The sequence below is a fragment of the Mesorhizobium sp. M4B.F.Ca.ET.017.02.2.1 genome (assembly GCF_003998955.1).
Classification (GTDB): Bacteria; Pseudomonadota; Alphaproteobacteria; order Rhizobiales; family Rhizobiaceae; genus Mesorhizobium; species Mesorhizobium abyssinicae.
Genome location: NZ_RZOF01000003.1, coordinates 1 through 55,789, shown reverse-complemented (window position 1 = coordinate 55,789; position 55,789 = coordinate 1). Strand labels below are relative to the sequence as shown.

The 55,789-nt window shown below is 64.7% G+C and carries 57 protein-coding genes and 1 pseudogene (1 of these 58 cut by a window edge); 39 read left to right on the top strand and 19 right to left on the bottom strand.

Features of this window, described 5'->3' with window-relative positions:
* From EN738_RS01150 to dapF, 3 genes and pseudogenes are all read right to left on the bottom strand, one after another.
* Nucleotides 1-414: pseudogene (locus tag EN738_RS01150) on the bottom strand (signal recognition particle-docking protein FtsY); its annotated part reaches 359 nt to the left of the window's first position; the annotation flags it as partial.
* Between the two features lie 13 nt (nucleotides 415-427).
* Complete coding sequence (gene mtaB, locus EN738_RS01145) at nucleotides 428-1,711, bottom strand: tRNA (N(6)-L-threonylcarbamoyladenosine(37)-C(2))-methylthiotransferase MtaB (protein ID WP_127282105.1); 1,284 nt, start codon at nucleotides 1,709-1,711, stop codon at nucleotides 428-430.
* Nucleotides 1,711-2,595 (bottom strand): diaminopimelate epimerase, encoded by an 885-nt coding sequence (dapF, locus tag EN738_RS01140; RefSeq protein WP_127282104.1) that lies wholly within the window; start codon nucleotides 2,593-2,595, stop codon nucleotides 1,711-1,713. The genes mtaB and dapF overlap by 1 nt, the downstream gene beginning before the upstream one ends.
* A 15-nt stretch (nucleotides 2,596-2,610) precedes the next feature.
* Between dapF and EN738_RS01135 the strand changes: the two genes are divergently transcribed.
* Nucleotides 2,611-2,820 (top strand): hypothetical protein, encoded by a 210-nt coding sequence (locus EN738_RS01135; protein WP_127282103.1) that lies wholly within the window; start codon nucleotides 2,611-2,613, stop codon nucleotides 2,818-2,820.
* Here EN738_RS01135 and EN738_RS01130 read toward each other — a convergent pair.
* Both EN738_RS01130 and EN738_RS01125 read right to left on the bottom strand, forming a co-directional pair.
* Nucleotides 2,813-2,974 (bottom strand): DUF1328 family protein, encoded by a 162-nt coding sequence (locus tag EN738_RS01130; protein WP_023683859.1) that lies wholly within the window; start codon nucleotides 2,972-2,974, stop codon nucleotides 2,813-2,815. The genes EN738_RS01135 and EN738_RS01130 overlap by 8 nt on opposite strands.
* An 81-nt stretch (nucleotides 2,975-3,055) precedes the next feature.
* The gene (locus tag EN738_RS01125) at nucleotides 3,056-4,066 is read right to left on the bottom strand and encodes an MBL fold metallo-hydrolase (protein WP_127282102.1); all 1,011 of its coding nucleotides are present in this window, start codon (nucleotides 4,064-4,066) and stop codon (nucleotides 3,056-3,058) included.
* 44 nt (nucleotides 4,067-4,110) lie between these two features.
* On the opposite strand from EN738_RS01125, the gene EN738_RS01120 reads away from it, so the two are divergent.
* From EN738_RS01120 to lpdA, 16 genes are all read left to right on the top strand, one after another.
* Entirely contained in the window at nucleotides 4,111-5,652 is a 1,542-nt protein-coding gene (locus EN738_RS01120; RefSeq protein ID WP_127282101.1) for a hypothetical protein, read from the top strand.
* Nucleotides 5,653-5,694: 42 nt separating this feature from the next.
* Nucleotides 5,695-6,138: a VOC family protein gene (locus tag EN738_RS01115; RefSeq protein ID WP_127282100.1), complete on the top strand. Its 444-nt coding sequence runs from the start codon at nucleotides 5,695-5,697 to the stop codon at nucleotides 6,136-6,138.
* A gap of 216 nt (nucleotides 6,139-6,354) precedes the next feature.
* Nucleotides 6,355-6,894 carry an AprI/Inh family metalloprotease inhibitor gene (locus tag EN738_RS01110; protein WP_127282099.1) on the top strand — a complete coding sequence of 180 codons (540 nt, stop codon included), beginning with the start codon at nucleotides 6,355-6,357 and terminating at the stop codon, nucleotides 6,892-6,894.
* A 113-nt stretch (nucleotides 6,895-7,007) separates the two neighbouring features.
* A complete protein-coding gene (zapE, locus tag EN738_RS01105; protein WP_127282098.1) occupies nucleotides 7,008-8,207 on the top strand; it encodes a cell division protein ZapE in 1,200 nt (399 codons plus the stop codon).
* Nucleotides 8,208-8,603: 396 nt separating this feature from the next.
* Nucleotides 8,604-9,572 carry a malate dehydrogenase gene (mdh, locus tag EN738_RS01100; RefSeq protein ID WP_126057450.1) on the top strand — a complete coding sequence of 323 codons (969 nt, stop codon included), beginning with the start codon at nucleotides 8,604-8,606 and terminating at the stop codon, nucleotides 9,570-9,572.
* A gap of 29 nt (nucleotides 9,573-9,601) precedes the next feature.
* Entirely contained in the window at nucleotides 9,602-10,795 is a 1,194-nt protein-coding gene (sucC, locus tag EN738_RS01095; RefSeq protein ID WP_127282097.1) for an ADP-forming succinate--CoA ligase subunit beta, read from the top strand.
* 4 nt (nucleotides 10,796-10,799) lie between these two features.
* Nucleotides 10,800-11,171 carry a cupin domain-containing protein gene (locus tag EN738_RS01090; protein WP_127282096.1) on the top strand — a complete coding sequence of 124 codons (372 nt, stop codon included), beginning with the start codon at nucleotides 10,800-10,802 and terminating at the stop codon, nucleotides 11,169-11,171.
* Nucleotides 11,172-11,173: 2 nt separating this feature from the next.
* Nucleotides 11,174-11,668 (top strand): DUF1579 family protein, encoded by a 495-nt coding sequence (locus EN738_RS01085; RefSeq protein WP_127282095.1) that lies wholly within the window; start codon nucleotides 11,174-11,176, stop codon nucleotides 11,666-11,668.
* A 12-nt stretch (nucleotides 11,669-11,680) separates the two neighbouring features.
* Nucleotides 11,681-12,583 carry a succinate--CoA ligase subunit alpha gene (gene sucD / locus EN738_RS01080; protein ID WP_127282094.1) on the top strand — a complete coding sequence of 301 codons (903 nt, stop codon included), beginning with the start codon at nucleotides 11,681-11,683 and terminating at the stop codon, nucleotides 12,581-12,583.
* A 125-nt stretch (nucleotides 12,584-12,708) separates the two neighbouring features.
* Nucleotides 12,709-15,696: a 2-oxoglutarate dehydrogenase E1 component gene (locus EN738_RS01075; RefSeq protein ID WP_127282093.1), complete on the top strand. Its 2,988-nt coding sequence runs from the start codon at nucleotides 12,709-12,711 to the stop codon at nucleotides 15,694-15,696.
* Nucleotides 15,697-15,727: 31 nt separating this feature from the next.
* Complete coding sequence (odhB, locus tag EN738_RS01070; protein ID WP_127282092.1) at nucleotides 15,728-17,008, top strand: 2-oxoglutarate dehydrogenase complex dihydrolipoyllysine-residue succinyltransferase; 1,281 nt, start codon at nucleotides 15,728-15,730, stop codon at nucleotides 17,006-17,008.
* Nucleotides 17,009-17,017: 9 nt separating this feature from the next.
* Entirely contained in the window at nucleotides 17,018-17,698 is a 681-nt protein-coding gene (locus EN738_RS01065) for a hypothetical protein (protein WP_127282091.1), read from the top strand.
* Between the two features lie 268 nt (nucleotides 17,699-17,966).
* Nucleotides 17,967-18,602 carry a hypothetical protein gene (locus EN738_RS01060; RefSeq protein WP_127282090.1) on the top strand — a complete coding sequence of 212 codons (636 nt, stop codon included), beginning with the start codon at nucleotides 17,967-17,969 and terminating at the stop codon, nucleotides 18,600-18,602.
* A 160-nt stretch (nucleotides 18,603-18,762) separates the two neighbouring features.
* Nucleotides 18,763-19,215, top strand: a complete 453-nt coding sequence (locus EN738_RS01055; protein ID WP_245494285.1) for a hypothetical protein — start codon at nucleotides 18,763-18,765, stop codon at nucleotides 19,213-19,215.
* A complete protein-coding gene (locus EN738_RS01050) occupies nucleotides 19,212-19,967 on the top strand; it encodes an SDR family oxidoreductase (RefSeq protein WP_127282088.1) in 756 nt (251 codons plus the stop codon). Before EN738_RS01055 ends, EN738_RS01050 begins: the two co-directional genes overlap by 4 nt.
* Nucleotides 19,968-19,990: 23 nt before the next feature.
* Entirely contained in the window at nucleotides 19,991-21,397 is a 1,407-nt protein-coding gene (gene lpdA / locus EN738_RS01045; protein ID WP_127282087.1) for a dihydrolipoyl dehydrogenase, read from the top strand.
* 778 nt (nucleotides 21,398-22,175) lie between these two features.
* Here the strand turns inward: lpdA and EN738_RS01035 are convergent.
* Nucleotides 22,176-23,240 carry a TraB/GumN family protein gene (locus EN738_RS01035; protein WP_127282086.1) on the bottom strand — a complete coding sequence of 355 codons (1,065 nt, stop codon included), beginning with the start codon at nucleotides 23,238-23,240 and terminating at the stop codon, nucleotides 22,176-22,178.
* Between the two features lie 62 nt (nucleotides 23,241-23,302).
* A complete protein-coding gene (locus EN738_RS01030; RefSeq protein ID WP_127282108.1) occupies nucleotides 23,303-24,241 on the bottom strand; it encodes a tyrosine recombinase XerC in 939 nt (312 codons plus the stop codon).
* 98 nt (nucleotides 24,242-24,339) lie between these two features.
* Here EN738_RS01030 and rimM point away from each other — a divergent pair, with 98 nt between their 5' ends.
* Entirely contained in the window at nucleotides 24,340-24,942 is a 603-nt protein-coding gene (gene rimM / locus EN738_RS01025) for a ribosome maturation factor RimM (protein WP_127282085.1), read from the top strand.
* Nucleotides 24,939-25,634 (top strand): tRNA (guanosine(37)-N1)-methyltransferase TrmD, encoded by a 696-nt coding sequence (trmD, locus tag EN738_RS01020; protein ID WP_127282084.1) that lies wholly within the window; start codon nucleotides 24,939-24,941, stop codon nucleotides 25,632-25,634. Before rimM ends, trmD begins: the two co-directional genes overlap by 4 nt.
* Before the next feature lie 100 nt (nucleotides 25,635-25,734).
* Here trmD and EN738_RS01015 read toward each other — a convergent pair whose 3' ends face one another.
* Nucleotides 25,735-26,487, bottom strand: coding sequence for a sulfite exporter TauE/SafE family protein (locus EN738_RS01015; RefSeq protein ID WP_127282083.1), 753 nt, complete (start codon nucleotides 26,485-26,487; stop codon nucleotides 25,735-25,737).
* Nucleotides 26,488-26,800: 313 nt separating this feature from the next.
* Between EN738_RS01015 and rplS the strand changes: the two genes are divergently transcribed.
* From rplS to EN738_RS00965, 9 genes are all read left to right on the top strand, one after another.
* Nucleotides 26,801-27,337, top strand: coding sequence for a 50S ribosomal protein L19 (gene rplS / locus EN738_RS01010; RefSeq protein ID WP_127282082.1), 537 nt, complete (start codon nucleotides 26,801-26,803; stop codon nucleotides 27,335-27,337).
* A 172-nt stretch (nucleotides 27,338-27,509) separates the two neighbouring features.
* Nucleotides 27,510-27,944, top strand: a complete 435-nt coding sequence (locus tag EN738_RS01005; protein WP_127282081.1) for an organic hydroperoxide resistance protein — start codon at nucleotides 27,510-27,512, stop codon at nucleotides 27,942-27,944.
* Nucleotides 27,941-28,432 (top strand): MarR family transcriptional regulator, encoded by a 492-nt coding sequence (locus tag EN738_RS01000; protein ID WP_127282080.1) that lies wholly within the window; start codon nucleotides 27,941-27,943, stop codon nucleotides 28,430-28,432. Before EN738_RS01005 ends, EN738_RS01000 begins: the two co-directional genes overlap by 4 nt.
* A 169-nt stretch (nucleotides 28,433-28,601) precedes the next feature.
* Nucleotides 28,602-29,399, top strand: coding sequence for a transporter substrate-binding domain-containing protein (locus EN738_RS00995; RefSeq protein ID WP_127282079.1), 798 nt, complete (start codon nucleotides 28,602-28,604; stop codon nucleotides 29,397-29,399).
* A gap of 261 nt (nucleotides 29,400-29,660) precedes the next feature.
* Nucleotides 29,661-30,470: an amino acid ABC transporter permease gene (locus EN738_RS00990; protein WP_127282078.1), complete on the top strand. Its 810-nt coding sequence runs from the start codon at nucleotides 29,661-29,663 to the stop codon at nucleotides 30,468-30,470.
* 60 nt (nucleotides 30,471-30,530) lie between these two features.
* A complete protein-coding gene (locus tag EN738_RS00985) occupies nucleotides 30,531-31,166 on the top strand; it encodes a class I SAM-dependent methyltransferase (protein WP_127282077.1) in 636 nt (211 codons plus the stop codon).
* A 471-nt stretch (nucleotides 31,167-31,637) separates the two neighbouring features.
* Nucleotides 31,638-33,047, top strand: a complete 1,410-nt coding sequence (leuC, locus tag EN738_RS00975; protein WP_127282076.1) for a 3-isopropylmalate dehydratase large subunit — start codon at nucleotides 31,638-31,640, stop codon at nucleotides 33,045-33,047.
* A gap of 171 nt (nucleotides 33,048-33,218) precedes the next feature.
* Nucleotides 33,219-34,415: a GGDEF domain-containing protein gene (locus EN738_RS00970; protein WP_127282075.1), complete on the top strand. Its 1,197-nt coding sequence runs from the start codon at nucleotides 33,219-33,221 to the stop codon at nucleotides 34,413-34,415.
* 81 nt (nucleotides 34,416-34,496) lie between these two features.
* Entirely contained in the window at nucleotides 34,497-35,699 is a 1,203-nt protein-coding gene (locus EN738_RS00965) for a GGDEF domain-containing protein (protein WP_127282074.1), read from the top strand.
* Here EN738_RS00965 and EN738_RS00960 read toward each other — a convergent pair.
* Nucleotides 35,683-36,042 carry a hypothetical protein gene (locus EN738_RS00960; RefSeq protein ID WP_127282073.1) on the bottom strand — a complete coding sequence of 120 codons (360 nt, stop codon included), beginning with the start codon at nucleotides 36,040-36,042 and terminating at the stop codon, nucleotides 35,683-35,685. The genes EN738_RS00965 and EN738_RS00960 overlap by 17 nt on opposite strands.
* A gap of 259 nt (nucleotides 36,043-36,301) precedes the next feature.
* Here EN738_RS00960 and EN738_RS00955 point away from each other — a divergent pair, with 259 nt between their 5' ends.
* The 8 genes from EN738_RS00955 to EN738_RS00920 all read left to right on the top strand — a co-directional run bounded on the left by EN738_RS00955 (nucleotide 36,302) and on the right by EN738_RS00920 (nucleotide 42,302).
* A complete protein-coding gene (locus tag EN738_RS00955) occupies nucleotides 36,302-36,742 on the top strand; it encodes a hypothetical protein (RefSeq protein ID WP_127282072.1) in 441 nt (146 codons plus the stop codon).
* 236 nt (nucleotides 36,743-36,978) lie between these two features.
* Nucleotides 36,979-37,398: a succinate dehydrogenase, cytochrome b556 subunit gene (gene sdhC, locus EN738_RS00950; protein WP_127282071.1), complete on the top strand. Its 420-nt coding sequence runs from the start codon at nucleotides 36,979-36,981 to the stop codon at nucleotides 37,396-37,398.
* 2 nt (nucleotides 37,399-37,400) lie between these two features.
* Nucleotides 37,401-37,796 (top strand): succinate dehydrogenase, hydrophobic membrane anchor protein, encoded by a 396-nt coding sequence (sdhD, locus tag EN738_RS00945; protein WP_127282070.1) that lies wholly within the window; start codon nucleotides 37,401-37,403, stop codon nucleotides 37,794-37,796.
* A gap of 4 nt (nucleotides 37,797-37,800) precedes the next feature.
* Entirely contained in the window at nucleotides 37,801-39,633 is a 1,833-nt protein-coding gene (gene sdhA / locus EN738_RS00940; RefSeq protein WP_127282069.1) for a succinate dehydrogenase flavoprotein subunit, read from the top strand.
* A 2-nt stretch (nucleotides 39,634-39,635) separates the two neighbouring features.
* Entirely contained in the window at nucleotides 39,636-40,070 is a 435-nt protein-coding gene (locus EN738_RS00935) for a DUF3052 family protein (protein ID WP_127282068.1), read from the top strand.
* Nucleotides 40,071-40,850, top strand: coding sequence for a succinate dehydrogenase iron-sulfur subunit (locus EN738_RS00930; protein WP_127282067.1), 780 nt, complete (start codon nucleotides 40,071-40,073; stop codon nucleotides 40,848-40,850).
* A gap of 7 nt (nucleotides 40,851-40,857) precedes the next feature.
* Entirely contained in the window at nucleotides 40,858-41,670 is an 813-nt protein-coding gene (locus EN738_RS00925) for a nucleotidyltransferase domain-containing protein (protein WP_127282066.1), read from the top strand.
* Nucleotides 41,667-42,302 carry a DUF480 domain-containing protein gene (locus EN738_RS00920; protein WP_127282065.1) on the top strand — a complete coding sequence of 212 codons (636 nt, stop codon included), beginning with the start codon at nucleotides 41,667-41,669 and terminating at the stop codon, nucleotides 42,300-42,302. Before EN738_RS00925 ends, EN738_RS00920 begins: the two co-directional genes overlap by 4 nt.
* A 92-nt stretch (nucleotides 42,303-42,394) precedes the next feature.
* On the opposite strand, the gene EN738_RS00915 is transcribed toward EN738_RS00920, so the two are convergent.
* Nucleotides 42,395-42,820, bottom strand: coding sequence for an OsmC family protein (locus EN738_RS00915; RefSeq protein WP_127282064.1), 426 nt, complete (start codon nucleotides 42,818-42,820; stop codon nucleotides 42,395-42,397).
* A gap of 208 nt (nucleotides 42,821-43,028) precedes the next feature.
* On the opposite strand from EN738_RS00915, the gene EN738_RS00910 reads away from it, so the two are divergent.
* The gene (locus EN738_RS00910) at nucleotides 43,029-43,256 is read left to right on the top strand and encodes a hypothetical protein (RefSeq protein ID WP_127282063.1); all 228 of its coding nucleotides are present in this window, start codon (nucleotides 43,029-43,031) and stop codon (nucleotides 43,254-43,256) included.
* The gene (locus EN738_RS00905; protein WP_127282062.1) at nucleotides 43,253-43,609 is read left to right on the top strand and encodes a YciI family protein; all 357 of its coding nucleotides are present in this window, start codon (nucleotides 43,253-43,255) and stop codon (nucleotides 43,607-43,609) included. Before EN738_RS00910 ends, EN738_RS00905 begins: the two co-directional genes overlap by 4 nt.
* Before the next feature lie 15 nt (nucleotides 43,610-43,624).
* On the opposite strand, the gene EN738_RS00900 is transcribed toward EN738_RS00905, so the two are convergent.
* From EN738_RS00900 to EN738_RS00860, 9 genes are all read right to left on the bottom strand, one after another.
* Nucleotides 43,625-45,232 (bottom strand): GMC family oxidoreductase N-terminal domain-containing protein, encoded by a 1,608-nt coding sequence (locus tag EN738_RS00900; protein ID WP_127282061.1) that lies wholly within the window; start codon nucleotides 45,230-45,232, stop codon nucleotides 43,625-43,627.
* Nucleotides 45,229-46,752, bottom strand: coding sequence for an FGGY-family carbohydrate kinase (locus tag EN738_RS00895; protein WP_127282060.1), 1,524 nt, complete (start codon nucleotides 46,750-46,752; stop codon nucleotides 45,229-45,231). The genes EN738_RS00900 and EN738_RS00895 overlap by 4 nt, the downstream gene beginning before the upstream one ends.
* Nucleotides 46,745-47,587 (bottom strand): class I fructose-bisphosphate aldolase, encoded by an 843-nt coding sequence (locus EN738_RS00890; protein ID WP_127282059.1) that lies wholly within the window; start codon nucleotides 47,585-47,587, stop codon nucleotides 46,745-46,747. Before EN738_RS00890 ends, EN738_RS00895 begins: the two co-directional genes overlap by 8 nt.
* The gene (locus EN738_RS00885; protein ID WP_127282058.1) at nucleotides 47,499-49,307 is read right to left on the bottom strand and encodes a glycerol-3-phosphate dehydrogenase/oxidase; all 1,809 of its coding nucleotides are present in this window, start codon (nucleotides 49,305-49,307) and stop codon (nucleotides 47,499-47,501) included. The genes EN738_RS00890 and EN738_RS00885 overlap by 89 nt, the downstream gene beginning before the upstream one ends.
* A 63-nt stretch (nucleotides 49,308-49,370) precedes the next feature.
* Nucleotides 49,371-50,366, bottom strand: coding sequence for an aldo/keto reductase (locus EN738_RS00880; protein ID WP_127282057.1), 996 nt, complete (start codon nucleotides 50,364-50,366; stop codon nucleotides 49,371-49,373).
* Nucleotides 50,356-51,336: a sugar-binding transcriptional regulator gene (locus tag EN738_RS00875; RefSeq protein WP_127282056.1), complete on the bottom strand. Its 981-nt coding sequence runs from the start codon at nucleotides 51,334-51,336 to the stop codon at nucleotides 50,356-50,358. The genes EN738_RS00880 and EN738_RS00875 overlap by 11 nt, the downstream gene beginning before the upstream one ends.
* Nucleotide 51,337: 1 nt before the next feature.
* Nucleotides 51,338-52,297 carry an ABC transporter permease gene (locus EN738_RS00870; protein WP_245494289.1) on the bottom strand — a complete coding sequence of 320 codons (960 nt, stop codon included), beginning with the start codon at nucleotides 52,295-52,297 and terminating at the stop codon, nucleotides 51,338-51,340.
* A 44-nt stretch (nucleotides 52,298-52,341) separates the two neighbouring features.
* Nucleotides 52,342-53,868: a sugar ABC transporter ATP-binding protein gene (locus tag EN738_RS00865; protein WP_127282055.1), complete on the bottom strand. Its 1,527-nt coding sequence runs from the start codon at nucleotides 53,866-53,868 to the stop codon at nucleotides 52,342-52,344.
* A gap of 69 nt (nucleotides 53,869-53,937) precedes the next feature.
* Nucleotides 53,938-54,918 (bottom strand): substrate-binding domain-containing protein, encoded by a 981-nt coding sequence (locus EN738_RS00860; RefSeq protein WP_245494288.1) that lies wholly within the window; start codon nucleotides 54,916-54,918, stop codon nucleotides 53,938-53,940.
* On the opposite strand from EN738_RS00860, the gene EN738_RS36065 reads away from it, so the two are divergent.
* Nucleotides 54,917-55,789: hypothetical protein (locus EN738_RS36065; RefSeq protein ID WP_245494284.1), on the top strand; the 873-nt coding region annotated here is incomplete at its 3' end. The genes EN738_RS00860 and EN738_RS36065 overlap by 2 nt on opposite strands.

Sequence of the window (55,789 nt, the reverse complement as noted above, 5' to 3'; positions counted from 1 at the left end):
CGGCGCCGGTGGCTCGGGCGTTTGCGGAACGGGTTTCGGCTCTTCTTCCGGGCGGGGCTTCGGCAGAGGTTCCGGCTCGGACGGAACGATTGGTTCCGGCGGCTGTGGAATAGCCGGTGCGGGCTTCGGCTCTTGCGGAACCGGTTGGGGCGCGGCCTCTACCTCCCCCTCGATGGGGGAGGTCCCGAGCGCAGCTCGGGGGTGGGGGTGACTGGCACCAGCGTCGGCACTGTCACCCCGCGCCGCCACTTCGTGGGGACCCTCCCCATCAGGGTGGGGAGCCTGCTCGGCCGCCGGCTTCAGCGCCTCGAGCGCGTCCCATTTGATCGGCGGCAGCGGGGCGGTCTCGTCGACGCGTTCCTCGACGACTTCCTTCTTGCCGAACGAAAATATCTTCTTGAAGAAACCGGCCATGCTTTGCTTTTTCTCAGGCGGCGCGGGCGGCCAGGGGCGCCGCGATCAAGCGGGCACCGTCATGGCAGGTGATGATGGCCTCGACGATCTCGCCCGGCGTCCCGGCGTCGATGGCGGCCAGCGTAAACCCTTCGGTGCGGCCGAGACCGTCGCGCTCGACCAGGATCGACTGGCGCGTGCCGGCAAGGGCAGCGAGATGGCGGCGATAGGCCGCCTCGCCGGCGGCGCGGAGCCTGGCGGCGCGCTGCTTGACCACCTCGCGGCGGACCTGCGGCATGCGCGCAGCGGGCGTGCCTTCGCGTGGGCTGAACGGGAAGACGTGGAGATGCGTCAACCCGCATTCCTCGACTATTCTTTCCGAATTCTCGAACATCGCCTCGGTCTCGGTCGGGAAGCCGGCGATGATGTCGGCGCCAAAGACAATGCCGGGGCGCAACTTGCGCACGTCCTCGCAGAAGCGGATCGACTGGTCGCGCAGATGGCGGCGCTTCATGCGCTTCAGGATCATGTCGTCGCCCGACTGCAGCGACAGATGCAGGTGCGGCATCAGCCGGGGCTCGGTGGCGATGGCGTCCAGCAGATCGTCATCGGCCTCGATGGAATCGATCGAGGACAGCCTGAGCCGCTTCACGTCGGGCACCTGGCGCAGGATCGTCTTCACCAGCTTCCCAAGCTTCGGGGCGCCCGGCAGGTCGGCGCCAAAACTGGTCATGTCGACGCCGGTCAGCACGATCTCGGCATAGCCATTGCCGGCCAGCCGCTTGACCTGCTCGATCACGGCGCCCATCGGCACCGAGCGCGAATTGCCGCGGCCGTAGGGGATGATGCAGAAGGTGCAGCGGTGGTCGCAGCCGTTCTGCACCTGGACGAAGGCGCGCGCCCGGCCTTCGATCGCATCGACCATGTGGCCGGCCGTCTCGCGCATCGAGAAGATGTCGTTGACGCGCGCCTTCTCGGTGTCGTTGACGCCGAAATCGGGCAGCGCGCGATAGGAGTTCGCCTTCAGCTTCTCCTCATTGCCGAGCACGAGGTCGACCTCGCCCATGGCGGCGAAGTTCTGCGGCTCGGTCTGCGCCGCGCAACCGGTGACGATGATGCGGGCGTGCGGGTTCTCGCGGCGGGCCTTGCGGATCGATTGCTTGGCCTGGCGCACCGCTTCCGCGGTGACGGCGCAGGTGTTGAAGATGACGGCGCCGCCCTTCAGCGCGCCGAGGCCGGCGCTTTCCGCCTCCTTGCGCATCACCTCGGATTCATAGGTGTTCAAGCGACAGCCGAAGGTGACGACGTCTATTGCCATCAGGCCGCGCTTTCGGTGTCGCGGGCCCAGGTGCCGGTCGAGGGGTCGAAGCTGCCGGAGAATTCCCATTCGGCGGCACCGGTCAGGATGACGTGGTCGTCGTCGCGCCATTCGACATGCAGCGAGCCGCCGCCGGGCGTCATCAGCGAGACGCTGCGGCCGGTGCGCTTGGTGCGGGCGGCCGCCACCACGGCGGCGCAGGCCGCCGAGCCGCAGGCCTTGGTCAGGCCGGCGCCGCGTTCCCAGGTACGGATGACCATGGTTTCGGGCGAGGTGACCTGAGCGATGGTGATGTTGGCGCGCTCGGGGAAGATCGGATGGTTTTCCAAAAGCGGGCCGAAGCGGTCGAGCTCATAGGACCAGACGTCGCGGTCGACCCAGAAGATGGCGTGCGGGTTGCCCATCGAGACTGCCGAGGGCGAATGCAGCACCGGCGCGTCGATCGGGCCGATCTGCAGCTCGATCATGCGGGTGTCGCGGAACTCCTCGGCAAGCGGGATCTCCTGCCAGCCGAAGCGCGGCGTGCCCATGTCGACCGAGATCGTGCCGTCGGCATGTTCCGCGGCGTTGAGGATGCCGGCGCGGGTCTCGAAGGTGAAAGCCTTCAGGCCGGTCTCGGCGGCCAGCGCCTGCACCACGCAGCGTGTGCCGTTGCCGCAGGCCTGCGCGCCGGAACCGTCGGAATTGAGGATGTCGATATAGTAGGCGGTGCCGGGCGTCCTGGCGTCATGGATCGCCATGATCTGGTCGAACTTGGTCGCGGCGTCGCCATTGAGCGCGATCGCCGCCGCCGCCGTCACCCGATCGGCACGGCCGCGCATATCGGCAACGATGATCTCGTTGCCGATGCCGTTCATCTTGGCGAAGGGGGCGGTGCCTGCCATCTAGCCGGTCATTCCATGTCCGTTTGGCGCTATATGGCGGAAACGGGCGGGAATTACCAGTGCGGCGCGGTTGAAGCGGCGGCGAAGACGTCGCGCCTTGGCGACGACGAAGACGCCGCCGCTGATTACGGCAAAGATGCCGAACCGGCCACGACGAAGAGGTCGGGCCTAGCCCACGACGAAGACGACGCGGCTGGTTACGGCAAAGATGCCGAACCTAAGTAACCGCGAAGACGCCGAGCACGATCAGCAGGAAGATGACGAGGACGATGCCGATCAGGACGCGCGCGCCGGTGGCGGCCGCACCTGCCAATGCCGGCATGCCGAGCAGGCTCGCTGCGGCGGCGACAATAAGAAGGATGATGATCCACTTGATCATGGGAAGGCTCCCAGCCGAATTGCGTTGTGGGATCAACGCCTCTTGTCGGCTTGGGTTCCTGTGGTCGGCTCAGGTTCCGGGCTAGGCGGCCGGCACATCCCACACCTCGCCCGGCCGCAAGGCGCGGAAACGCTCGCGCGGCAGGCGCTCGGCGTCGAGCGCCTCGGCCAATTTGCGGGCAGGCTCGTCGATCGGTTCATTGGTGAGTTGAAAAGTGCCCCAGTGGCAGCCGGCGGCGTGGGCTGCGTTGCAGAGCTTCATGCCTTGCACCGCCTCCTCCGGATTCTGGTGCTGCGGCTCCATGAACCAGCGCGGCTCATAGGCGCCGATCGGCAGGATGGCGAGGCGGAAACCGCCATGCTTCTCCGCCATCAGCCGGTAGTTGGCGCCGCCATGGAAGCCGGTATCGCCGGCGAAATAGATTTTTGCGCTTGGCGTCTCGACCACGAACCCCGCCCAGAGGGCCATGCGCCGGTCGCGGGTGCCGCGGGCCGACCAGTGGTGCACCGGTTCGACATGGACGGCGGCATCCTTGCCGAGGTCGATCCTGCCGCCCCAGTCATGCGCGCTGAGCCGCATGCCGGGCACGGCGGCGTCGATAATGGCGTCGTTGCCGAGCGGCGTGATCACCAGCGGGTCGTGCTTTGCCTTCAGCCGCTTCAGCGTGGCGAGATCGAGATGGTCGTAATGGTTGTGGCTGACCAGCACGAGGTCGATCGGCGGCAACTGGGAAAAGGCGATGCCCGGCGCGTTGACCCGTTTCGGCCCGGCGAAGGAAAGCGGCGAGACGCGCTGCGACCAGACCGGATCGGTGAGGATGTTCAGCCCCGCCGTCTGGATGAGCAGCGAGGAATGGCCGACCATGGTGAGCCGCAGCGCGCCGCTGTCGACGCGCTCGTCGGGCCTCGCCTGATGGAACGGGCTCGGATTGGCCGCCGGCCATTTCGCGCGCTCGCCGCTCAGCTGCCATTTCAAGAGATCGGCGAAGCGGCCGGGCGGCTTGCCGTCGGGATTGAAGAACAGAGTGCCGTCGAAATGGTCGCTTGGCGGGCCGCTGTAATAGCGGTTGGCGGCTCTCTTTCTTGCGGCCAAGGTTGCGGCTCCGGCATGTTTCTGCTCCTTGCAAGATAGGATCGATGCCATCTGGCGCAAGCATTTGGGGACGGGTGCATGCCCTGGCCAAAGGCCGCGCGCTGGCGCCGGCGATGATTTCCGGTATACGATCGCTCGGCGGAATGGAGGGGGCCACCATGCGTCGGCAAGCAGTTCTTGCAGTCGTGGCGACGATCATGGGGATCGCGCCGATAGCGCCGGCTGCCGCGCAGACGCAGCCCGGCGCTTGTGCTCACACGCCAGCCATCCTGGACGCGGGCGATTTCCTGCTCGCCGAACCGGCAACGTTCCCGAATTTCTGGCGCGATCGTTTTGGCGATGACGCGGCCTATCTTAAGATACGCTATGGCGGCCTTGCCTACGCCGAAGGCTCGGCGCTTCTGGCGGGTTTGGAAAAACGCACTCACCCGCCGCTTCGCATTGTCGAACTCAGGCTTGCCTATGCAACAACGCCGGATCGGGCGGCGATGATTGCCGGCATGCAACCGCTGCCCAAGGCACAGTCGATTGTGCCACAGCTTGGCCAATCTGCCTGGCGCGCGCTTGTCACCGAAGATGGCGGCGAGTGGCTGCTGGGTGAACTGGCGCGCTGGCAGGCATCCGATGCCAACAACGCATCGGTCGGCGCGGCGGGGATTGCGCAGGCACTGGCCGACCTCGATGACGAGGCGAAGTCGCGTTTTGCCAAGAGAGCGGAAGATGCAGGAATTTGGCGGCTGGCCCTCGATGTGCGGGCGTTCGAGGACAATCTTACTGACTTCGTTTCCGCCCTCGATCGCCTTCCGGCCACGGCGCTTCCCAAAAAGGACGACCGCGCGCAGTTCATACGCAATGCGCTCCACGCGGCCGATCTTCGTCCTTCCTTCGATATTTCCAAACAGCCGGCGGAAGTCCAGGCGATCGACCGCAAGAATGATTTGGGCGCCGTTCTGCGGAAGGTCGGGCGGCTTGTAGCCTATGCTCCGCAAACCGCGATGCTGCTGCAGGTGATAAATTACAGCGGCGACCTGCGCGTCGGCACAACGGTGGCTGAAGGCCTCAATGCGCGGATCGCGGCAAAACAGCTCGACCCGATCAACAATCCCGATGCCGTCACGGCGGCCATGCTCGATGGGCTCGACTATGTTCTCGGTCGCAAAGACCGAGAGAGTATCCTGGCTGGCTTTGGCATCTCCGATGTGCAAGGCGAAATGGCCGAGTCTTTCGTCGAAAGGGCATTGGCGCGGTTTACTTTGGCGCCTTTCATGCAAGGCGGTGAGACCGAAGCGCCCCCTCGCCCGAAACAGCTGGCGGCGGCCTTCCCCTGGGAGCAGTGGGTCGGATTGGCCGGCAAGCTGAAGGCCGGCGAAACCATTTCACCAGACGATCGCATCGTCGCCGCAGATCTGATGATCGCGGCCGATCGCCCCGCAGACGCGGTGGGGTTTCTGAAAACAGCCGGCGACTGGAAGACGGCAGTGGGGAGAGCTCATCAGCTGGCGCTCGACCTGGACCGCCGCTGCGCCGACTTGCTGCGGCCCCCGGTGGCGCTCGCGCAACGGCTCTACCGGTTCGAACCGCGCTGAGACCGTTCCAGCGACATCCCTGTAATTTCCGAGGGCAGCACGATGGCAATGAAGCGGACCAAGACACCGTGGATGAAGGCCGAGGATTTCGGCCGCTCGCTGCCGCGCGGCATCGGCGTCAATCTTCTGGTCACCGACATGGCGGCGATGGAGGCCTTCTGCCGCGACGTGCTTGGCGCCCGTATCGTCTATGCCGACGAGGATTTCGCGGCGATCGAGCTCTTGGGCTCGATATTCATGCTGCATGCCGACCATTCCTATCTCGACAATGAGATGAGCGGCGTCATCACGGGCGCCGAGACGCGCGGGACGGGCATCGAGCTGCGTCTCTACGGCGCCGATCCGGATGCGATCGAGGCGCGGGCGCGCGATCTCGGCCACATCGTGCTCGCCGGCACGATCGACAAGCCGCATGGCCTGCGCGAATGCTATGTCGTCGGTCCGGACGGCTATGTCTTCGTGCCGAGCGCGGCGCTTTCCGCTTAGGGATGCGTCGGGCTTTGCCGAGCACGACGGGCTTCTTCGGGGCGCGCCACAGGCAGGCCTTCGAGGGTCACACGCCTGTTGCGGTAAAATTGCAACAATTGCTCCGAAAACCCTATTTTAACCATATCGGGTTGAAATTCTGCCACCTTCTCCATCTTGGTGGAGGGAGAGATTGCGCGGACGGCGTCCCCCCAGCCGGATCCGACGGAGGCAGGAATGACTTTTTCGAAGACCGGTCTGGTGGCCGTATCGCTGGCCGCGCTGATTGCAAGCGGCTGCTCGACATCGCGATTCTCGTCGATGGATGACCAGCAGCCGGCGCCGCTGACTCCCGCGCCCGCCGGCACGGTGACCGGAAACCAGCTGCCGCCGCCGGCGGCTCCCGGCACCGCCGACGGCTCGCAGTTCCCAACCGCGCCGGCGAACAGCCAGGTCGCCTCGCTGCCGCCGGATGGAAGCGCGCCCGCAGGGGCGCCGGACCTGACCGCGGCCAGTGTCGCCGGTGTCTGGAACGCCAGCGTTTCCGGCCAGAGCTGCAAGGTGGCGACGCCGCAGACCAAGTTCGGCGCCGGCTACCGTGCCGGCCCGTTGCATTGCCCGGCGCCGATCGACGGCATCAAGTCCTGGAATGTCGCCGGCAAGCAGCTGACCCTCTATGACGAGAATGGCGGCACGCTGGCCAAGCTCTATTCCTCGGGCGGCGAGAAATTCGACGGCCAGACCTCCACCGGCCTGCCGATCTCGCTTACCAGGTAGGGCGAAACCGCCGCCCTTGAGGCGGTTCAGCGTTCGAAAGAGTCGCCTAACCGCTCCAATTGCGCGCGGAAAGCCGCTACTTTTCCTGGATGTGCTCAACAACAACGTGACCGATGCACCTGCGTGACGGCCTCCAGACCCATGCGACCGTCAGGCAGCGCTACGACCATCTGGTCGAGACGGGCGCCATCGCGCGCGACCCGGCGCAGGAGCGCATCGCCGCCGCGCTCGATCGGCTGACCGACGAGATCTCTGCAAAAAGACTGGCTCAGAAATCGAGCGCGCTGGGCTGGCTGTTCGCCCGCAAGCAGCCGCCGGCGGCGGTCAGGGGCCTTTACATCCATGGCGGCGTCGGCCGCGGCAAGACCATGCTGATGGACATGTTCTTCGAGCTGTTGCCGGTCAGGCGCAAGCGCCGCGTCCATTTCAACGACTTCATGGCCGATGTGCAGGACCGCATCCAGAAGCACCGGCAGGCGCGCAAGAACGGCGACGTCAAGGAGGACGACCCGATCCCGCCGGTGGCGCACGCGCTGGCCGAGCAGGCCTGGGTGTTGTGCTTCGACGAGTTCTCCGTCACCGACATCGCCGATGCGATGATCCTGTCCAGGCTGTTCTCGGCGCTGTTTGCCGACGGCGTCGTGCTGGTCGCCACCTCCAATGTCGCGCCCGAGAACCTCTATCGCGACGGGCTGAACCGGCAGCTCTTCCTGCCTTTCATCGGCCTCCTGGAGCGCAATGCCGAGGTGATGACGCTGGACAGCGACAAGGACTATCGCCTCGAGAAGCTCAGCCGCATGGCGGTCTACGTCTCGCCGGCGGATGCGGCCGCCGACGCCGCCCTCGACGAGGCCTGGCAAGCAATGACGCACGGCAAGCCGACGGCCGAGACGGCGCTGACGGTGAAGGGCCGGCAGGTCGCGGTGCCGCGCGCGGCCGGCGACGCTGCGCGCTTTTCCTTCGCCGACCTTTGCGAAAAGCCGCTCGGCGCGCGCGATTTCCTGGCCATCGCCGGCCGCTTCTCGACCATTTTCATCGACCATGTGCCGGTGCTCGGCGAAGGCAAGCGCAACGAGGCCAAGCGCTTCATCCTGTTGATCGACACGCTCTACGATCATCACATCAGGCTGGTGGTGAGCGCCGATGCTCCGCCGACCGGGCTCTATACGGCCAAGCGCGGCAACGAGGTGTTCGAGTTCGAACGTACTGCCTCGCGCCTTATCGAGATGCAGGGCCACGAATGGCTGGAGGACTGGGCGGAGAGGCGGAAGGTGGAGACGGTGGCGCCGGAGGCACAGCAGGCGCGGGCGTAGGCTGACGAAGCGCAACGGCTGCGACTTCGGCCAATCTCCGAAGCGCGCATCACCTTAATTGCGAGCGCCTTCGTTAACCCATGCCGCTCCCCGCGCGCCCACCGGGCATCGCCATCACAAGGGCGTCATCGCCGGCTGCCAGCCTTCAGATTTCCACCTTCATTGTATAAATTCTCCCAAGTCGGCTCAATAATTTTGACGTTTACGTAAAACCCAAATTATCTAACCGATTGAAAATGCTCGCTCCAAAATAATCGTTTGAATTTTCCATCCACCGGAGCTATTGGGTGCGGCGAAATCTCACGGGTTCCCCGCAGCATTCGGCCTCCTTCCTCGACGCCGTCAGCAAGTCGCAAAGATTTGGCGCCGTCACAGACAAAGGGAAAAAATCCTCACATGGCACGCAACAAGATAGCGCTTATCGGCTCGGGCATGATCGGCGGCACCCTCGCCCATATGATCGGCCTCAAGGACCTCGGCGACGTGGTTCTGTTCGATATCGCCGAGGGCATTCCGCAGGGCAAGGGGCTGGATATCGCGCAGTCGTCGCCGGTCGACGGCTTCGACGCCAGGCTGACCGGCGTCAACGACTATGCCGGCATCGAGGGCGCCGACGTCTGCATCGTCACCGCCGGCGTGCCACGCAAGCCGGGCATGAGCCGCGACGACCTGCTCGGCATCAACCTCAAGGTCATGGAGCAGGTCGGCGCCGGACTGAAGAAGTATGCGCCGAAGGCCTTCGTCATCTGCATCACCAACCCGCTCGACGCGATGGTATGGGCGCTGCAGAAGTTCTCCGGCCTGCCCAAGACACATGTCGTCGGCATGGCCGGCGTGCTCGACAGCGCGCGCTTCCGTTATTTCCTGGCCGAGGAGTTCAAGGTCTCGGTCGAGGACGTCACCGCCTTCGTGCTCGGCGGCCACGGCGATTCGATGGTGCCGATGATCCGCTATTCGACGGTCTCCGGCATTCCGCTGCCCGACCTCGTCAAGATGGGCTGGACCTCGAAGGAAAAGCTCGACCAGATCGTGCAGCGCACCCGCGATGGCGGCGCCGAGATCGTCGGGCTGCTCAAGACCGGCTCGGCCTATTATGCGCCGGCGGCTTCGGCGATCGCGATGGCCGAATCCTTCCTCAAGGACAAGAAGCGCGTGCTGCCCTGCGCGGCCCACCTGTCGGGCCAGTACGGGGTGAAGAACACCTATGTCGGCGTTCCCGTTGTGATCGGCGCCGGCGGTGTCGAGCGCGTCATCGAGATCGACCTCAACAAGAGCGAGCAGAAGATGTTCGACAGTTCGGTGGCGACGGTGCAGGGCCTGACCGAGGCCTGCGTCAAGATCGCGCCGCACCTCGCCTCGAAGTGATCCGCCAGCAGTTGATCCGGAGATAAGCCATGAACATCCATGAATATCAGGGCAAGGCACTGCTGAAGTCGTTCGGCGCGCCGGTGGCGGATGGCGTGCCGGTGCTGAAGGCCGGCGATGCCGAAGCCGCCGCCAAGGCGCTGCCCGGCCCGCTCTATGTGGTGAAGAGCCAGATCCATGCCGGCGGCCGCGGCAAGGGCAAGTTCAAGGAGCTTTCCCCCGACGCCAAGGGCGGCGTGCGGCTGGCGAAGTCGGTGGCCGAAGTGGTCGCCAACGCCAACGAGATGCTCGGCCACACGCTGGTCACCAAGCAGACCGGCCCTGCCGGCAAGCAGGTCAACCGCATCTATGTCGAGGACGGCGCCGACATCGACCGCGAGCTCTATCTGTCCATCCTGGTCGACCGTTCGGTCGGCCGCATCGCCTTCGTCGTCTCGACCGAGGGCGGCATGGACATCGAGGCGGTGGCGCATGACACGCCGGAAAAGATCATCACCGTCGCCATCGACCCGGAAAAGGGCGTGACGGCGGATGATCTCAAGACGCTCAACGGCGCGCTGAAGCTCGACGGCGACGCCGCCAAGGACGGCGGCACGCTATTCCCGATCCTCTACAAGGCCTTTGTCGAGAAGGACATGAGCCTGCTCGAGGTCAACCCGCTGATCGTGATGAAGAACGGCCGGCTGCGCGTGCTCGACGCAAAAGTCTCGTTCGACAACAACGCGCTGTTCCGCCACCCCGATGTGATGGAGCTGCGCGACACCACCGAAGAGGACGAGAAGGAAATCGAGGCGTCGAAATACGACCTCGCCTATGTCGCGCTCGACGGCAATATCGGCTGCATGGTCAACGGCGCAGGCCTGGCCATGGCGACGATGGACATCATCAAGCTCTACGGCGCCGAACCGGCCAACTTCCTCGATGTCGGTGGCGGCGCTTCGAAAGAGAAGGTGACGGCGGCGTTCAAGATCATCACCAAGGATCCGGCGGTCGAAGGCATTTTGATCAATATCTTCGGCGGCATCATGAAATGCGACGTGATCGCCGAAGGCGTGATCGCCGCGGTCAAGGAAGTCGGGCTGAAGGTGCCGCTGGTGGTGCGGCTGGAAGGCACAAATGCCGAACTGGGCAAGAAGATCATCAATGACAGCGGCCTCAACGTCGTCTCGGCCGACGACCTCGACGACGCGGCCAAGAAGATCGTCAAGGCGGTGAAGGGCTGAGCGGATGCCCCCGCGCAAGATAAACCTGGTCGAGGCGGCGGACGCGAAGATCGCCAAGGTCTTCGATCCGCACATCGCCGGCGACGTCAATGACAGCCAGGCCAAGGTCGCCAAGTTCGGCGCGGCCTTCGACTGGCATGCGCATGACAATGAGGATGAAGCCTTCCTCGTATTGCGTGGGCGCATCGCCATCGATTTCCGCGACGGGCCGGTCGAGCTCGGCGAGGGCGATTTCATCGTCGTGCCGCGCGGCGTCGAGCACCGGCCGCGCTCGCTCACCGAAGAGCCTATCGTGCTGATGTTCGAGCCGGCGACGACCTTGAACACCGGCAATGCCAAGAGCGACCTCACTGTCACCGACCTGAAGCGGCTCTGACCATGAACGCGGCCTCTTTCTCCTCGCTCTCGGCCGATCACCAGCGCCTGCAGGCGCTGGTCGGCGCGTGGCGCGGCGAGGAGGACGTCGCGGCGACACAATGGGCCGATGAAGGCGCGGCAACGTCGGAAATCTTGGCGGAAGCGCAGTTCGGCGGGTTGTTCGTGGTGCAGCGTTACAAGCAGCGCCGCGACGGCACGGTCTCGTTCGGCTCGCATAATGTGTTCGGCTTCGACCAGCAGTCCAAACTCGTCACCATGCATCAGTTCGATTCCATGGGCTTCGTGCCGGCCTCGCCGGCCACGGGCACCTGGAATGGCGACGAGCTGGTGCTGGAGCGGTCGTCACCGCGCGGCGCTGCACGGGTGACCTACAGTTTCGACGGCGACGATGCCTACCGCATGCGACTGAACTTCAAACCTGCCGGCAGCGATGGCTGGCAAGACATGGTGAGCGGGCTCTACCGGCGCGTCTCGCCTTCCTCGATCAACGTTTAGAAAAGGGCTCCGATGTCCATTCTCATCGACAAGAACACCAAGGTGCTGGTTCAGGGCCTGACCGGCAAGACCGGCACGTTCCACACCGAGCAGGCGCTGGCCTATCACGGCACCAAGATGGTTGGCGGCATCCATCCCAAGAAGGGCGGCGAGACCTGGACCGGCGCCAAGGGCGAGAGCCTGCCGATCTTCGCTTCCGTCGCCGAGGGCAAGGCCAAGACCGGCGCCAACGCCTCCGTCGTCTACGTGCCGCCGGCGGGCGCCGCCGAAGCCATCATCGAGGCGATCGAGGCCGAGATCCCGCTGATCGTCTGCATCACCGAGGGCATCCCGGTGATGGACATGGTCAAGGTCAAGGCGCGGCTCGATCGCTCGACGTCACGGCTGATCGGACCGAACTGCCCGGGCGTGCTGACCCCCGACGAATGCAAGATCGGCATCATGCCCGGCAACATCTTCCGCAAGGGTTCGGTCGGCGTTGTTTCGCGCTCGGGAACGCTTACCTATGAGGCAGTGTTCCAGACCACCAATGTCGGCCTCGGCCAGACCACCGCCGTCGGCATTGGCGGCGATCCGGTCAAAGGCACCGAGTTCATCGACGTGCTGGAGATGTTCCTCGCCGACGACGAGACCAAGTCGATCATCATGATCGGCGAGATCGGCGGCTCGGCCGAGGAAGACGCCGCGCAGTTCCTCAAGGACGAAGCCAGGCGTGGCCGCAAGAAGCCGATGGCCGGCTTCATCGCCGGGCGCACGGCGCCGGCCGGCCGCACCATGGGCCATGCCGGCGCGGTCATCTCCGGCGGCAAGGGCGGCGCCGAGGACAAGATCGCGGCGATGGAATCGGCCGGGATAAAAGTTTCGCCGTCGCCGGCACGGCTGGGCACGACGCTGGTCGAGGCGATCAAGGGTTAAGAGCGTAGGGGAGTAAGGCAGAAGGGAATAGGGAAAGACAGGCGCTGGACAGCCCTATTCCCTTACTCCCCTATTCCCCTACTCCCTCCAAACTAAGGAGACGGAGCCAGGCTCCGACAAGTGACATGGCACGACAAGATCAGGCCAACGACCAATTTTCGCTCACCTCTTTCCTCTATGGCGGCAATGCCGACTATATCGACGCGCTCTACGCCGCCTATGAGGACGATCCCGGCTCGGTCGATCCGCAGTGGCAGGATTTCTTCGCGGCGCTGAAGGACGACGCCGCGGACGTCCGCAAGAACGCCAACGGCGCTTCCTGGGCCAGGCCCTCCTGGCCGCTCTCGGCCAATGGCGAACTGGTCTCGGCGCTCGACGGCAATTGGGGCCTGGTCGAAAAGACGATCGAGAAGAAGGTCAAAGAAAAGGCGGTCACCAACGGCGTCGTCCTGTCCGATGCCGACGTGCACCAGGCGACGCGCGATTCCGTGCGTGCCATCATGATGATCCGCGCCTACCGCATGCGCGGCCATCTGCATGCCAATCTCGACCCGCTCGGCATCGCCAAGCCGCTCGAGGACTACAACGAGCTGTCGCCGGAGAATTACGGCTTCACGTCAGCAGATTACGACCGGCCGATCTTCCTCGACAATGTGCTGGGGCTCGAGTTCGGCACGATCCGGCAGATGCTGGACATTCTGACCCGCACCTACTGCTCGACGCTCGGCGTCGAGTTCATGCACATCTCCGACCCCGAGGAGAAGGCCTGGATTCAGGCGCGCATCGAGGGCGCCGACAAGGAGATCACCTTCACCGCGACCGGCAAGAAGGCGATCCTGCAGAAGCTGATCGAATCGGAAGGCTTCGAGCAGTTCGCCGACGTCAAGTACAAGGGCACCAAGCGCTTCGGCCTCGACGGCGGCGAGGCGCTGATCCCGGCGCTGGAGCAGATCCTCAAGCGCGGCGGCCAGCTCGGCCTGAAAGAGGTCGTGCTCGGCATGGCGCATCGCGGCCGCCTCAACGTGCTCTCCCAGGTGATGGCCAAGCCGCACCGCGCCATCTTCCATGAGTTCAAGGGCGGCTCGGCGGCACCCGACGAGGTCGAGGGCTCGGGCGACGTTAAGTACCATCTCGGCGCCTCGTCGGACCGCGAGTTCGACGGCAACAAGGTGCACCTGTCGCTGACCGCCAATCCTTCGCATCTGGAAATCGTCGACCCGGTGGTGATGGGCAAGGCGCGCGCCAAGCAGGACCAGTTCGCCGGCCGCGAGCGCGGCGAGATCGTGCCGCTGTCGGAACGCGCCAAGGTGATGCCGCTGCTGTTGCACGGCGACGCCGCCTTTGCCGGCCAGGGCGTGATCGCCGAGATCCTCGGCCTATCCGGCCTGCGCGGCCATCGCGTCGCCGGCACGCTGCATGTCATCATCAACAACCAGATCGGCTTCACCACCAATCCGCGCTTCTCGCGCTCCTCGCCCTATCCGTCGGATGTCGCCAAGATGATCGAGGCGCCGATCTTCCACGTCAATGGCGACGACCCGGAAGCGGTGGTGCACGCCGCCAAGGTGGCGACCGAGTTCCGCATGAAGTTCCACAAGCCGGTGGTGGTGGACATGTTCTGCTACCGCCGCTTCGGCCACAATGAGGGCGACGAACCGGCCTTCACCCAGCCGATCATGTACCGCGCCATCCGCACCCACAAGACGACGGTGCAGATCTATGCCGACCGGCTGATGGCCGAGGGCCACATCACCCAGGCCGAGTTCGACAAGATGAAGGCCGACTGGCGGGCGCATCTGGAAGCCGAGTGGGAAGTCGGCCAGAGCTACAAGCCGAACAAGGCCGACTGGCTGGACGGCGCCTGGTCGGGCCTGCGCACGGCCGACAACCAGGACGAACAGCGGCGCGGCAAGACCGCCGTGCCGGTCAAGACGCTGAAGGAGATCGGCAAGAAGCTGACCGAGGTGCCGAAGGGCTTCGAGGCGCACAAGACGATCGTCCGCTTCCTCGAGAACCGCCGCCAGTCGATCGACTCCGGCGAAGGCATCGACTGGTCGACGGCCGAGGCGCTGGCCTTCGGCGCCATCCTGCTCGACGGCAACCCGATCCGGCTCTCCGGCCAGGATTCCGAGCGCGGCACCTTCTCGCAGCGCCATTCGGTGCTCTACGACCAGCGCGACGAGACGCGCTACATCCCGCTCAACAACCTGTCGGCGGCGCAGGCCGGCTATGAAGTCATCAACTCGATGCTTTCGGAAGAGGCGGTGCTCGGCTTCGAATATGGCTACAGCCTGGCCGAGCCGAAGGCGCTGACGCTGTGGGAAGCACAGTTCGGCGACTTCGCCAACGGCGCCCAGGTGGTGTTCGACCAGTTCATCTCGTCGGGCGAGCGCAAGTGGCTGAGAATGTCGGGCCTCGTCTGCCTGTTGCCGCATGGCTATGAGGGCCAGGGGCCGGAGCACTCCTCGGCAAGGCTCGAGCGCTTCCTGCAGCTCTGCGCCGAGGACAACATGCAGGTGGCCAACGTCACCACTCCGGCCAACTACTTCCACATCCTGCGCCGGCAATTGAAACGCGATTTCCGCAAGCCGCTGATCCTGATGACGCCGAAGTCGCTGCTGCGCCACAAGCGGGCGGTGTCGACGCTGTCGGAGATTTCGGGCGAAAGCTCGTTCCACCGGCTGCTGTGGGACGACGCGCAGCTGTTGCCGAACCAGGCGATCAAGCTGACCAAGGATTCCAAGATCCGCCGCGTCGTGCTCTGCTCGGGCAAGGTCTACTACGACCTCTACGAGGAGCGCGAGAAGCGCGGCATCAACGACATCTACCTGTTGCGCGTCGAGCAGCTCTATCCGTTCCCGGCCAAGGCGCTCATCACCGAGCTGTCACGCTTCCGCAATGCCGAGATGGTGTGGTGCCAGGAGGAGCCCAAGAACATGGGCGCCTGGTCGTTCATCGATCCCTATCTCGAATGGGTGCTGGCGCATATCGACGCCAAGCATCAGCGGGTCCGCTACACCGGCCGGCCGGCGTCGGCCTCGCCGGCGACCGGATTGATGTCGAAGCATCTCAGCCAGCTCGCCGCCTTGCTCGACGACGCGCTCGGCGAATAGAACTCAAGAAGAGACAGAACGGACAGGCACAATGGCTACCGAAATCCGCGTCCCCACCCTCGGCGAATCCGTCACCGAAGCGATCATCGGCAAATGGTTCAAGAAGGTCGGCGATGCGATCGCCGCCGACGAGCCGCTGGTGGAGCTCGAGACCGACAAGGTGACGGTGGAAGTGCCGTCGCCGAGCGCCGGAACGCTCGGCGAGATCGCCGCCAAGGAAGGCGAGACGGTCGGCGTCGGCGCGCTCCTCGGCTCGATCTCGGCCGGCGGCGAGGCCGCGGCTCCGGCGACCAAGCCTCAAGCCGTCTCGCAGGCCTCGAGCCCGGACGCGGCCTCCACCGTCAAGCAGGCGGCGGCCGAGACCGCCAAGATCGCCGGCGATGCCGGCGCGATCGAGCAGCGCACCATGCCGCCGGCGCCGGCGGCTGCGAAGCTCATCGCCGAGGCCAACCTCGCGGTCGACCAGATCACCGGCACCGGCAAGCGCGGCCAGGTGCTGAAGGGCGACGTGCTTGACGCCATCGCCAAGGGCGCGCCGTCGCAGCCGGCCGAGACGCCGAGATCGGCGCCGGCCCCGGTCGCCGTGCGCGCGCCGTCGCCGGCCGAAGACGCCCCGCGCGAGGAGCGCGTTCGTATGACCAAGCTGCGCCAGACCATCGCGCGTCGGCTCAAGGAAGCGCAGTCGACCGCCGCCATGCTGACCACCTTCAACGAGGTCGACATGAGCGCGGTGATGGCGCTGAGGGCCAGGTACAAGGACGTGTTCGAGAAGAAGCACGGCGTGAAGCTCGGCTTCATGGGCTTCTTCACCAAGGCGGTGACGCATGCGCTGAGGGAGATCCCGGCGGTCAACGCCGAGATCGACGGCACCGACATCATCTACAAGAACTTCGCCCATGTCGGCGTCGCCGTCGGCACCGACAAGGGCCTGGTGGTGCCGGTGGTGCGCGACGCCGACCAGATGTCCATTGCCGAGATCGAGAAGGAGATCGGCCGGCTGGGTCTCGCCGCGCGCGACGGCAAGCTCTCCGTCGCCGACATGCAGGGCGGCACCTTCACCATCTCCAATGGCGGCGTCTACGGCTCGCTGATGTCGACGCCGATCCTGAATGCGCCGCAGTCGGGCATCCTCGGCATGCACAAGATCCAGGACCGGCCGGTCGTGGTCGGCGGCCAGATCGTGATCAGGCCGATGATGTACCTGGCGCTCAGCTACGACCACCGCATCGTCGACGGCAAGGAAGCGGTGACCTTCCTGGTGCGCGTCAAGGAAAGCCTCGAGGATCCCGAGCGGCTGGTGCTGGACCTGTAGGAGTTGGGGATGGCTGCCTATCCTATCGATGAGGATCGTCTTTCACAGATAGAGAATGCAATTTCGACGTCCGTCGAGCAATTGCAGAAGGTTCAGAGAGATTTTTCGAAACCAAATCACAGTATATCCACTGTTTCTGACTTAAGAAAATACCTCCATTCGGAATTCGGCCTGGACAATCCAAAAGATTTATCTGGGCTTATACTTTTTATGCAAGGAATTCATGTTCGAAATTCTATGGACATGGATCAGGTCTTGACCGCCATCGGAGAAAGTTTTGGTGATTGGGATCTAAGCGATGATTTTCTGAAAAATTGGGAAATCAAGAAGTCAATTGTTGCGGAGATCGCCTCGTCTCCAATTGTTAAATATGTCTCCAAGAGGGCTGAGCTTTTCTATAGGAATCATGCACATATTCATGATCTGCGGATCATATCCGAAATACGACCGGTCTTGGATGAAGATAGGAAGACCATTTCTGAGTTTATACTGTTCAGCAAACTTCATCTAACCTACTCAACCCCGTCTGAGAACGAAACGTACCTAGAACTCCCCATAGGGCTGGACGAACTTCAGCGCTTTCAGAAGGAGATTGAGGTTGCGCTTAACAAGGCGAATGTGATTCAAGAGGAACTATCAAAGTCAGTTGGGCGTCCCACCACACCGTACGTGAGAAGACAAAGATCATGACAGCGACCGTCATCCAGGAAGATTTGGACTCTGACCGGCCGGTCCGAAGAATTCATCGACAGGGGTCACTCACTGCACGGCACCGGCGCTACAGGTACGTGGGCGCGGATGCCGAATTCCGCAACGTCGCCGCTTTGTACCATGGCGAAGTCTATGCTCTAGGTACCAAATTAATCATTCCCCACGATCATCTTTTGGGCGGCCGCATATTCGAGTCTACTGCGCCAGGGATCGAAGCAGTTCGGGTTAGGACGGCGGTGCGGTTGAATTGGCGGGCGGCAGTAGTGGTATTTCTGGCCTTCCTTATACAGGTTTCGGTTGTAGTCCAATCGGCAGGGATTCGCGCCGTGGCGGCGGCTTCTGTGCCGATGCTGTTCGCATTCTTCTATGTGCTTCTACTGGACGTTCGGAAGAGAATGGCCGGAAATATCTAAGAGATATAGTGATGAGTCGAGCGGCTCGGCTGGCTGGATTTTTGTCGATGGTTGTCTTGGTGGCGACTATAGTAATTCATGTGCTGTTTAGAGAAATAGCTGTCCGATATATAAATCATATGCATGCTGAGTATCTTGTTTTTGTCTTGATATTGATTTTCGTATCTGGGATTGGGTTTACTGTTTGGTATCTCTTGTATCGACCGACACCATTGTTGGCTGCGAAGATTGCTATGACCTTTTTCGCCGTCTCCACTCCGATTTCGGCATTTTGGCCGTTTACAATCGATTTTCTTATTCGATTTGATCCAAATTCTATTGTCCTCCAAGCCGGAAACCCGTCAGAAACCACGTCGTCGTGGTCGACGGTTGGTTTGCTCGCATCTCTGTTCGGTTTTGCGTATTTCGCTCAGCTCTATATTAATTTGGGCCGCCCGCAGAATCGGATCTGGGCAGATCAGGAATGGTGACCCAGCCGAGCTTCGGTCCGATACCGTTTGCAAGAGGTGCGAAGGATCGCCAATTGCATGCCTGTTCCGGCGCGCTAAGCTGACCAGATAAATGACAATTCGTGCCCCCCTATTTGCTTATGGGCTAGTTAGCGCGGCAGCGACTGTGGTGGCAGTCAGTATGTCTGTCGCCAATGCCAACGCCGCCTGCCCGATCCAGCTTGCCGTCTACGGCGAGGAAAAGAGCGGCGCCGAGATCGACTTCACGTCGACCGGAACGTCGGCGACGATCACCAACACCTTCCGCATGATCCTCGACAACAATGTCGTACTGGACGGCATCGTCATGTGGACCGACGGCGTGGCGCGGCCTCACGGCTCGCTGATGTACAAATGCCCGACCGGCGACGTCACCGGCGATGAGCTCGCCGCCTGCACGGTGTGGGAGGGCGTCGTCTACAGCGCCGACGACAAGGGCAACATCGCGCTGCTGCCGGCCGAAGGCACGGAGGCGCCGAAAAGCCTGATCTTTCCGGATCTAGGTGCCTCGCTGCAGATGTCGGCCGCTTATGGCCCAGACGGCTTTTCCAAGGTGCCGTGGGATGTCTTCCTGCTGAAAGGCTGCCAGGAATGAGCGCGGACAAGAAGACGCTGCTGGTCACCGGCGGCAGCCGCGGCATCGGCGCCGCCATCTGCCGGCAGGCCAGCCAGGCCGGCTATCGTGTCGCTGTCAATTTTGTCTCCAACCAGGCAGTCGCCGAGGCGCTGGTCGCCGAACTCAAGGCCGCGGGCGGCGAGGCCATTGCCGTCAAGGGCGATGTCGGCAACGAGGCCGATGTGCTGGCGATGTTCGAGGCGGTGGACAAGGGTTTCGGCCGGCTCGATGCTTTCGTCAACAATGCCGGCATCGTCGACGCCAAGACGCGCGTCGACGAGATGAGCGCCGCGCGGGTCGAGCGCATGATGCGCGTCAATGTCGTCGGCTCCTTCCTCTGCGCGCGCGAGGCGGTCAAGCGCATGTCGACCCGGCATGGCGGCAAGGGCGGCGGCATCGTCAACATCTCTTCCGCCGCGGCGAGGCTGGGTTCGCCCGGCGAATATGTCGACTACGCCGCCTCCAAGGGCGCGATCGACACGCTGACCATCGGCCTGGCACGCGAGGTGGTGCTCGAAGGCATCCGCGTCAACGCCGTCAGCCCCGGCATCACCGACACCGAGATCCATGCCTCCGGCGGCCAGCCGGACCGCGTGGCGCGAATGCGGGACATGCTGCCGATGAAAAGGCCGGGCACCGCGGATGAAGTCGCGAGCGCGGTTCTCTATCTTCTGTCGGACGCGGCCTCCTATATAACGGGCGCGATCCTGAATGTGAGCGGCGGCCGCTAGGCGCCAGAGCAAAGGACAAGACCATGGCCTATGACGTCGTAATCATCGGATCGGGACCGGGCGGCTATGTCTGCGCCATCAAGGCGGCGCAGCTCGGGCTGAAGACGGCGGTGGTCGAGAAGAACGCCACCTTCGGCGGCACCTGCCTCAACATCGGCTGCATTCCGTCGAAGGCGCTGCTCCACGCCTCCGAGATGTTCGCCGAGGCCGGCCATTCCTTCGACACGCTCGGCGTCGAAATCGGCGCGCCGCAGCTCAACCTGAAGAAGATGCTGGCGCACAAGGACGCGACGGTTTCGGCCAACGTCAACGGCGTCGCCTTCCTGTTCAAGAAGAACAAGATCGACTCTTTCCGCGGCACCGGCAAGGTGGTTGGTGCCGGCAAGGTGTCGGTCACCGGCGAGGACGGCAAGGTCGAGGAGATCGAGACCAGGAACATCGTGATTGCCACCGGCTCGGATGTCGCGGGCATTCCCGGCGTCAAGGTCGATTTCGACGAGAAGGTGATCGTGTCCTCGACCGGCGCGCTGTCGCTGGACAAGGTGCCGGGCCATCTGGTGGTGGTCGGCGGCGGCGTCATCGGGCTGGAGCTCGGCTCGGTGTGGGCCAGGCTCGGCGCCAAGGTCACCGTGGTCGAATTCCTCGACACCATCCTCGGCGGCATGGACGGCGAGGTTTCCAAGCAGTTCCAGCGCCTGCTCTCCAAGCAAGGCTTCGAGTTCAAGCTCGGCGCCAAGGTCACCGGGGTCGCCAAGGCCAAGAAGGGCGCCAGCGTCACCTTCGAGCCGGTGAAGGGGGGCGCCGCCGAAACGATCGCCGCCGATGTGGTGCTGGTCGCCACCGGCCGCCGCCCTTATGCCGACAGCCTCGGGCTGAAGGATGCGGGCGTCGAGATGGACGAGCGCGGCCGGGTCAAGACCGACGGGCATCTCAGGACCAACGTTCCCGGCATCTATGCCATCGGCGACGTCATCGCCGGCCCGATGCTGGCGCACAAGGCGGAGGACGAAGGCGTGGCGGTGGCCGAGATCATTGCCGGCCAGGCAGGCCATGTGAACTACGACGTGATCCCGAGCGTCGTCTACACCAGCCCGGAAATCGCCTCGGTCGGCAAGACCGAGGAAGAATTGAAGAAGGCCGGCGTCGACTACAAGGTAGGAAAATTCCCGTTCACGGCCAATGGCCGGGCGCGCGCCATGCTGCACACCGATGGCTTCGTCAAGATCCTGGCCGACAAGCAAAGCGACCGCGTGCTTGGCGTCCATATCGTTGGCTTCGGCGCCGGCGAGATGATCCACGAGGCGGCGGTGTTGATGGAATTCGGCGGCTCGTCGGAAGACCTCGCCCGCACCTGCCACGCGCACCCGACCATGTCGGAGGCGGTGAAGGAAGCGGCGCTGGCCACCTTCTTCAAGCCGATCCACATCTGAAAGGCTCGTATAAACTCTACTCCGGCGGCCATCTGGAGCGGTTCTCTGCGCTTCCGGTGCTCACATACTTTAGTACGCTCCGCTCCGGTTCTCGAAAACCACTCCAGCTGACTCACCGGAGCGAGTTTCTAAGGGCCTTTCTCCCGCCTGCCACCAAACAAAACGGCCCGCCTTTCGGCGGGCCGTTCGTCGTTGAGGTAAGCCCGATTACGGAGACGGCGCAGGTGCCGGAGCGGGCGCCGGGGCCGGTGCTGGCGCGGGAGCCGGCTCTGGTGCCGGAGCGGGCGCTGGCGCAGGTGCCGGGGCAGGTTCGGCAGGCTTCATCGGCTCCGGAGCGGGCGCCGGTGTGCTCGCGGCCGGCGGCTCGGCGGGCGCCGGAGCTTCGCCGCTTCTTCCGAAAACATAGTAGGCAACAATGGCCAGGATAATGACCACCAGGGCAATCAGCCAGCCACTGCCGCCGCCGCCCGATCTGGGAGTGTCGTTAGGGTTCGCCATAAAAGTGTCCTCCGTGGATGAAAAGTATCAAATAACACCCGTCAACGCGCGACCGTTGAACGGGTTTCATACTAGGCCCGGAAAATGCTGAAAGCAGGGCAATTCTGACCTGGAATCCCCTGCCGGCATGCATTTCCACCACAAAATGGGTCGGGATCGAGCCGAACCCGGTCTTTCGAGACCATCCGGCACGAAACCGGGGGAGGTTTGCGCCGCCAAGTCACGAATCAGCCCGGCGCCGGCGCTCCCGCCCTATCGAGGCGCAACCCGGCCGTGCGGATCAGTCGACGGCGGTCACCGTGTAGCCGGCCTTGCGCAAATCCTCGACCAGGCCCTGCGGGCCCGGAAGATGCATGGCGCCGACCGCCATGAAGGCATTGCCCCGGGCCAGGAGCGGTCCGGCATGATCGGCCATCACCTTGTTGCGGCTGGTGATCATGGTCTCCTCGAACGCGGCATAGCCGGCCGGATCATCCTCGTCGCCGGGCAGGACGACGCGAAACAGCGGCCAGAACATGCCGGTCTCGCCGCTCTGGTAGAGAACGATCATGGTTTCGTTGACGTCGTTCACCTTGTCGCCGAGCTTGAGCGTGTCGACCAGACCCTTCATATGGAAGGCCAGCGGCAGCGAGGCCATGGCATGAAGCTGATCGGCGACAGTCTCCAGCCCCTCGACGGATTTGCCTGAAGCCTTGGCGTCCTCGGCGAGCTTGACGTCAAGCACCGGCGCGCCGCCGGCCTTGCGCGCCAGCTCGCAGGCCGGCAGCGCAACCATGGCCGACAGCAGCCAGGGCTTCATCTTGGCGACGGTGGCCGGCGGTATGCCGCGCGCGTCGAGCGCCTTGTTCATGGCGGCAGCGTCGTCGGGCGACAAAAGCGAGGACAGCGTGGTGCTGTCGGTGAACATCATCAGGTCCGGCTCCTTGAGCAGGGCGGCCATCATCTTCTGCTGGTCGAGCACTTCCGTGGTCTCGATGACGACCGTATCGGCGGCGTCGAAAGCCTTCTGCGCAGCCGGCGGCAGCGTGGTGACGCGCGGATCGGTCATGTGCATGGTGCCGAACAGGAAGGAGGGCTTTTCGCCGGGCTTTTCCAGTTTCCACAGCAGGCCCTTGCCGTTGGGCGTGGCCGCTGCTTCGGCTTCTATCTTGCTGTAGACGGCCGGATTGTCCTTGCGCAGCGCGCTCAGCATGTCGGTGCCGCCGCAGGCCGGGGTCTCGGCATGCGCCCGACCGGCAAGCAGCGCGACGATCAGGAAAGACAGGAAAAACAGGACGTTGAGCGCGACAAGTAGCTTCAGCGACACGAGGGCCGCGCGGTCAGCGATGGCGATGACGCGTTTCATAAGTCGCTTCTTACGATCAAAAAGCGGCAAAACGGTTAATCGGCGCAGCCAATTTGAAGGGTTCACGCCCTTGGGTGAGCGGATTCGTAAATCTCGAGCAGCCTTGCGGTGTCGACGCCGGTATAGACCTGTGTGGTCGACAGGCTGGCGTGGCCGAGCAGTTCCTGGATGGTGCGCAGGTCGCCGCCGCGGCCGAGCAGATGCGTGGCGAAGGAGTGGCGCAAGGCGTGCGGAGTCGCGGTGTCGGGCAGGTTGAGCGCCGAGCGCAGCCTCGCCATGTCGCGCTGGACGATCGCCGGATTGAGCGGACCGCCGCGCGCGCCGCGAAACAGCAGGCCCTTCGGATCGATATGGAAGGGGCAGAGCCGGCGGTATTCGGCGACCGCGCGCAAGGCCACCGGCAGCACCGGCACCAGCCTGGTCTTGCCGCCCTTGCCGGTGACGCGCAGCACGGTGTCCGTTTCCGACGACAGCTCGGCGCCGGCGAGGCCGAGCGCCTCGGAAATGCGCAGGCCCGAGCCGTAGAGCAGCGTCAGCACGGCGGCGTTGCGGGCGGCGATCCAGGGTTCTTCCGCGAGCTGGCCCTGCACGGAAACGACCTCTTTTGCATCGCTCGCCGTCAGCGGCTTGGGCAGCGACTTCGGCTGGCGTGGCGCGCGCAGCGCCGCCGCACCCGCGGCATTGGCGAGGCCGCGCCGTTCGAGGAAGCGCAGCAGCGAGCGGATGCCCGCCAGCCCGCGCCCGAGCGTGCGGGCGCCGGCGCCGGCGTTGCGGCGGGCGGCGAGGAAGCCGCGCAAATCGGCCGGGCGCAGCTCGGCGATGTCGGAGATGCCGGGCGGACCACCGCAATGGCCGGTCAGGAAATGCAGGAACTGGCGGGTGTCGCGCTCATAGGCTTCCACCGTTTCCGGCGACAGCCGGCGCTCGCGCGCCAGCATCTTCAGCCAGTTCTCGCGCGCCGCCTGGAGGTCGGGCTTTGCCGGGATGAGGAATTCCTGCATGCGCTGCATTTTCGGCCAGCCAGGTTAGGAAGCGGTGAAGAGCGCGTCATTGAAATGACGGCTGGGGAGGGTTAGAGCAGGGCAAAGGATGTCGCGCCATGACCAAGCCCCAGAACCCCGTCCAGTTGGCCGTGATCGGCGCCGCGCATGGCATCAAGGGCGAGCTGCGGGTGAAGACCTTCACCGGTGATCCGCTGGCGCTGGCCGACTACGGGCCGCTCTACGCCAAGGATGGCCGCGCCTTCCAGATCATCGACATCCGGCCCGCCAATACCGTCGTGGTGGTGCGCTTCAAGGGTGTCAGCGACCGCAACGCCGCCGAGGCGCTTTCCGGCACCGAGCTGTTCGTCGACCGCTCGGTGCTGCCCGACGACGGTGAGGAAGACGAGTTCTACCACGCCGACCTGATCGGGCTGGAGGTCCGGGACGAGACAGGTGCTGCCATCGGCAAGGTGGTCGCCGTGCATAATTTCGGGGGCGGCGACATCCTCGACGTCACGCTCGCCGGCCGCAAGGGCGTGCTGATCCCGTTCACGCAGGCCGCCGTTCCGCAGGTTTCGGTCGTCGAAGGGTTCGTCCGCGTCGATCCGCTGGCCGCCGGCCTGGTCGAGGACGAGGACGGCGAGGCCGCGCCCGGCCGCGACGGCTTCGATCCGAAGGGCCGGCCGCGCGGGCCGAAGGATGCTGGGGGCAACCGGTGAGTTTTGCCGCCTCGGTGCTGACGCTCTATCCAGAGATGTTTCCCGGCCCCCTCGGCCTGTCGCTGGCCGGCCGGGCGCTGGAAGTCGGCACATGGTCGCTTGAGGCGATCCAGATCCGCGATTTCGCCACCGACAGGCATCGCACCGTCGACGACACGCCGGCCGGCGGCGGCGCCGGCATGGTGATGCGCGCCGACGTGCTGGCAAAAGCCATCGACCATGCTTCGCCTCCCGGCGATGCGCGGCCAAGGCTGCTGATGAGCCCGCGCGGCAAGCCGCTGACGCAGGCCCGGGTGCGCGAACTTGCCGCCGGACCGGGCGCGGTCATCCTGTGCGGCCGCTTCGAAGGCGTCGACCAGCGGCTGATCGACGCGCGGGGATTAGAGGAGGTTTCCGTCGGCGACTTCATCCTGTCGGGAGGTGAGCCGGCGGCCCTGGTCCTGCTCGACGCGGTGGTGCGGCTGTTGCCAGGCGTCATGGGCAATGCCGTCTCGGGCGAGGAGGAAAGCTTCGAGAATGGTCTGCTCGAGCATCCGCACTATACGCGGCCGCAGGAGTTCGAGGGCCGGCCGATCCCGGATGTGCTGATCTCGGGCAACCACAGGAAGATCGCCGAATGGCGGCGGGCCGAGGCCGAGAAGCTCACCAGGGAGCGGCGGCCGGATTTGCTGGCGGACGATCCGCCCCGATAGCTCGGGGCGGATCGTCCTTCTCTTTATCTGACCATGATCTTTTCCGAAAACCGGGTCCCGCTTTTCGCTTACGCGGTCCTGCGGTACGGGATCATGGTTCTCAGCCCTTGGCGAAATAGTAGAAGGCCAGGAACAGGCCGACGGCAACGACGAAGCCGCGCACGACGTTCTGCGGCACGCGCTTGGCGATCCAGACGCCGGCATAGCCGCCGAGGGCGCCGCCGGGGATCATGACGATCGCCTGCGGCCAGGCGACGACGCCGCCGGAGACGAAGACCAGGATCGCGATGGCGGCGATGACCACCGCCAGCATGTTCTTCATCGCGTTCAGCCGGTGGTAGTCGCCGGCCTGGGTGAGGCCGAGCGTGGCCAGCATCATGACGCCCATGCCGGCGCCGAAGAAGCCGCCATAGATCGAGGTCAGGAACTGGACGAGCGAACCGGCGAACGAGCCGACGGCCGGCTGGTGTCCGGGCTTCGGCGCCGGCTTCAGCCAGGGGCCGGCGGCGAAAAGGGCGGTCGCCGCCAGAAGCAGCCAGGGCACCAGCGCTCGAAAAGAGGGATTGTCGAGCGCCAGCAGGATGAGCGCGCCGGCCAGCGCGCCGAGGGCCGAGATCAGGCAGAGCAGCAATGCCTGGCGCCAGAAATGCCTGATGTCGGAAGCGTAGGCGAGCGTCGAAGTGATGTAGCCCGGAAACTGCGTCACCGAGGAGGTGGCGTTGGCAACGATCGGCGGCACGCCGACCAGCGTCATGGCGCCGAAGGTGATGAAGGTTCCGCCACCGGCCACCGCATTGGCGGCGCCGGAGACAAAACCCGCCAGAAAGAGCAGGATCGCGTCGAATGGAGACATCAGCACGTCGCCGGAGTAGGTTGTCCAGCCCGGATTAGGAAGCTTGACGGGCGCGCGCAACCCCGCGGCTGGCAATTGCGTGATGGCATGCGGCCAAAAAAGACAGGGCCAAGGCGTGACAAAGCGTCAAAATAGCTGTATGTGCCCGCCCGAACCGGAAGAACAATCTTTCGGAACCCGTCAACAATGACGGTGTAGCCGTCCCTGCCCGATGACCTATGTTGGACAAAGGGCATAGCCGAGCGGTCATTGGAACTGCAAGGCGAGTCGAGGACGCTCTGACTGTCGGAAGAACAAGAAGTGGATATTTGAGATGGATCTCATCCGCCAGCTCGAGGCCGAACAGGCCGCCAAGATCGAAGCCAAGCGCAAGCTTCCCGAATTCCAGCCCGGCGACACCGTGCGCGTCCAGGTCCGCGTGACCGAAGGCAGCCGCACCCGCGTCCAGGCCTATGAGGGCGTCGTCATTGCCCGTTCCGGCTCGGGCTTCCAGGAGAATTTCACCGTCCGCAAGATTTCCTACGGCGAAGGCGTGGAGCGCGTGTTCCCGGTCTACTCGCCGATGGTCGAGGGCGTCGAGATCGTGCGCCGCGGCAAGGTGCGCCGCGCCAAGCTCTATTACCTGCGCGACCGTCGCGGCAAGTCGGCCCGCATTTCGGAGAACACCGGCGTGCGCGCCCGCAAGCTCAACGACGAGGAGCGTGATGCGCTGAACGCCGAGAAGGCGCGCATCGAGGCCGAGAAGGTCGCCGCCGCCGAGGCGCTTGCGGTCGAGAAGGCCGCCCAGGACGCCGCCGAGAAGAAGGCCGCCGCCGAGGCTGCCAAGGCCGCGGAAGCCGCCGCCGAATAGGCTTCTCGACAATTCGTTTTGGAAAAGGCGGCTTCGGCCGCCTTTTTTCGTTTGGTGGAGTCGAAAGCGTTTGGGTTTGGCCGAGGCTCCGCCCGTGGATGACGGCGTCGGGGTTGACATTCATTTATCTTGTACACTAAGTAATCGTGCACAAGATAACAGGAGACCACCTATGTCAGCACTCTACACCACCCAGGCCCGCGTCAGCGGCGGCCGCGCCGGCCACGCCGAGACCAGCGACGGGCTGCTCAAGGTCGATCTGGCAATGCCGAAGGAACTGGGCGGGCAGGGCGGCGCCACCAATCCGGAGCAGCTTTTCGCCGCCGGCTACGCGGCCTGCTTCGAAAGCGCGATCCGCTTCGTCGCGCGCAAGGAGAAGCTGCCGCTCGAAGACGCCGCGGTGACCGCCACCGTCAGCCTCCATCCCAACGGCCAGGGCGGGTTCCGGCTCGGTGTGTCGCTGGCGGCGGAAACGAAAGGCCTTGATCACACGGCGGCGGAAGCGCTTGTATCGGCGGCGCACCAGATTTGCCCCTATTCCAACGCCATCAGGGGCAACATAGATGTTGCGCTTTCGACCGTGGCGCTTCCGGCAAAGGCAGCATGACAACAAGAACCACAGAGACCGTCAGCGACGTCCCGGCGGATAGCGCCGGGGCGATTGCCGTTCCGCGGCTGGACCAGCAGCTCTGCTTCGCGCTCTATTCGGCGAGCGGGCTGATGACCAGGCTCTACCGGCCGCTGCTCGATCCGCTGGGCCTCACCTATCCGCAATATCTGGCCATGCTGGTGCTGTGGGAGCGCGCGCCGAGCACGGTCGGCGCGCTTGGCGAAGCGCTGGGCCTGGATTCGGCGACGCTGACGCCGTTGATCAAGCGGATGGAAGCGGGTGGTCTCGTTACGCGCAGGCGCGACAGCGCCGACGAGCGCAGGGTGCTGGTCGAGCCGACGGCCAAGGGGCAGGCGCTGCGCGCCCGCGTGAAGGATGTGCAGGCGGGCCTCGACTGCGCCATGCCGATGGAGCGCGCCGAGCTCAAGGCCCTGCATGGAACGCTCACCCGTCTCGTCGCCGGCTTGCGCGAGGCAACGGAATAGACACCCGCCGAAGACGCTGCAAATCCGCTTCGTCGTGAGCATGGGATAAGCTTCAGCCACGTGGCGTTGCGGATCGACTTGCAAGGCGCTTGCGGAAAGCTAAAGTCGGCGCCGGATTTTCCTGCAAGCCCCGCACCTTCGCGGGGCGTTTCAAGTTCTGGAGCGTGTCATGACAAAATCGAAACTGCTGCTGGCAGCCGTGCTGGCCTGCCTTCTCGCGCCTGTCGCCGCGTTGGCCGAGACGCTGCCCGACCTCGGCGGCAAGAAAGTGGTGGTGGTGACGGAGAACGCCTATCCGCCGCTGCAGTTCATCGATTCCAAGACCGGCAAGCAGATCGGCTGGGAATATGACGCGATGGACGAGATCGCCAAGCGGCTGAACTTCAAGGTCGAGTACCAAAACACCTCCTGGGACGCGATGATCCAGGCGGTTTCCGACAACCAGTACAACATCGGCATGACCGGCATCACCATCAAGGACGACCGCAAGGAGAAGGTCGACTTCTCCGACCCTTATATGCGTTCGGAGCAGTTCATGCTGGTGCGCGGCGATGAAAGCCGCTTCACAGACGCCAAGACCTTCGGCGCCTTCAAGGACGGGCTGATCGGCGCGCAGGCCGGCACCACGCCCTTCTACACCGCCGTCTACAGCGTGCTCGACGGCAACGAGCAGAACCCGCGCATAAAACTGTTCGAGACGTTCGGCGCCACGGTGCAGGCGCTGAAGTCGGGCGACGTCGACGTGGTGCTGACCGACGGCACCGCCGGCAAGGGCTATGTCGACGCTTCGGAAGGCAAGCTGAAGCTGATCGGCGGGCCGCTCGGCACCGAGGATTTCGGCTTCATCTTCCCCAAGGGATCGGACTTGGTGAAGCCGGTCAACGCCGCGATCGCCTCGCTCAAGGCCGACGGCACGCTCGATGCGCTGAACAAGAAGTGGTTCCTTGATTACAAGATGGGGCAGTGAGCTCGTCTTGGTGCGCGCAGTGGGTTTGCAGGAAATTGCGCTGACATTGCGCCCAGGCCCCCCTCTCTGCCCTGCCGGGCATCTCCCCCTCAAGGGGGGAGATTGGCAGCTCCGCCGACGGTGCTCTTCATTCAACGTTGGTGATTGGCGAAAGCCAACGCGAAGTTCGATCTCCCCCCTTGAGGGGGAGATGGCCGGCAGGCCAGAGAGGGGTGCCTTGGCGCAGTCCTCTCGGGACTACCTCTCAGGCGCCGCCGCCTGATGCCCGCAACCTCCTCCGCCAAAGCCGAATTCCCCTGGTGGCTGGCCGCCGCCCTGGCGCTGGCGCTGGCGGCGGCGCTGTTCATTGCGTCGAGCGACCTCTACGCCCAGGTCTTCGCCACCGTCGCCAAGGGCATCGGCATCACCGTCTTCGTCACCGTGGTCGCCTTCGCGCTGGCCTCGGCGATCGGGCTGGGCATCGCCCTGATGGGGCTGTCGAGCTCGCGGGTGCTTCGCCAGATCGCCCGCTTTTATGTCGAGATCATCCGCGGCGTGCCGATCCTGGTGCTCTTGTTCTGGATCGCGTTCGCCGGCGCGCCGGCCGTCGTGGCGGCGTGGAACGCCCTGACCGCGCCGCTGCAAAGCGCCGGCTATCTCGGCGAATTGCTGGTGCGCGACGTCTCGCTTTTGTGGCGCGCCATCATGGCGCTGACCATCGGCTATTCCGCCTTCATCTCGGAAGTGTTCCGCGCCGGCATCCAGTCGGTCGAGAAGGGCCAGATCGAGGCGGCCAAGGCGCTCGGACTGACGCGCGCGCAGCGCTTCCGGCTGATCGTCTTCCCGCAGGCGATCCGCACCATCCTGCCGCCGCTCGGCAACGACTTCGTCGCCATGGTCAAGGATTCCTCGCTGGTCTCGGTGCTCGGCGTCGCTGACATCACCCAGATGGGCAAGGTCTATGCCGCCGGTTCGTTCCGCTTCTTCGAGACCTATTCGATCGTCGCCTATATCTATCTGATCCTCACCGTCGGCCTGTCGCTGGCGCTCAGGGCGCTGGAGCAGCGGCTGCGCCGCCAGCACCAGGAATAGAAGTCCGTCAAAGACCGCGCTACGATCCGTCCCGCGCGCCAGCGGAGGAGGACAATCTTGATGGATTTCGACAAGGCCAATGCGGCGCTGGATTCCGTCTATACGGCCGACACGCCGGAGGCGCTCGCCAAGGCCTATGCCGAATGGGCCGCGACCTATGACAGCGAGACCGCCTCGCTCGGCTATCTGCTGCCGTTCCTGATCACCGCCTGGGTGGCGCGCCATGTGCCTGTCGGCGAAGGCCCGTTGCTCGACGCCGGCTGCGGCACCGGCCTCTCCGGCCCGTCGCTGAAGGCGCTTGGCTATGCCGACATTGCCGGGCTCGATCTCTCCGACGACATGCTGAAGATCGCCGGCAGCCGCAACGCCTACAGCGAGCTGAAGAAGGCGATGCTCGGTGGGCCGCTGCCTTGGCCGGACGGCCATTTCCGCGCCTTCTTCTCGACCGGCGTGTTCACCATCGGCCATGCGCCGGCATCTGGCCTGCATGAGCTGGTGCGCATCACCCGACGCGGCGGCCACGCCATCTTCACGGTGCGCGACCAGGTGTTCGAGAGCGGCGGATTTCAAGATGTCTTCGACAGACTTGAGCGGGAGGAGAAATGGCGGCTGGTAGAGCAAAGTCCCTGGTTCCGCTGCTACGCGATCGGCGATCCCGAGGCGCTGGTGAAGACGTTTGTGTTTGAGGTGGTGTGAGCGCCAATCACCGATGTCGGCGCCGCCCCTCATCGCCCTGCCGGGCACTTCTCCCCGTATAGTGACGGGGAGAAGGGGCTGGCCGCAACGCCGGCTCTCTTCATCCAAACTTAGCAATTGGCGAAATCGCCGATGAGAGCGTTCCTCTCCCCGTCACTATACGGGGAGAGGGTGCCGGCAGGCAGGTGAGGGGCAGCGCTGACGTTCGGTGTCTAAGCCGCAAATGCCAGCCGATTGCCGAAATCGGCAAACATTGATATGAGCAGCGCCATGGAAGAGCTTTTCGGCGATCCGGCCTACAAGGGTTTCGTGCTGCAGGACAGAAAGCGCCTGCCGTCGCGATTTGCCGCGCGCGTTTGCGGCGCGCTCACCAGCCGACTTAGCTAGGCCGTCTTCGCCTCGTCGCCCTTGCCGGGCTTGCATGGCCCGGCACCGGCTTCTTCCCTTTTTCATATCGACGGATTTACGCACATGAGCGCACCGCGCACCCTCTACGACAAGATCTTCGACGACCATCTGGTCGACCGCCAGGACGACGGCACCTGCCTGCTCTACATCGACCGCCATCTCGTTCACGAGGTGACCAGCCCGCAGGCCTTCGAGGGCCTGCGCATGAGCGGCAGAAAAGTCCGGCATCCGGAAAAGACGCTGGCCGTGGTCGACCACAATGTGCCGACCTCGCCCGAGCGCAAGTTCGGCATCAAGAACGAGGAAAGCCGCATCCAGGTCGAGGCGCTGGCCAGGAACGCCAAGGATTTCGGCATCGACTATTATTCCGAGAACGACATCCGCCAGGGCATCGTCCACATCATCGGCCCGGAGCAGGGTTTCACCCTGCCCGGCATGACCATCGTCTGCGGCGACAGCCACACCTCCACGCACGGCGCCTTCGGCGCGCTGGCGCATGGCATCGGCACGTCGGAAGTCGAGCATGTGCTGGCGACGCAGACGCTGATCCAGCGCAAGGCCAAGAACATGCTGGTGCGCGTCGATGGCACGCTGCCGGAAGGCGTCACCGCCAAGGACATCATCCTCGCCATCATCGGCGAGATCGGCACCGCCGGCGGCACCGGCTACGTCATCGAATATGCCGGTGAGGCGATCCGCGCGCTGTCGATGGAAGGCCGCATGACGATCTGCAACATGTCGATCGAGGGCGGCGCGCGCGCCGGCCTGATCGCGCCGGACGAGACGACCTTCGCCTATGTCAAGGACAAGCCGCGCGCGCCGAAGGGCGCGGCTTGGGATGCCGCACTTGCCTATTGGAAGACGCTGCATTCGGATGAAGGCGCGCATTTCGACAAGGTGGTCGTGCTCGACGCGCAGAAGCTGCCGCCGATCGTCTCCTGGGGCTCCTCGCCCGAGGATGTCGTCTCGGTGCAGGGCTTCGTGCCCAATCCGGAAGAGATCACCGACGAGAACAAGCGCTCGTCGAAGCTGCGCGCGCTCGACTATATGGGGCTGACGCCCGGCACCAAGATCACCGACATCGAACTCGATCGCGTATTCATCGGCTCCTGCACCAATGGCCGCATCGAGGATCTGCGCGCCGCCGCCAAGGTGGTCGAGGGCAGAAAGGTCAATCCGCGCGTCAACGCCATGATCGTGCCGGGCTCCGGCCTGGTCAAGGAACAGGCGGAGGCCGAGGGGCTGGACAAGATCTTCCTCGCCGCCGGCTTCGACTGGCGCGAGCCGGGCTGCTCGATGTGTCTCGCCATGAACGACGACCGGCTGAAGCCGCATGAGCGCTGCGCCTCGACCTCGAACCGCAATTTCGAGGGCCGGCAAGGCTTCAAGGGCCGCACCCATCTGGTGTCGCCGGCCATGGCCGCGGCGGCCGCGATCGCCGGCCATTTCGTCGACATCCGCGACTGGAAATAGCAGCCGCGGCATTCGCATACGGACGAGGTCAAAACCCCGAACCATCCAGGTGGCTCGGGGTTTTTCTTTGCCGCGCCTCGGGTTTTTTCGGAAAGGCGGCCTTCGCTTAACCGCTTGTTTGGGCTTGCGCTTTAGCATCTTCCCTCACGTAAGCGGGGAAATCACAGTCGTTTGGACACGGGTCTGCTCATAGCGCTGCTCAACCCGACGATCGCGCTGGCGCTTGGCGCCGCGTTCCTCGTCCTGTGGTTCCATCAGCGCCATCGCCCCTACCTGGCGGTGTTGGCCACGAGCTACTGCCTGTCGGCCCCCGGCTTCCTGTTCCAGTATTTCACCCTTCCTGTCGGGATGGTGCTGACCAAGCTTGTCTCCAACATATGCTTCACGGCGGCCGCCTGCTGCCTCTCCAGCGCCATCGTTGCGCGCTACGGGCGGCGCGTCCCCTATGTCGGCATCGCGCTCACCACCGGCGGCGGGCTCGCCGCCTTTTCATGGTTCATGTTCGTGCAGCCGGATCTCACCTGGCGCATCCTGTCGATGAATTTCGGTTTCGGCGCCCTCAGCCTGCTGGTCGCCGCGGAACTGCGCACGGTGCGCGGCAACGGTCCGACCGAGAAGATCCTGTTCGTGCTGTCGCTGCTTTCGGGATTGAACTTCGTCGTCCGAACCCTGATCGTCGTCATCGTGCACGGGCCGTTCCCGAGCTATGACGGATTCTACGGCTCGTCCTACTGGACGACGGCGCTGCTCTCGCATGCGCTGCTGTCGCTGCTGATCGCGCTTTCCCTGTTTTCGGCGGCCGCGCTCGACGTCTTGAAGGCGCTGAAGGCCGAGACCCATACCGATCCGCTGTCCGGCCTGCTCAACCGCCGCGGCTTCGAGGAGCGGGCGGCGCTGCTGCTCGACCAGTGCGCCAAGGCGAAATTCCCCGTCGCCATGGTGCTTGCCGACCTCGACCACTTCAAGGCGCTCAACGACCAGCACGGGCACGCGGTCGGCGACAGGGTGATCGCCGACTTCGCCGCCAAGCTGAGCTTCGCCACCGGCACGCGCGGCGCCGCCGGCCGCATCGGCGGCGAGGAGTTCGCCGTGCTGCTGCCGCTGTGCGACCTGGCCTCGGCCCGCCTGTTCGCCGAGGCGATCCGCTCGCTCTATTCGTCCGGCGGCGTCGCCAGCCTGCCGCGAGGCGTCAGGGTGACGGCGAGCTTCGGCGTCGCCGCCCGCACCGGCGACGAAGGCCTGGCGCCGCTGATGCGCCGCGCCGACGATGCGCTCTACAAGGCCAAGAAGAACGGCCGCGACAGCGTGCGCCTGTCCTATGAGCGTCCCGAAACGGTCTTCGTGCCGGAGCCCGCCAGCGTCGGGTGAGGCCAAGCGGCCCAATCATGACCCCACGTTAACGTCTTTTTCGCCCGTCGATGCTTTGCTGTCGGCGGGGGTTTTTGGACCATGGGCAGCGCGGACGTCATCCTCGTGATCAACCTGTTCGTCGCCGGACTGCTGGCGGCGGCGTTCATGACGATCGCCATCTACGACAAAAGCCGGGTGTCGGCGCGCTGGCTGGCCCTCGGCTATGTGCTGGGCATGGTCTATTTCGCGCTCGAGTTCGTCATCCCCGCCTTCGACAATGCCCGGCTTCCGGTGGTCGCGGCCTTTGCCGTCTTCCTCGGCGCCACCATCGTCTTCAATGGCGGACTTGCGCATAAATACGGCGTGGCGCCGCCCTGGTGGCCGATGCTGTTCTTCCTGGCCATCGCCTCCGTCGCCGTCTATCTGGTGCAGGAATTGCCGCGCCAGTCGCTGACGGCGATGATGGCCTATCAGCTTCCCTACGCCGTCATGCAGTTCACCGCGCTCGGCATCGTCTGGTCGTCAAGGCAAAGGCGCGAGCGGCTCGATACCATACTGATGGCCGTGCTGACGGCCAGCGCGCTGCAGTTCGCCTCCAAGCCCTTCATCGCGCATGCGCTGGGCGGCCGCGGCGCCGACCCGCAATCCTATGTGCAGACGAGCTACGCGCTGGTGTCGCAATCGCTCGGCACCGTTTTCGGCCTGGCGCTGGCGCTGCTTGCGCTGGCCATACTGGTGCGCGATGTGCTGGCCGAGGCGACGTCGAAATCGGAAACCGACGCGCTGTCCAGGCTGCTCAACCGCGGCGGCTTCGAACGTCATGCCGAAATCACCCTGAGGGATGCCGCGCGCCGTGGCGTTCCGGTGGCGCTGGTGATCGCCGACCTCGACCATTTCAAGGGCATCAACGACAATTTCGGCCACGCCTGCGGCGACCGGGTGATCGAGACCTTCGCCGGCTTCCTGCGCGAGGCGGCGGCCGACCATCACGTCGCCGGGCGCATCGGCGGCGAGGAGTTCGCCATCATCCTGCCGGGCACCAATCTCGCGGCCGCGCGGCTGTTCGCCGAAGGCGCGCGCAGCGCTTTCGGCGCCCTGCCGATCGACAGCCTGCCGGCCGAGCATCGCTGCAGCGCCAGCTTCGGCGTCGCCGAGCTCGGCGCGGGCGAGGGTTTTTCCGATCTGTTGCGGCGCGCCGACGAGGCGCTCTATCAGGCCAAGGGCGGCGGCCGCGATTGCGTGCGCGTCTCGGCCGGGCCGGCCGGACGGCAGGCGTCCGCCGTCTTCAACGGCAGGGGCTGAGGTTCGGCATCTCGCCGTCGGACAGGCCGTACATATAGGAGCGGCCCTTGATGAAGACCGGCGGCTGGTAGCAGCCGCGGCCAACGGTCTCGTCGGACTCGTTCTCGTAGATCACGTCGGGCTCGCCGGCACTGGTAAAGTTCGAGAGTTCCTTGGCGTGCCTGCCTTCGCCGACGATGATGCGCTTGTAGCCGGCGGCGCTGTCGATGACCAGATTGCCGAAGGAATCGGCATAGACGCGGTCGTGGTGGCGCAGCCCGGCCTCGGCCGGCGCCGTGAAACCGACGGCAAGTGCCGCCAGCGCAAGCGCCGCAAGGCGCAGTCTGCTCGAATTCGAACGCATGGCACCCTCCGTTTGCTTCGACCGTTTCGGTCTGGAGCCTGTTCGAATCGGAAATTAACCTTTTCTTAACCTTTGTTAAGAGCCGGGACGTTTTCTCAGCCGGACTTTAACAAACATGGTTAATTTCGGCAGACGGGGTGGCCATCTTTCGGCCATGCTTGCCCGCACCATCGCGCCACCTCAACCAGCCGTTTGAGCCGGGTGAGCTTGATCAGGAACGACATCGTGGCTAGCGTGCCGCGCACAGGAGGGGCAGCACATGGCGTCACGCCGCTTGGTTCGGGGATTGCTCCTTGCTCCGTTGCTCGCTGCAGCCGCAGCCTGTGTGCCGCAGGACGGCGCGCCCAAGGCGGCATCGGCTGCGGTCTCTCCTGCTCCGGTCCTGCAGTCCACCGCACCCGCGGCGCCTCCAGCACCTGCTCCGGCATCCGCAGCCAAGATCACCACCGACCTGACTGCGCCGCGATCGGCTGTCGGCATGGCCACCTACAGATGCAATGGCTCCGTGATCTCGATCCAAAATCTCGGCACGTCGCTGCGTGTCGCGGGGCCGGATGGCTGGACCGAGGAGTTTGCGGCGTCGCCCGCCAACCAGAGCAGCCGCTACCAGGCGGCGGCGACGCATGACGCAGTTGTGATCGACGGACGCGAGGCGCTGCTGATGAAGAAAGGATCGACGCCGCTCACCTGCAGAAGGTAGCAATCTTCATCGGCATGCCGCACTGCAGCGAAACATTGCGCCGGCTTTCGGCCGCGCCCTAATCGATTGAAGCAAAAGCCGGCCTTTTTGTCAGACTAAATGACGTTTCCAAAACGATTTTCCGGCTTTGACGCGGTGCAAAAAGAGCATTAGAAACCGGCTGTCCGAAGTCGCAACCGAAGGCGGCAATGCCGCCTTTCCGCTGGGGCTCCAGGAGACGCCGAACTGGGGGAGCCATGAGCAAATCACCAGCCACCCGCGAATTTGCCAGACGTGAGCGGCCGCTTTCGCCGCACCTCACCGTGTATCGGCCGCCGATCACCATGACGATGTCGATCATCCATCGCATCACCGGCGGCGCGCTCTATTTCGGTACGCTGCTGGTGGCGTTCTGGCTGATGGCGGCGGCGAGCTCCGAGGCCACCTTCGATTGGGTCAATTGGGCCTTCGGCTCGTGGCTGGGGCGGCTGGTGCTGTTCGGCTACACCTGGGCGCTGATGCATCACATGCTGGGGGGCATAAGGCACCTGGTCTGGGACACGGGCGCCGGGCTCGAGAAGCACACGGCCTCGAAGATCGCCTGGGCAACGCTGGCCGGCTCGATCCTGCTCACGCTGCTGATCTGGATCGCCGGCTACATGGCGCGGGGAGCCTGACCATGAGCGGCAAGAACACCGACATGCGGACGCCGCTGGCCAAGGTGCGCGGCCTCGGCTCCGCCCGCGAGGGCACCGGACATTTCTGGCGCCAGCGGCTGACGGCGATCGCCAACATCCCGCTGATCCTGTTCTTCGTCGGCTTCCTGATCGCGCTCAACGGCCACGGCTACACGGAAGTGCGGGCGGCGCTCGCCAATCCGTTCGTGGCGCTGGTGCTGGCGCTGGTGCTGATTTCCGGGCTCTACCACATGCGGCTCGGCATGCAGGTGATCATCGAGGATTACGTGCATGGCGAAGGCATGAAGCTGGCGCTGATCGCACTCAATACATTCTTTTCCGTAGCGGTCGGCGTCGCCTCGCTCTTCGCCCTGCTCAAACTGGCATTCGGAGGCTGACATTTTGGCCAAGGACGCGAAATCAGCCAATTCCGCCTACACTTTCGTCGACCACAAGTTCGACGTGGTGATCGTCGGCGCCGGCGGCGCCGGCCTGCGCGCCACGCTCGGCATGGCCGAGCAGGGCCTGCGCACCGCCTGCATCACCAAGGTGTTTCCGACGCGCTCGCACACGGTGGCGGCGCAAGGCGGCATCGCCGCCTCGCTCTCCAACATGGGCCCGGATTCCTGGCAGTGGCACATGTACGACACCGTCAAGGGCTCGGACTGGCTGGGCGATGTCGACGCCATGGAATACATGGTGCGCGAGGCGCCGGCCGCCGTCTACGAGCTCGAGCATTACGGCGTGCCGTTCTCGCGCACCGAGGAAGGCAAGATCTACCAGCGGCCGTTCGGCGGCCACATGATGAACTACGGCGACGGCCCGCCGGTGCAGCGCACCTGCGCCGCCGCCGACCGCACCGGCCACGCCATCCTGCACACGCTCTACGGCCAGTCGTTGAAGAACAACGCTCAGTTCTTCATCGAGTATTTCGCGCTCGACCTGATCATGGAGCCGGACGGCACCTGCACCGGCGTGGTCGCGTGGAACCTCGACGACGGCACCATCCACCGCTTCTCGGCCAAGATGGTGGTGCTGGCGACCGGCGGCTACGGCCGCGCCTATTTCTCGGCGACGTCGGCGCATACCTGCACCGGCGACGGCGGCGGCATGGCGGCCCGCGCCGGGCTGCCGCTGCAGGACATGGAGTTCGTGCAGTTCCACCCGACCGGCATCTATGGCGCCGGCTGCCTGATCACCGAGGGCGCGCGCGGCGAAGGCGGCTACCTCGTCAATTCCGAGGGCGAGCGCTTCATGGAGCGTTACGCGCCGTCGGCCAAGGACCTCGCCTCGCGCGACGTCGTCTCGCGCTGCATGACGCTGGAGATCCGCGAGGGACGCGGCGTCGGCAAGAACAAGGACCACATCTTCCTGCACCTCGACCATCTCGATCCGGCGGTGCTGCACGAGCGGCTGCCCGGCATCTCGGAGTCGGCGAAGATCTTCGCCGGCGTCGACCTCACCAAGGATCCGATCCCGGTGCTGCCGACGGTGCACTACAATATGGGCGGCGTGCCGACCAACTACTGGGGCGAGGCGCTCAACCCGACAGCCGCGAGCCCGGACAGAGTGTCGCCAGGCCTGATGGCGGTCGGCGAGGCCGGCTGCGCCTCGGTGCACGGCGCCAACCGGCTGGGTTCCAACTCGCTGATCGATCTCGTCGTGTTCGGCCGCGCCGCGGCGATCCGCGCCGGCCAGGTGATCGACCGCAAGTCGGCAATCCCGTCGCCGAACGAAGCCTCGGTCGAGAAGATCATGGACCGCTTCGACCGGCTTCGCCACGCCAACGGCTCGACGCCAACGGCGGTGCTTCGCGAAAAGATGCAGAAGGCGATGCAGGAAGACGCGGCGGTGTTCCGCACGCAGGAATCGTTGGAAAACGGCTGCAAGCGCATTTCGCAGATCTGGGGCGAGCTCAAGGACATAAAAGTGTTCGACCGCTCGATGATCTGGAATTCGGATCTGGTCGAGACGCTGGAGCTGGAAAACCTGATGGCCAACGCCATCACCACGGTCTACGGCGCCGAGGCGCGCAAGGAGAGCCGCGGCGCGCATGCGCGGGAAGATTTCTCGGCCCGCGACGACGCCGCGTGGCGCAAGCACACGCTGGCCCATCTCAGCGAGGACGGCAAGGTGACGCTGACCTATCGCCCGGTGCACACCGAGCCGCTCTTGGCCGAAAAGGACGGCGGCATCAGCCTTGCCAAGATTGCGCCGAAGGCCAGGGTGTACTGACGATGGCGCTGGCGGCAACGGGATATTCCGGCACCCCGCTTCCGGCCAAGCTCGGCCTGAAGGACGGCATGGTCGCCGCCTTCATCGCGCTGCCGCCGGAGCTGGATGATCTTGCCGGAGCCGTGGACTTTGCCGCGATCGACCGGCTGGCCGACTGGTCGGAGATTTCAGGCCGCCAGAAATACGATGCCGTGCATGCCTTCACCCGGCAGCGCGCCGAGATCGAGGACGGCCTTGCCGGCATCGAGACGGCGATCAAGCGCGATGGCATGGTCTGGGTTTCATGGCCGAAGAAGGCGTCGAAAGTGGCGACCGACGTCACCGAGGACGTCATCCGCGCCGAGGCGCTGAAGCGCGACCTGGTCGACGTCAAGGTTGCCGCCGTGAATGAAATCTGGTCCGGGCTGAAGCTCGTCATCCGAAAGGACCGCAGGTAAATGGTCGAACTCACGCTTCCCAAGAATTCGAAAGTTCAGCAGGGCAAGACCTGGCCGAAGCCGGAAGGCGCCACCAATCTTCGCGAATACCGCATCTACCGCTGGTCGCCGGACGATGACGAGAACCCGCGCATGGACACCTATTTCGTCGACATGGACGATTGCGGACCGATGGTGCTCGACGCGCTGCTCTACATCAAGAACAAGATCGACCCGACGCTGACGCTGCGCCGCTCCTGCCGCGAAGGCATTTGCGGCTCCTGCGCCATGAACATCGACGGCTCCAACACGCTCGCCTGCACCAAGGGCTGCGACGACATTTCCGGCGCGGTGAAAGTCTATCCGCTGCCGCATATGCCGGTGATCAAGGACCTGGTTCCCGACCTCACCAATTTCTATGCCCAGCACGCCTCGATCGAGCCGTGGCTGAAGACGGTGTCGCCGGAGCCGGCCAAGGAATGGCTGCAGAGCCATGAGGACCGCGAGAAGCTCGACGGGCTCTACGAATGCATCCTGTGCGCCTGCTGCTCGACGTCCTGCCCGAGCTACTGGTGGAACGGCGACCGCTATCTCGGCCCGGCGGTGCTCTTGCAGGCCTATCGCTGGCTGATCGACAGCCGCGACGAGGCCAAGGGCGAGCGGCTCGACAATCTCGAGGACCCGTTCCGGCTCTATCGCTGCCACACCATCATGAACTGCGCGCAGACCTGCCCCAAGGGGCTCAATCCCGCCAAGGCGATCGCCGAGATCAAGAAGATGATGGTGGAGCGGCGGGTTTAGGCTGCGAATGAAGCCACTGCCTGACGATTTCGCGCCGGAAGCGATTACGGCGATCCGCGCGCGGCTGGAGATGGCCCGGGCGCAAGGGGCAAATGTCCTGTTCGCCATCGAAAGCGGCAGCCGCGCCTGGGGCTTCCCGTCTCCGGACAGCGATTATGATTGCCGTTTCCTCTACCTCCGCCCGGTCGCCGACCACCTCGTGCTGGAGCAGGCGCGCGACGTGATCGAGTTCCCCATCGAGGGCGAGATCGACGCCGGCGGCTGGGATTTGCGCAAGGCGCTACTGCTGGCGCTCGGCGGCAACGCCGTCGTTGTCGAATGGGCGAAATCGCCAATCGTCTACGAGGAGGTTCCGGGCTTCCGGCAGCGTCTTCTCGACCTGCTTGCCGAGATCGTCGACCCGGTCAGGGTTTCGCGGCATTATCTCGGCCTCGCGCGTTCACATGTCGCCAGGATCGGCAGCATCGCCGGCGAGGTGAAGCTCAAGAAGCTGTTCTATTTCATCCGTCCGATCGTCGCGCTCGACTGGATGGAACAGCGCAGCTTTGCCAGCCTGCCGCCGATGAACATGCTCGACTGCCTGGCCGAGACGGTGATCCCGACACGAGCAGGCGAGGAGATCCTCCGGCTGATCGACAGGAAACGTGAGACACGCGAGCTGGGGACCGGCCCTATCCCGGTCGAGATCGCGCGCTATCTGGAAGCGCGCTATGGTCATCACGAAATGAACTTGGCCGGTTCGGTCCGGGACGAGGCTCGGCAGGCCTACAACCGCGCCTTGGCAACGGCTTTTTATCGTCGGGAGGCAGAACGGCAATGAGCGAAGACCTTCCCATCCTCTCTCCCGCCGAAGCGCGCGTGCTCGGCTGCCTGATCGAGAAGAAGGAGTTAACGCCGGATGTCTATCCGCTGACGCTCAATGCCGCGCTTGCCGCCGCCAACCAAAAGACGGCGCGCGAGCCGGTGATGGCGCTGGAACAGACCGAGGTTCACCGGGCCCTGAAGCTGCTCGAGCAGAAGGGGCTGGTGCGGCAGATGTTCGGTTCGCGCGTGGAGCGCTATGAGCATCAGATGGCGCAGCGATTCTCGCTGACCACGCCGCAGACCGCCTTGGTCGGGCTGCTCCTGTTGCGCGGGCCGCAGACCGCATATGAGCTGTTGGCGCGAAGCGAGCGCATGGCGCGGTTTTCGTCGATCGAGGATCTGCGCGGTGAACTCGACATGCTGATCGGCCGGCGACCGCCGCTCGTTCAGGAGATACCGCGCGGGCCAGGCCAGCGCGAAGATCGCTATGTGCATCTGCTCGCAGGGCCGGTGGACGTGTCGGCGGTCGCGGCGGCGCCGTGGCAGCCGGCTGCGTCAGCGTCGGATGCCGATCTAGAGGCCAGGGTGCGGGCGCTGGAAGAAGAGGTCGCGGCTTTGCGGGCGAAGATCGAGGCGCTGGGCGGGTAGCCAATCAGATACCTTGTCGCGAGGCCCCCCTCTCTGTCCTGCCGGACAGAGAGGGGGGCGAAGGATCGCTGCCCCTCAAACGAAAACCCCAATCACCCCAGTTTCGCGTCGAGCGTAACCTTGATGGCGCCGAGCGCCTTCGAGACCGGGCATTCGGCCTTGGCCTTCTCGGCCAGCTCCTTGAACTTTGCCGCGTCGATGCCCGGCACCTTGCCGACCACGGTGAGAGCGCTGCCGGTGATGCCGGTGCCGGGCACCAGCGTCACCACCGCCTTGGCGTCGAGTTCGGTGGCGGGCGTGCCGTTCTCGGCGAGGAAGTGCGAGAACTGCATGGCGTAGCAGCCGGCGTGCGCGGCGGCGATGAGCTCCTCCGGGTTGGTGCCGGATTTGCCGCTCTCGTCCTCGAAGCGCGCCTTGAACGAATAGGGCGTGCCTTTGAGCGCCCCGCTCTGGCTGTCGAGCGTGCCCTTGCCTTCCTTCAGATTGCCTTTCCAGACGGCGTTCGCGGTGCGGTCCATGAAATCCTCCTTGATCGTCGGGGTTGCGCCGGCAGAGCGCCGGCGATCCCCCGAACTATAGCGCGGGCACGCGCGAAGGCCACCGCGCTCTTGGAGCGGCGGCGTCCAAAATCCTTTTTTAAAAAAACCGCCTGCAAAAATGTCGACTTCCATCAGGCTCGACCGTCCTGCGGGCGGCCACGGATTTCGCGGCCGGATGGAGGCTCACATGGACAATCTGTTTTTCGCGCTGTGGAAATGCCCTGGGCACAAGGCCGGGCGACAGGAAGACTATTGGCTCGATCCGCCGCCCTCCGGCTTCGGCCGGCTGCTGGCGGCGGTCGCCATCATCGGCATCGCGGCATGCCTTCTCGATCATGCGGCGGCGTTCGGAGGCGCGGCTGACACCATCATCACCGCATCCTATGGTCCATCACAACACGGGAGATCGGAATGAGATATGTCTGCCTGGTCTATGGCGAAGAACAGAGCCTGTATGCGTTGACCCCAGAAGGATCGGCCAAGCTAGACGCCGATTCGCTGGCCTATGACAGATCGTTGGATCAACAAGGCAAGCTGATCATCGCGCAGGCGCTGCAATCGGTGAAGACGTCGAAGAGCGTGCGGCGGCGCAACGGGAAAAGACTGGTCACCGACGGCCCGTTCGCCGAGACCAAGGAGCAGTTGCTCGGCTTCGTCATGATCGAGGCCGAGACCCTCGACGAGGCGCTGGAGATCGCCGGCGACATTCCGCTGGCCGAACTCGGCACCATCGAGGTCAGGGCGATCTACGACATACCGGGCTCATAGCCGGTCGCCGCTGGTTCATGCAGGTCGGCGGATCATGTCCGCCGCCTTCTCGGCGATCATCACCACGGGCGAGGCGGTGTTGCCGGAGACGATGCGCGGCATGATCGAGGCGTCGATGACGCGCAGACCCTCGACACCGGTCACGCACAGGTCGGGGCCGACGACGGCGCGATCGTCGACGCCCATTCGGCAGGTGCCGACCGGATGAAAGATCGTCGTTGCGATCGAGCCGATCTCGTGCAGCAGGTCGTCGTCGGACTGGTGGGCGAGACCGGGCAGGATTTCCTCCGGATGGAAGTCGGCAAGCGCCTTTGCGGTCATGATCTTGCGCGCCTGGCGCACCGAGCGCAGCGCGATCTCGCGGTCGCGCACCGTCGAGAGGTAGTTCAGCCGGATTTCCGGCTGCACGGCCAATTCAGGTGTCGTGGCATGTACGGAGCCGATGCTGTCGGGCCGCAAATTGCAGACCGACATGGTGATCGCGGGGAACGGGTGCAGCGGGTCGCCCAGCCGGTCCGTCGACAAGGGCTGGACGTGGTATTCCAGGTCCGGCGTCTCCATCGACGGATCGGATTTGCTGAACATGCCGAACTGGCTTGGCGCCATCGACATCGGCCCCGACCGGGCAAACGCATATTGCAGCGCGATCCGCGCCTTGCCGGTCAGGCTGTTGGCAAGGGTGTTGAGCGTCAACGCCGACGACACTTTGTAGACGGTGCGGATCTGCAGGTGATCCTGCAGGTTCTCACCGACATCGGGGCTGGCGTGAACCAAATCGATGCCGAGCGAGGCGAGGCGATCCGGCTGGCCGACACCGGAAAGCTCCAGCAGTTTCGGCGTGTTGATCGCCCCGGCCGTCAGCAACACCTCTCGGCCGGCGCTGGCCTGGCGTGCCTCGCCGCCGGCGAGGTAGCTGACCCCGGCAGCCCGCTTGCCCTCGAACAGCACCTTCTCGACATGCGCCTTGGCGACCAGCCGCAGGTTGGGCCGCCGCAGCGCCGGGCGCAGGAATGCCTTGGCGGTGTTCCAGCGCACGCCCTTGCTCTGGTTCACCTCGAAGAAGCCGGAACCCTCATTGTCGCCGTCGTTGAAATCCTCGCGCGGCATGATGCCGAATTCCTTCGCCGCTTCCTGCACCGTGTTCAGGATCGGCCAGGACAGGCGCTGCCGCGCCACTTTCCATTCGCCGCCGGAACCATGCAGCCTGGTCTCGCCGCCATGATGGTCCTCGGATTTGAGGAAATAGGGCAGTACGTCGTCCCAGCCCCAGCCGACATTGCCCATCTGCCGCCAGCCATCATAGTCCGCAGCCTGGCCACGCATGTAGATCATGCCATTGACCGAGGTGCAGCCGCCCAGCACCTTGCCCCTGGGATAGACCAGCGAGCGGCCGTTCAGGCCGGCTTCCGGCGCCGTCTTCATCATCCAGTCGGTGCGCGGATTGCCGATGCAATAGAGATAGCCGACAGGAATGTGCACCCAGTGGTAATTGTCGCTGCCGCCGGCCTCGAGCAGCAGCACGCGCGTCGCCGGATCTTCGCTCAGGCGGTTGGCCAGCACGCAGCCGGCGGTACCCGCGCCGACGATGATGTAGTCGTAGTCGCCGTCCAGCCTTGGGGTCATTCTGCTGCTCTGCCTGGTCCTGCGGCCTGTTCGGTCCAGAACGATCGCAGCGTATCGGCGAGGCCGCAATAGGCGCGATAACGCCTGGCATAGTGACGCTGCATGGCCGGATCCGGACGGTAGGCGGCGCGCGGACGGGTCATGGCGTCGACGCCGGACTCATAGTCGGCGAACAGTCCGACCGCCACGCCGGCGCCAATCGCCGCGCCAAGCGCGCCGGTCTCGCGGGCTTCAGGAACGGTGATCGGCACGCCGAGCCCGTCGGCGAAGATTTGCGGCCAGTGCTCGCTGCGTGAGCCGCCGCCGGACAGCACCGCCTTGTCGAAGCCGACGCCGGCGTCTTTCAACACATCGATGTGGCGCCGGTGCTCGAACATCACGCCTTCGAACAGCGCGCGCAGCAGATGGCCTTCGCTGTGCCAGCCGGCCAGCCCGTAGAAGCCGGCGCGGAACTCGGCGCTCTGGCCCGAGCCGTAGAGGAACGGGTGGAAAATCGGGTCGTCCCAGGCCGGCGTTACTTCGCCGACAGCCGCGTTGCAATGGCCGAACGGGTCGCCGAGGTGGCTGCCGCGCTCGACGAATTCACGCACGTACCATTCAAGATTGGCGGCCGATGTCGCGCTGGATTCGATGTTGACGAAGCGTCCGGGGCCGAACCGCGCCACCATGAAAACATCGGGATCGACAACCGGCGCGGTGGAGAAAACCTGGTTGACCGACCACGTGCCGGCAATGATCGAGGCTTCGCCGGGGCGCACGACGCCGGCCCCCATGGCGCTGGCGACGACATCGAAATAGCCGGCGATGACCGGCGTGCCTTCTGCCAGCCCGGTCTCTTCGGCCGCGCTGGCGGTGACCGCGCCGGCAATGTCGGCACTGTCGAGTAGCCGCGGCAGTTTTTCCTGCGCGTCCTCGATGCCGTAGAGCGCCAGAAGCTCGGCATCATAGACGCCTTCGGGCATGCGGACGAGGCCGCAGCCGGACATGTCGGAGACATCGCTCACCTGCTCTCCGGTGAGGCAAAAGGCGATGAAATCCTTGCACAGCATCGCCGTGCCGGTCGCGGCATAAAGGTCGGGGTCATGCTGCTTGACCCAGGCCAGCAAGGTTGGCGTCTGCGCCGGCCAGGGCTTTTGCAGGCAGATCGCGTGCAGGGCGCCGGCATTGCGCGAAGCCAGCTCCTTCGCCATGCCGGCGGCGCGGGTGTCGAGCGACTGGATGCCGATCAGCGGGGCGCCGGCGCGGTCGATCAGATAGAGGCCGTTGCCATGGCCGGCGCAGCCGACAGCGGCGATCTGGCGCGCGTCGATACCAGCCTGCGCAATGCAGCGGCGGATGGCGTCGCGAGCAACGGCCCACATATCGCCGAGGTCGCGTTCGACATAGCCGGGCTGCGGCGTGTGCGAGCCCCCGGCGACGGTGTGCATGGCGACCTGCCGCCCGGCGAGGTCGAACAGCACTGCCTTGATGATGGTGTTGCCGGCGTCGAGACCGAGCAGATATGCGGCCTGATCAGCCATTGTTGTAGATATCCCAGGCCTCTTCGCCGCCGGCGTCCTTGTGGATCATCGCCATCAGCGCGTTGACCACCGCCTTCGGGTTGGCATGCTGATAGATGTTGCGGCCATAGACCAGCCCCTTGGCGCCTTGTCTGAGCAGGGCCGACGATTTTGCCAGCACCGTCCTGAGGTCGTCCTTGCCGCCGCCGCGCACCAGCACCGGCACGCGCGCGGCCTCGACGACGCGGTGGAAATCCTCAGGCCGGTCGGTCGGATCGGCCTTGATGATGTCGGCGCCCATTTCGGCGGCGAGCCGCACCAGGGTGACGATCTTCTCGGCGTCGCCGTCGACCTGATAGCCGCCGCGCACATCGTTGGGCAGCATCACCAGCGGCTCGATCATCAAGGGCATGCCGTATCTGTGGCAGGCGGCGCGGACCTTGCTGATGTTTTCGACGCATTGGCGAAACAGCTCCGGCTCGTCAGGCAGCATGAACAGGTTGACGACGACGCAGGCCGCATCCATCTCCAGCGCGCCGATGATCGGCTCGTCATGGTTCTGCAGCATCGACCACATCACGCGGTGGCGCTGGACATTGTAGGGATTGCCCATATCGATGCGCATGACCAGCGCCGGCTTGTTCTTGTCCGGCCGCGATTGCAGCAGATCGGCCTGCCCGTAGGCGAGCTGCAGCGCGTCCGGTCCTGCCGCGACCAGCGTGTCGATGACGCGCGGCATGTCCTCCAGGCCGACGAGAAAACCCGGCTCATTGCAGACGCCGTGATCGAGCGCCACGTCGAGGCAATTGCCGTTGGTGAACATCCGGTTCATGCGGGCCTTGGCGCTGACCTTCATCTTCTGCTCCTGAAATCGTGCGTTGGTCGAGCATCTCCTGCGAGACGCCGTGATAGGTGTCGAGTTCGGCAACCAGGCTTTGCACCTCGCCGTCGCGCTGTCGATCGCTCCAGCCGCGCTCGGCGGCCACTGCCTCGGCGATGCGTTCGATGGCCGCCATCGAGATGTCGCCGCGAATGGCAAGCGATGTGCGGCGCAGGACAAGATCGGACAGGCAGGTCACGAACTCATGCCGGGTCAGGTAGACGATTTCGGCTGCCGTCGTTTCGGTCCTGCCGTCCAGCCTGATATCGTCGGGACGCCCGACGCAAAACAGGGCGATGTCGCGCGCACCGCTGCCGTAGCGGTCGACAAGATAGGCGGCGCGGTCGCCGCTGAGCGTGAACTCGCCAGCCAGATCGGCCGCCAGCGCCGCCGGATCCCCGGGAAAGCCGAGGCCGCCGCCGATCGGCATGGTCAGCGTGCCGCAAAGGCGTTCGCGGCCAAGCTCGGCCAGCACTGCATCGGCCGCCTGTTCGGCGAAGGCGCGGAAGGTTGTCCATTTGCCGCCGATCATGCAGAACTGCGGGATGTCGCCGGCAATGCGATGCACGGAATGGCCGCGCGAAATCCTGCCGGTGAAGGCATGGTCGCTCTTCGGCAGCGGCCGGATGCCGCTATAGGTGAATACGACGTCGGAGGCGTGAACCGGAATAGCCGGAAAGACCAGCCGCGCCGCCGCCAGTATGTAATCGGCTTCCGCCGGTTCGCAGCGCACGCGGCTGGCCTCGCTGACGCGAATATCGGTCGAGCCGACCAGCACCTTGCCGAGATAGGGAAACATGATGCAGATCCGGCCGTCGGCGTTCTCGAAGAAAATCATGTGGCCGCCAAGGGCCTGGTAAAGCGGCTCGTTGTCGAGGATGAGGTGCGAGCCCTTGGTGCCCTCGACGAGCGGTGCCGCGGGCTTTCCGGATGCGTCGAGCCGGGCGATCGCCGAATCGAGCCATGCGCCCGTCGCGTTGACGATTGCCTTGGCGCTGACAGGGAAGCGCTCGTCGGTAGTCATGTCGGTAAGTTCGAAGGCCGAACCGGCGCGCGTGATCTGGGCGCGGTTGAGCGCGAGGCTGTCGGGCGCGAGGCGTCCGGCATCGAGCAGCAGTTCGATGCCAAGCCGTTCCGGATAGCTGATCCAGGCGTCGTAGTAGGTGGCGGAAAAGCGCAGTTTCGGGTCGAGCGCCGGCCATTGCGCGAATGTCGTCCTGGCGCCGCGGAACTTGTGGCGCGGCAGCACCCGGCGCTTGCGCGTCGTCCAGTCGTAGAGCGCGAGCCCCGCCTTGATCGCCAGCGCGCCGCGGCTGGAAGGCGCCTCGGAAAGCCCGAGAAAACCGGCCGCGCCGTTCATCAGACCGGAGAAGACGGTGCGGATCGGAATCGTCGTCGGCAATGGCCGCACCATGTGCGGCGCATTGGCCAGCAGCGCATCGCGCTCGCGCAACGATTCCTGCACCAGGCCGAACTCGCCATTCTCGAGATAGCGCAGACCGCCGTGGATCATGCGCGAAGGGGCCGCGCTGCAGCCCGAGCAGAAATCGCTGCGCTCGACCAGCAGCACCTTGAGGCCCTGCAGCGCCAGTTCGCGGAAAACGCCGATGCCGTTGATGCCGCCGCCCACGACGACGACATCGAACGCGCCATTGTGGCGGATCTTGTCGAGGATGAGGCTTCTCTGGTCAGGCATGGCTTCGCCGTTCGGCCGTCCGGCGGACGGCAGCTCGATTTGTTTCGGATTCACAGGTGGCGATCAGGCGTCGAGATTTGTCAGATGGCGGCTGGCGGCCTCGCTGATCTGGCTGATCTCCTGTCCGGACAATCTGATGCGGCCGGCCTGCGCGTTCTCCCTGGCCTGCTGCGGGCTGCGGGCGCCGCAAAGCGAGAAGGTGATGCCCGGCTGCTGCAGCGTCCAGGCGATGACGATCTGCGCCTCGCTCGCGCCGTGTGCCTCGGCAATCGGCCGTATCTCTTCCATCAGCGTCGCGACCTTGCGGCGGTTGGCCTGCGAGAACCACGGATTGTCCTTGCGCTGGTCATCGCCGGTAAAGACGCGGTCCGGACCGATCCTGCCCGACAACAGGCCGAGCGCCAGCGAGGAGTAGCTGAGCACGGACACATTGTTGTCCGCGCAGAAAGGCAACAGGTCGCGCTCCATGTCGCGCACCACCATGCTGTATTGCTGCTGGACCGCGTCGAGTTGGCCGGCGGCGAGATAGGCTTCGACATCCGCAACCCCGACATTGCTGGCGCCGATGGAGCGGATCTTGCCCTGGGTCTTGAGGCGATCGAGCGCTTCCATGGTCTCGGCGACCGGCGTCGTCGAATCCTGCCAGTGGGTAATATAGTGGTCGATGTGGTCGGTGCCGAGACGGCGCAGGCTCTGCTCCACTTCGTAGACCACGGAGTCGGCGCCGAGATAGCGATGCACCGGCGCGCCGTCATAGTCGAAGAAGTGATTGCCCTTTTTTGCGTGCCAGATCAGTCCGAGCTTGGTGGCCAGCACGACCTCGCCGCGGCGTCCCTTGATCGCCTTGCCGACGATTTCCTCCGACAGGCCCTGGCCGTAGGCCGGCGCGGTGTCGATCAGCGAAACGCCTTCGTCGATCGAGGCGCGGATGGTGTCGATGGACTGCGCCTCGTCGGTGCCGCCCCACATCCAGCCGCCGATGGCCCAGGTGCCGAGGCCGATCGCGGAGGCGGAGATTCCCGACGCGCCAATGGTGCGCGTCAACATTTCAGGCGACATTGCGTAGGCTCCCCGCATTGTTCAGGACTGCGTTGGCGGTTTCTTCGTCGACGACCAGAGACTTGAGATAATTGCCGCGCAACGCGGCGCGGATCGGCCCGACCTTTTCGGCGCCGCTGGCGACGCCCATCACCGTCCGGCAGCGACCGAGTTCCGAAGGCGCCAGCGCCACCAGGCGGTCGTTGGGCGGATAATCCGCCAGCGTGCCGTCATCGCGGATCAGATGCGCAAGGAACTCGCCGACCGCGCCGCTGGCGACCAGCTTTTCGCGGTCGGGGTCGAGGCCTGGGCGAAGGTCGTAGTAGCTCGACCCAGGCGTCTGGATCGAGCCGATGCCGACCAGTGCGATCGCGGCCTTGCGCGCCAGGTCGAAGATCTCGCGCACCGACGCCATCTCCAGAAGCAGGTCGCGCTGCTCCCGGCTCTCGGCGAACAGCGGCGCATGCAGGAGCATGCTGGAACCGCCGAGCCGCTCGGCGAGGCGTGTCGCCAGATGGTTGACGTCGGTATAGTGCTTGCCCTGGACGCCGCCGGTCAGCGGCACGACGGTGACGTCGAAGACCCGCTCCGGCTGCAGGTTCTCGGCGAGGGCGCTGATCGCCTTGCCGCCGGTAATGGCGATGACGTCGCCGTCGCGCAAGGTCTCGAGCAACTGGTTGGCCGCCGCGCGCCCCACCTGCTGCAGCGTGCTTTCGGGACTGCCGGCCACGGTCGGTGTCACGATCGCTCCTGCCAGGCGGGCAATTTCGATCAGCTGCTTTTCGATATTGACCAGGGCCTGGAACGGGCTCTCGACGGCGATCCTCAGCATGCCGAGCTTGCGCCCCTGGGCGATCAGCCGATTGACCTTGGACGCCGACAGGTTGAGCGCCGCGGCGATGTCGTTCTGCTTCATGCCGTCGACGAAATGCAGCACCAGCACAGTGTGGATCTGCCGGATCGTCTCGAAATCTTCCCTGCTGTCCGCCATCTCAGCCCCGCCGCTTGTTGAAGTAATAATCGGCGGTGACCGCCGTCAGCAGAATGGACCCGCGGATGATGTCCTGCCAATAGACGGACACGTCGAGCAGGGCGAGCGAGCTTGAAACGACGGACAAAAGGACGGTGCCGAGGATGGCGCCGAGAATGGTGCCGATGCCGCCGGTCAGGCTCGCGCCGCCGATCACCGCTGCGGCGATGACGTTCAGCTCCATGCCGGCGCCGAATGTCGGCTGGGCCGAGCCGAAGCGGGCCATATAGATGACGCCGGCAAAGCCGCACAATGTCGAGCACAGCGTCGTGGTCAGGAACACGACTTTCCCGGTGCGGATGCCGGAGTAGGCCGCCGCCTTCTCGTTGCTGCCGGTGTAGAAGACTTTGCGGAACATCGTCGTGCGGCGCAGCATGAAGTCGGACAGGATGACGAAGACGATGAAGATGATGATGACGACCGGAATGCCGCCGACCGCGCCCTGGCCGATGAACTTGAACTCAGGCGGCAGAGTGTAGAGCCCGAGCGGGCGGCCGCCGGTGCCGAGCAGGCAGAGCCCGCGTGCAATCACCATCACCGCCAGCGAGACGATGAAATGGTGCAGCCCCACTCTGGTGACGAAGAATCCCATGAAGGCGCCGATGGCAGCGCACGCCGCTATCGCGACCAGCGACGCCAGCCAAGGGTCCATCCCGTTGAGGAAAAGCAGGCCGGCGACCACCATGGCGAGCGCGGTGACCGAACCGACCGACAGGTCGATGCCGCCGGAAATCAGCAGGATCGTCATGCCGACCACGACGATGCCTTCCACGGCGAAGGCCATCGCCATCGCCCGCATATTGTCCCAGGTCAGGAAATAGGGCGATGCGAACGACATGACGCCAAACAGCACGGCGATGATGAGGATCAGGCCGGTCTCACGCATCCTGATCAGGCCGCCGAACCTTGCGCCGAGCCCCATCCGGGCAGCTTGCGTCGTGCTATCCATACTGTCCCCCACAATGCTCATGCCGCGCTCCGTTGCCGGCCTTCATCGGCAAGCGATGCCAGGACCATGATGTTTTCTTCCGTCATCTCAGCGCCCGCGACTTCGCCGGTGATGCGTCCCTCGCGCACGATCAGCACCCGGTCGCAGATACCGATCAGTTCCGGCAGCTCGGAGGAGATGACCACGATGCCGACGCCATCGCGCGCCAGCCTGCGCAGGATGCGATGAATTTCGGCCTTGGCGCCGACATCGACGCCGCGCGTCGGTTCGTCGAGGAAGATCACCTTCGGGTCGACCGACAGCATCTTGGCGATCGCCACCTTCTGCTGGTTGCCGCCCGACAGCGTCGAAACCGGCTGACCGACATGGCCGCATTTCAGCGATAGCTGCTTGCCGATCGTTTCCGCTCGCTGCTTCTCGCGCCGCTCGTTGATGAGGCCGGAGCGCGTGGCGATCCTGTCGACCGCGAGCGCGGAGATGTTGGCGGCGATCGACATGTCGAGGAACAGCCCGTCACCCTTGCGATCCTCTGACAGGTAGACGATGCCCGCAGCGATGCTGTCGCCGTAATGGGTCAGCGACAGGCGCTTGCCGCGCAGGATGACATCGCCGGTCACCTCGCCTTCGAGCCGGCAGATGCCCTTTACGATCTCGCTGCGGCCGGCGCCGATCAGGCCGCCAATGCCCAGGATCTCGCCCTTGCGCAATTGAAAGCTGATGTCGCGGAAGGCAGTCGCCTCGCAGAGACCGGCGATCTCGAGCAGTATGTCTTCGGACCTTTCGTCGTCGCGCAGCTTCTCGGGGTAGAGGCTGTCGATGACGCGGCCGACCATGGAGGCGACTACTTGTTCGGGAGTCGTCCCTGCAATGTCGAGCGTGGTGATGTAGCGGCCGTCGCGCAGCACCGTGACGCGGTCGCAATTGTCGAAGATCTCGGCCATGCGGTGCGAGATGTAGATGATGCCGATGCCTTCGCCGGCAAGCTGGTGAATGATCTCGAACAGCTTTTGCGCCTCGCGCTCGGTCAGCGCCGCCGTCGGTTCGTCGAAGATGAGGATGCGGCAATCGAGCGTCAGCGCCTTGGCGATCTCGACCAGTTGCTGCTGGGAAATGGACAGGTTGCGTACCGTCGCGGCCGGATCGATGTTGCCAAGCCGCGCCAGGATCGCCGTCGCGCGCTTCTCGAGATCGCGGTAGTTCATCAGCAGCGCCTTGCTGGCGTTGGTGAGCGACATGAAGATGTTCTCGGCCACCGAAATATCGGGGCACAGCGCGATCTCCTGGTGCACAAAGCCGATGCCAAGCTTCTGCGCCGCCAGCGGCGAAGGGATGGAGACAGAGCGGCCATCGACCTGGATGTCGCCGCTGTCCGGCGCCAAGATGCCGTCGATCACCTTCATCAGCGTCGACTTGCCGGCGCCGTTCTCGCCGGCAATGGCGTGGATTTCACCGGCGCGCAGCTCGAATCCGACATCGCGCAAGGCACGGACAGGGCCGAACGATTTGCTGAGGCCGGATATTTTGAGGAGGACCGGGGTTTCCACTGAGGTTCTCGCCTGCTCAGGAATGGTTGAGGCAACCGCGCCGGACGGCGCGGCTGCCCGCGGGACGGATCAGCTTGGATCGCGGCCTTGCATGTATTTGTTCAGGTCGAACGAGTCGGCGTTCTCCTTGGTGATGACGGCGAAGCCGTTATCGGCGAAGGGGATGCTCATCGGGTTGTAGCCCGACGTCTTGTAGTCGTTGAACGGGTCGATCAGTTCCGGATGCGCCGCCATGAAGGTGGCGACGAAGCCGAGATAGCCCTGCATGCCCTGGTTGGGGCTCAGCGCCATGTGGATGTTGCCGGCCTTGATCTGCTCCAGCGTCGCCGGGGTGATGTCGGCATGCATGATCAGCACCTTGGCCTTGGCCTCGAGGACGGCGGCGACCGCGCCCTCGGCCGAGCCGGCTTCGGGAATCCACAGCGCCTTCAGGTTCGGATTGGCCTGCAGCATCGAGGCCACCGCCTTGTTGGCGACATTGGCGTCCTGGTTGGAGGCCTGGCGGCCGACCAGCTTCATCTTCGGATAGTTCTTGGCGAGATAGTCGATGAAGGCGGTGACGCGCAGGTCGTGGTTGCTCTGCCCCGGATTCTCCAGCACGCCATATTCGGCGTCGTCGCCGACCTGCTTGACGATCTCCTCGGCGGCGAATTTGGCTTCCGCCAGATTGTCCGAGGTGATGTAGGACACGCGCTTGGATTTCGGCGAGTCGGCGGCGAAGGTGACGACGGTGGTGCCGTTCTCGATGGCGCGGTTGATCGGCTCGATGAACGGGTCGGCCTGCATCGGGTGCAACAGCACGCCGGCCGGCTTCTTGATCAGATCCTGTTCGAAAGAGGCGATCTGCTTGGCAATGTCGTAGTCAGGCGTGCCCGAAAACACGGTCTTGCAGCCCATCGCCTGGGCGGCCTGCTTGAAGCCCTGATAGACCGGCACCCAATAGGGATGCGCGGAGACCATGACGTTCATCACATAGGTCTCGTCCGGCTTGCACTGAAACTTGCTCTCTGCCGACGCGGCGCCTGGCATCGCCAAGGTCAGCGTCATCATGGCGGCGCTCAATGCGCCCGCCAGCCCAATCCTGTTCATTCTCTCCTCCGGGTTCCCCGACGATGACAGCCTCGTCGTATCGGCTTTGCAAGAAATTTCAGCACATGAAATCTCTGGCAATGCTGAATACGGCGGGGTTTGTTGCGTGTCAATGATGTTGCACGAAATATCACGATGTGAAATTTCTTGCAGACGCGCGATGCCAGCCAAACTGCAGTGTCATCGGCGCGGCTGCGTCGTTTGCCTTGCGGGTGAGCGACCGAAAGGCAGGACATTCGATCGGTGTGCGGATGCTTGCAGGGAACACCTCTCCCTCTGCACCGGTCGCAATTCTTGCGTGTTGAAGCAACGGCGCAGTTCTCTTATTGTCGCCGGAGTTTTCCGGGGGGATTTCGACATGCCTTTCCTGCTTGCTATCCTTGGCGTGTTGGGAGCGGCCGCGTTCTGGTGGTACCGGATGAAGGCCATGAACGAGGCCGCGCGCGAGGTCGCCGACGTCGTCGGCCGCGTTCAGGGCAACATCCGCCGCAAGAAGCTGCGCAAGCAGGCTGCGCTGTCGCCGCTGACGGCGATCGACAATCCGGTGGTGGCGGCGGCGACGCTGATCACCGCCATCGTGTCGGAACAGGGCCCCATCCTGCCGCAGCGCGAAGCCGTCATCCGCGAAGTGATTTCGGGGATTTCGGATGGCCAGAAGAAGACCGACGAGGCCGTCGTCTACGCCAAGTGGGCAGCGGCGCAGATTGATGACACCACGATCGTCATCGACAAGCTGGCGCCGTTCCTGCGCGAGCGCCTCGACCCGCACGAAAGGGAAGATCTGCTGCAGATGCTCAATCGCGTCGCAAAGGGCGGCGAGCAGAGCCTGAAG

Coding starts and splice junctions, on each gene's coding strand:
- mtaB (WP_127282105.1), bottom strand. CDS start 1,711: ATGGCAATAGACGTCGTCACCTTCGGCTGTCGCTTGAACACCTATGAA.
- dapF (WP_127282104.1), bottom strand. CDS start 2,595: ATGGCAGGCACCGCCCCCTTCGCCAAGATGAACGGCATCGGCAACGAG.
- EN738_RS01135 (WP_127282103.1), top strand. CDS start 2,611: ATGTCCGTTTGGCGCTATATGGCGGAAACGGGCGGGAATTACCAGTGC.
- EN738_RS01130 (WP_023683859.1), bottom strand. CDS start 2,974: ATGATCAAGTGGATCATCATCCTTCTTATTGTCGCCGCCGCAGCGAGC.
- EN738_RS01120 (WP_127282101.1), top strand. CDS start 4,111: ATGCCATCTGGCGCAAGCATTTGGGGACGGGTGCATGCCCTGGCCAAA.
- EN738_RS01115 (WP_127282100.1), top strand. CDS start 5,695: ATGGCAATGAAGCGGACCAAGACACCGTGGATGAAGGCCGAGGATTTC.
- EN738_RS01110 (WP_127282099.1), top strand. CDS start 6,355: ATGACTTTTTCGAAGACCGGTCTGGTGGCCGTATCGCTGGCCGCGCTG.
- zapE (WP_127282098.1), top strand. CDS start 7,008: ATGCACCTGCGTGACGGCCTCCAGACCCATGCGACCGTCAGGCAGCGC.
- mdh (WP_126057450.1), top strand. CDS start 8,604: ATGGCACGCAACAAGATAGCGCTTATCGGCTCGGGCATGATCGGCGGC.
- sucC (WP_127282097.1), top strand. CDS start 9,602: ATGAACATCCATGAATATCAGGGCAAGGCACTGCTGAAGTCGTTCGGC.
- EN738_RS01090 (WP_127282096.1), top strand. CDS start 10,800: ATGCCCCCGCGCAAGATAAACCTGGTCGAGGCGGCGGACGCGAAGATC.
- EN738_RS01085 (WP_127282095.1), top strand. CDS start 11,174: ATGAACGCGGCCTCTTTCTCCTCGCTCTCGGCCGATCACCAGCGCCTG.
- sucD (WP_127282094.1), top strand. CDS start 11,681: ATGTCCATTCTCATCGACAAGAACACCAAGGTGCTGGTTCAGGGCCTG.
- EN738_RS01075 (WP_127282093.1), top strand. CDS start 12,709: ATGGCACGACAAGATCAGGCCAACGACCAATTTTCGCTCACCTCTTTC.
- odhB (WP_127282092.1), top strand. CDS start 15,728: ATGGCTACCGAAATCCGCGTCCCCACCCTCGGCGAATCCGTCACCGAA.
- EN738_RS01065 (WP_127282091.1), top strand. CDS start 17,018: ATGGCTGCCTATCCTATCGATGAGGATCGTCTTTCACAGATAGAGAAT.
- EN738_RS01055 (WP_245494285.1), top strand. CDS start 18,763: ATGTCTGTCGCCAATGCCAACGCCGCCTGCCCGATCCAGCTTGCCGTC.
- EN738_RS01050 (WP_127282088.1), top strand. CDS start 19,212: ATGAGCGCGGACAAGAAGACGCTGCTGGTCACCGGCGGCAGCCGCGGC.
- lpdA (WP_127282087.1), top strand. CDS start 19,991: ATGGCCTATGACGTCGTAATCATCGGATCGGGACCGGGCGGCTATGTC.
- EN738_RS01035 (WP_127282086.1), bottom strand. CDS start 23,240: ATGAAACGCGTCATCGCCATCGCTGACCGCGCGGCCCTCGTGTCGCTG.
- EN738_RS01030 (WP_127282108.1), bottom strand. CDS start 24,241: ATGCAGGAATTCCTCATCCCGGCAAAGCCCGACCTCCAGGCGGCGCGC.
- rimM (WP_127282085.1), top strand. CDS start 24,340: ATGACCAAGCCCCAGAACCCCGTCCAGTTGGCCGTGATCGGCGCCGCG.
- EN738_RS01015 (WP_127282083.1), bottom strand. CDS start 26,487: ATGTCTCCATTCGACGCGATCCTGCTCTTTCTGGCGGGTTTTGTCTCC.
- rplS (WP_127282082.1), top strand. CDS start 26,801: ATGGATCTCATCCGCCAGCTCGAGGCCGAACAGGCCGCCAAGATCGAA.
- EN738_RS01005 (WP_127282081.1), top strand. CDS start 27,510: ATGTCAGCACTCTACACCACCCAGGCCCGCGTCAGCGGCGGCCGCGCC.
- EN738_RS01000 (WP_127282080.1), top strand. CDS start 27,941: ATGACAACAAGAACCACAGAGACCGTCAGCGACGTCCCGGCGGATAGC.
- EN738_RS00995 (WP_127282079.1), top strand. CDS start 28,602: ATGACAAAATCGAAACTGCTGCTGGCAGCCGTGCTGGCCTGCCTTCTC.
- EN738_RS00990 (WP_127282078.1), top strand. CDS start 29,661: ATGCCCGCAACCTCCTCCGCCAAAGCCGAATTCCCCTGGTGGCTGGCC.
- EN738_RS00985 (WP_127282077.1), top strand. CDS start 30,531: ATGGATTTCGACAAGGCCAATGCGGCGCTGGATTCCGTCTATACGGCC.
- leuC (WP_127282076.1), top strand. CDS start 31,638: ATGAGCGCACCGCGCACCCTCTACGACAAGATCTTCGACGACCATCTG.
- EN738_RS00965 (WP_127282074.1), top strand. CDS start 34,497: ATGGGCAGCGCGGACGTCATCCTCGTGATCAACCTGTTCGTCGCCGGA.
- EN738_RS00960 (WP_127282073.1), bottom strand. CDS start 36,042: ATGCGTTCGAATTCGAGCAGACTGCGCCTTGCGGCGCTTGCGCTGGCG.
- EN738_RS00955 (WP_127282072.1), top strand. CDS start 36,302: ATGGCGTCACGCCGCTTGGTTCGGGGATTGCTCCTTGCTCCGTTGCTC.
- sdhC (WP_127282071.1), top strand. CDS start 36,979: ATGAGCAAATCACCAGCCACCCGCGAATTTGCCAGACGTGAGCGGCCG.
- sdhD (WP_127282070.1), top strand. CDS start 37,401: ATGAGCGGCAAGAACACCGACATGCGGACGCCGCTGGCCAAGGTGCGC.
- EN738_RS00935 (WP_127282068.1), top strand. CDS start 39,636: ATGGCGCTGGCGGCAACGGGATATTCCGGCACCCCGCTTCCGGCCAAG.
- EN738_RS00930 (WP_127282067.1), top strand. CDS start 40,071: ATGGTCGAACTCACGCTTCCCAAGAATTCGAAAGTTCAGCAGGGCAAG.
- EN738_RS00925 (WP_127282066.1), top strand. CDS start 40,858: ATGAAGCCACTGCCTGACGATTTCGCGCCGGAAGCGATTACGGCGATC.
- EN738_RS00920 (WP_127282065.1), top strand. CDS start 41,667: ATGAGCGAAGACCTTCCCATCCTCTCTCCCGCCGAAGCGCGCGTGCTC.
- EN738_RS00915 (WP_127282064.1), bottom strand. CDS start 42,820: ATGGACCGCACCGCGAACGCCGTCTGGAAAGGCAATCTGAAGGAAGGC.
- EN738_RS00910 (WP_127282063.1), top strand. CDS start 43,029: ATGGACAATCTGTTTTTCGCGCTGTGGAAATGCCCTGGGCACAAGGCC.
- EN738_RS00905 (WP_127282062.1), top strand. CDS start 43,253: ATGAGATATGTCTGCCTGGTCTATGGCGAAGAACAGAGCCTGTATGCG.
- EN738_RS00900 (WP_127282061.1), bottom strand. CDS start 45,232: ATGACCCCAAGGCTGGACGGCGACTACGACTACATCATCGTCGGCGCG.
- EN738_RS00895 (WP_127282060.1), bottom strand. CDS start 46,752: ATGGCTGATCAGGCCGCATATCTGCTCGGTCTCGACGCCGGCAACACC.
- EN738_RS00890 (WP_127282059.1), bottom strand. CDS start 47,587: ATGAAGGTCAGCGCCAAGGCCCGCATGAACCGGATGTTCACCAACGGC.
- EN738_RS00885 (WP_127282058.1), bottom strand. CDS start 49,307: ATGCCTGACCAGAGAAGCCTCATCCTCGACAAGATCCGCCACAATGGC.
- EN738_RS00880 (WP_127282057.1), bottom strand. CDS start 50,366: ATGTCGCCTGAAATGTTGACGCGCACCATTGGCGCGTCGGGAATCTCC.
- EN738_RS00875 (WP_127282056.1), bottom strand. CDS start 51,336: ATGGCGGACAGCAGGGAAGATTTCGAGACGATCCGGCAGATCCACACT.
- EN738_RS00870 (WP_245494289.1), bottom strand. CDS start 52,297: ATGGGGCTCGGCGCAAGGTTCGGCGGCCTGATCAGGATGCGTGAGACC.
- EN738_RS00860 (WP_245494288.1), bottom strand. CDS start 54,918: ATGATGACGCTGACCTTGGCGATGCCAGGCGCCGCGTCGGCAGAGAGC.